Consider the following 57,671-nt stretch of genomic DNA (forward strand, 5'->3'; position numbering starts at 1 on the left):
GTGGTGCCGCCGCGATCGGGCGCGGTACGCAGTTGCGAAACCGGCCCGCCAACGCAGCGCGATCGCCATCTGGAGGCGATCGCCGCACAGGGACGACTGGCCTGGCAAAAGGCAACCGGTTACGGCCAGCGGGCGCTGGTGGAAACGACGATGGGGCGATACAAGGCACTGATCGGCCCGCGTCTGCGCACGCGTCATCCCGATGCGCAGCAGACCGAAACATCGATCGGTGTGGCGGTGCTCAACCGCATGCTGGCCGCCGCACGCCCGAACTCCGTGCGCTGTAAGGTTCATGCCGCATCACCTGTGGGGAAAGGGGCGCATTGCACACTGCTCCGCCTCCATGCACCAACGCCCATTGCGGACTGTCGCGATTGGCGCGCACTCGATGGAAGGAAGCGGCGAGCATCGCCGGATACCGTCGCGCACGGCGATAGCCCGACGATGAATCGCGCATCATGGTTGGCCTCGCCCGCCGCATGGACCCATTCGATCCCTGCCGCTGGCACCCCTCGGAGCTTGTGGTGTACAAGCCGGTCTATCTTGTTATTCATTTAGTTATACATATTACAATTTGTAACACCTCGCCAATATATCAAAACAAAACACGCTCCATCTCAAAAATGTCAGACGTTTGTCGTGTCGGCGCCACAGCGAGCTGTGCCCCTCATTCGGCCGGCCGGCGCGGGCCACGCGCGTGCGAAAGCGCCGCGACTCGTATATGCTTCAGACACAGGCCGTATGCCGTCTCGCCGCTGCTGCGCCGGTTCGGCCAGGCCGTTGCCCCGTTTCGTCGGGTGTTCCGATCCTCGGCGAAGCGAAGGCATCACCCTCTTCAATGTTGCCAAGTCGGGTATCATCGTGAGAGTCCGAGGCCCTTTGGTCAGGTGGGAACGTCATCAGCCCGCGAGGTGTCTTCGCGCTGATTGCGCCCCTGCCGACGGCCGCTGCGGCAAGCTTGCGTTTCGCCGCTTCCTGTCCGTCTTCACGGTCTTGTCCAGCCGTTCCGTTCGACGTCACAACGCTACCGCCGCACGCGCATCCATCGCCGTGCACACCGACGAAGTCGCTTCGCTGCTGCCGTAGCGTCCCTCACCTTCCGTTCATCCATGTCATCTGCCGGCGTGTTTTTCGCGCGCACGGCATGGCGTCGCTCGCCCCGCGCACGATCGAGTCATATGCGGACCGTGTCGGGCACGCGCGCGCCCGCGACGCGGCGAGAAACGCCTGGCTCTTGATGACGCGCGGCGCCGCGCGCTGACGACAGTCCGCTTTTTATCGATTGCTGCGTCAACAGCGTACCGGGCCGCTATGGTCGCCGTTCATCGCGATACCGGGCGAGCCGCGCTTTTTCGGCGGGCGGGGATTGCCCGCAACATAACCAGAGAACGATCATGCATGACATCGACGAATTCCTGAAAAAGCATCACATCACCGAAATCGAAGCGATCATCCCGGACATGGCGGGCGTCGCGCGCGGCAAGATCATCCCGCGAAGCAAGTTCGAGTCCGGCGAAGCGATGCGGCTGCCGCAGGCCGTCATGATCCAGACGGTGACGGGCGACTATCCCGACGGCAGCGCCCTCACCGGCGTCACTGACCCGGACATGGTCTGCGTCCCCGACCCGTCGACGATCCGCATCATCCCCTGGGCGGTCGATCCAACGGCCCAGGTCATTCACGACTGCGTGCACTTCGACGGCACGCCCGTCGAAATCTCGCCGCGGCGCGTGCTGCGCCGCGTGCTCGAGCGCTATGCGGCAAAAGGCTGGAAGCCCGTCGTCGCACCGGAGCTCGAGTTCTATCTCGTCGACATGAACAAGGACCCGGACTTGCCGCTTCGCCCGCCCATCGGCCGCACGGGCCGCGCGGAGACGGGCCGGCAGGCCTACTCGATCGATGCCGTCAACGAGTTCGATCCGCTGTTCGAAGACATCTACGAGTATTGCGACGTCCAGGAGCTCGAGATCGATACGCTGATTCATGAAGTCGGCGCGGCGCAGATGGAAATCAATTTTTTGCACGGCGATCCGCTGAATCTCGCGGATCGCGTCTTTCTGTTCAAGCGAACGGTGCGCGAGACGGCCTTGCGACACCAGATGTACGCGACGTTCATGGCGAAACCGATGGAAGGCGAGCCGGGCTCGGCCATGCATGTGCACCAAAGCATCGTCGACGAAGCGAGCGGAGACAATCTGTTCACGACCCGCGAAGGCGAGCCGGCCCCGTTCTTCTACAGCTATCTGGCCGGTCTGCAGAAATACACGCCGGCGCTGATGCCGATCTTCGCGCCGTACATCAATTCGTACCGGCGTCTTTCGCGCTTCATGGCCGCGCCGATCAATGTGCATTGGGGCTACGACAACCGCACGGTCGGCTTTCGCATCCCGCACTCCCGACCCGCCGCGCGCCGCATCGAAAACCGCATCCCGGGCGTCGATTGCAACCCCTATCTCGCCATCGCGGCGACATTGGCCGCGGGCTATCTCGGCATGACGCAAAACCTCACGCCGAGCGAGTCGCTCTCGAGCGACGGCTATCGGATGCCTTATCAACTGCCGCGCAATCTGGAAGACGGGCTGACGCTGATGGGTGCCTGCGAGCCGCTTGCGGAAATTCTCGGGGAGCCGTTCGTGCAAGCCTACCTCGCACTGAAGGAAACCGAATACGACGCGTTTTTCAGGGTCATCAGTTCCTGGGAGCGCAAACATCTGCTGCTGCATGTCTAAGCGCAACGGAGGCGTTATGAACTTCGAATCAGAACCATCCGCGGACATCGACCTGCAAGCGAAAAAGGCTCACCCGCCGGCACGCAGTACCGCCGAATACCGCGAGCTCGATGCCGCGCATCACCTTCATCCGTTCTCGGACATGGGCACGCTCAACCGCCTGGGCAGCCGAGTCATCGTGAAGGCGCAGGGCGTTCATCTGTGGGATTCGGACGGCAACCGCATCATCGACGGCATGGCGGGCCTCTGGTGTGTGAACGTCGGCTACGGGCGGCGCGAGTTGGCCGAGGCCGCGTATCGGCAGATGCGCGAGCTGCCGTACTACAACACCTTCTTCAAGACGACGCATCCCCCCGTCATCGAACTTTCGGCCCTGCTCGCCGAATTGACGCCGCCGCCCTTCACGCACTTCTTCTATTGCAATAGCGGTTCCGAAGGCAACGATACGGTCCTGCGCACGGTCTACCGCTATTGGGCGACCCTAGGCCGTCCGAGCAAGAAATACGTGATCTCGCGCGCGAACAGCTACCACGGCTCGACGCTTGCCGGCGCGACGCTCGGCGGGATGGATTACATGCATGAGCAGATGCCGTCGAAAGTCGAGCACATCGTCCATATCGATCAGCCCTACTACTTCGGCGAAGCACAAGCCGATACCCCACCCGAGGCGTTCGGCCTCGCGCGTGCGCGGCAGCTCGAAGCGAAGATCCTCGAGCTTGGCGCCGAAAACGTCGCGGCCTTCATCGGCGAGCCGTTCCAGGGCGCGGGCGGCGTCATTTTCCCACCGTCGAGCTACTGGCCCGAAATCCAGCGGATCTGCCGAAAATACGACGTGCTGCTCGTGGCCGACGAGGTCATCGGCGGGTTCGGTCGCACCGGCGAGTGGTTCGCGCATCAGTACTTCGGCTTCGAGCCCGACCTGATGACACTCGCCAAAGGGCTCACGAGCGGTTATGTCCCGATGGGCGCGGTGGCGTTGACCGAGCGCATCGCCCAACCGATCATCGAGAACGGCGAGTTCAATCACGGGCTCACCTATTCCGGCCATCCCGTGGCTGCCGCTGTGGCGCTCGCCAACCTCGAGCTTTTACGCGACGAAGAAATCGTCACGCGCGTCAAAACCGATACGGGGCCCTATTTCCAGGCGTGCCTGCGCGAAGCGTTCGCCGGACATCCGATCGTCGGTGAGATTGCCGGCGCCGGCCTCGTCGCAGGATTGCAACTGGCCGAGAATCCCGCCGCACGCCGGCGCTTCGCGCAGGGCGGCGAAACGGGCGCGCTGTGCCGGGATCTGAGCTTCGGCAGCAACCTCATCATGCGGGCCTCCGGCGACCGCATGCTGCTCTCGCCTCCGCTCGTCATCTCGCGCAGCGAGATCGACGAGCTCGTCTCGAAGGCCCGGCACGCAATCGACGCCACCGCGCGGGAGCTCGGCCTCGCCTGAGCGCACCGCGGGGCGGCACGAGCCACCCGGGGCGAAGCCGCTCAGGGCGTCAGCGCGTCTGCGCCCCGCCACGCGTGTATGGCGACGAGTTTCGCCGCGCGCCGCGCCGCGTCCCACCAGATCAAGCGAAGGAGCGGCGCATGCTGCGCGATGAATATCGCCTGCACCGGGTCGCTCTCGATGAAGTGCGTGCAGGCCAATTCGAGCGCCGCTTCGGCGGGCCAGCCAGTCCACGATCTGTTCGTACGTGAGCGGTAATACCGGCTTGTCCATGACGAAGCGCGCAGGTCCATGACTGAAATATGCCGACAGTCTAGCGCAGCGCCGTAGCACAGACGGAAGCCGGCCCGCTACCGCTTTTCGGTTTCGTGCACCGGTGGGCGCTCGACGAACGCGCCGTATTCGCGTTCGAGATACGGTGCCGCGTGCTCCAGCAGGAAACGCCTGAAGAGCACGCAAGTCGGCGAAAGCTGCTTCGTGCGCATATGCACGATCTGCCACGTCCGCTCGATGGGCGTGCCGTTCACATCGAGCAAGGCGAGTTCGCCCGAGCGCAGCTCCAGCTGCAGCGTATGAAGCGAAATGAGGCTCACCCCCATGCCCGCGATCACGGCCTGTTTGATCGTTTCGTTGCTGCCGAGCGTGATGATCTTGGCCGGCGAAAAAAGGTGCTGCCGAAACATCTCCTCGGCCGCCATGCGCGTGCCGGAACCGGGCTCTCGCAGCAGGAACTTCTCGCCACGCAGCTCCTGCAGATCGAACCGCCTGGCGGCGACGAGCGGATGGTCGACGGGCGCGATCATGACCTGGGGGTGGAATGCGAGCGGCTCGACGGTCGTATCGAGCTCGGCCGGCGGGCGGCCCATCAGCGCGAGATCGATGGCGTTGTCCTGCAGCATCCGCAACAGCGATTCGCGGTTGCCGACCGAGAAATGCACATCGACCTTCGGGTACTGTCGCGAATAGAGCGCGAGCAGCTTGGGCGCGAAGTAGGTCGCGGAGCTGACGATGCCCACCGCGATCGATCCGCTGTCGGCCAGTTGCAGCGACATCATGGCATCTTCGGCATCCTTGATCTCGCCAAGGATACGGCTCGCATGATGCGTCAGACGTTCGCCCGCTTCGGTCAGTGTCAGCCGGCGCGCGACCCGCTCGAAAAGCGCGAGCCCGATCGCGTCTTCGAGCTGCCGAATCTGCATCGAGATCGCTGGCTGCGTCAAATGCAGTTCCTCGGCGGCGCGAGCGAAGCTCGCGTGACGGCTCGCGACGATGAAGATTTGCAGCTGACGCAGCGTCAGCGAGCGAATGAAGTTCACGTTTGACTGCTTCGTCGAAATGCAACGCTCGCCGCGGCGCAAGCGAACTCGCACCGCGCCCGCCCAACCCGCATCAGCGGCTTGCGCGGGGAGCGTCGCCGGGCTTGGCGGGAGGCGGAGCGCCGGGCCGCGGCAGCTTGCTCACCGCGGCCTGAAAGCTGAGCGTTTCTGTTTTCACAGGGTGAGCGAAATCGTCGTTCGGGCCCGGCACTTCGGTGCGGATCAACGCGATCTGTCCGGGCAGCCCGTCGGCCAGCTCGAACGTATAGCGTTTCCCGGTATACCGCGCAAAGCGCTCGGCGTTGGGATCGTGCAAGTAAGGCTGGATGACGATCTGCCGCACAGCGACTGTCTTGCCGCCGATATGCTCCGTCGCCGATACGATCTTCGGTCCCTCGGCCAGCGCAAGGCGCACACGCTTTTGGAAATAACGCCGCTGCCCGCCCGTCAACGCCTCCATCTCCGCGATATCGCGTTCGAGGAAATAGATGACGACAGGATTGCAGGGCAGCCCGCTCGTCGGCAACGGGTGCTCGCCGCCGTGATCGGACACCTTGGCATCGCCCTTCGCATTGCCCTTGCTCGCGACGAGCACGCGCACGACATCGGCAGGCTCGGCCTTCTCTCCGACCGCCACCATCGCATAGTCGAGTTCCGTCTGGGCCGGCACCTCATGCAGATGGTCGATCTCGAAGATCAAATGTTCGGCCGCGGTAATCGCGGCTGACGGCTGAGGCTCGGCCGAACTCGCTTCTGCCGCCGCGAAGGCACCGGCGCACGCGAGCGCCATGCCGCCCGCCGAGGCGAGCGCGATGACCACACGCATACGCGCCCTCATTGCGAGCCGCCCGCGCTGGACGATTGCGTCGCCTCCACAGGCTTGAGCAGCGGCACGTTATAGCCCGACAGAATTCGATCGATCTTGCCTTGATTCGCCGAAATCCACTGATCGACCTTGTCGTGCCAAGCCTTTTCGCCGTAGCGGACACCCATCGAAATCTCGTAGTCGAAATGGATGCCCTTTTGTGGCGGGAACGGCACGATTCTCACTTTGTCACCCGATTGCTTGGCGAAGTAGCCGGCAATCGGGCCCCAGACGAATGCAACGTCGATGTTGCCCGATGCCAGATCGTGCTCGATCATCTCGCCCGGGTACGCTTGCGGATCGCCGCTTTGAACCTGATAGGACATCGCCTGGTCGATCAAGCCGTGAGCGAGCAGCCAGTCGACTGCCGGCGTTTGCGTGAAGATGCCGAAGCGCAGCTTATGCAGCTCGTCGGCGGGCAGCTTGAGCAGATCGTCCGGGGTTTGGACCGATGCAAACTCAGGCTTGTTCGGCACCACCATCGCGTAGGTGGAATGCAGATACGGGTGCGTCGTCGACGTCAGCTCGTACCCCTTCGGCACACCGATGATGAGATCGCATTTGAAGCGATCGCTATCGGCGACTTTTTCGCGCAGCGTATGCCGCACGAATCCCATGCGCTGCGGGAAATAGGTGTACTCGACCTTGTAGCCGAAATCGTGCGCCATCTCCGAGGCGATCTTGTTCTCGTAGCCCTCGCCCTTGTCGTTGGATAACGGCATGTTGTGAGGATCGGCGCAAACTCTGAGCACGCCATCCGCGCCGTCGTTGTTGGGCAGCGCGGGGCCGTCCGCACGCACGGCGGCGCTCGCGAGCGCCGCGCAGCACAGCGCGGCGGCCGAAAGTACGATATGCACGGACGTTGATTTGCTATGACGCATCCGGTGTCTCCGGGAAGTGACGGCGCGAGCGTTACTTGCTGTCGATGGGACTCAGATCGCCGGGCTGGATCTTTCCGTCCGAGCGCCCTTTCAGATAGGCGTACAGGTCCTGCCAATGGTCCTGCATTCTTTTGCTCGCGCTGAAATCGGGCATGCCCTTGGCAAGACGGCCACCGAAGACAGTCCGCTTGAATTCGTCCTTGTCGATGACTTTGAGCCCGTCGATGAGAGAGGGCCCGACGAGCCCCTGCTGCTGCGGCCCGTGGCAACGCTGACAATCGAGCGCACGCCATGTCTTCCAACCCTGCAGCGTATTCTCGTCGACCTTGTTGCCGTCCACGACCTTATACGTCACCTGCTGCGCCTGCGCCGGCTGGTTCTGAGCATAGACGACGGGCAATGCGATGGCGGCGGCGGTGAGTGTCGTCAACAACAAGATGGAACGGCCTTTCATACAACGTCTCCTTCGATATAGTGATGCCCCGGTACGCTGCGTTGGCGTGCCGTCGTGGCGGGCGAGTGAAAATGTCGATACTGCACTCTCGATGCTTGAAACCGCCGCGCGCCCGTCGCCCGCTCCTGAAGCCGATCGGTGACGCGCGGCGTATACCGCTACAACCTACTGCTACAACACGGTACTAGGACTCAACTCTTTTCGCTGCCGGGCAGCGCGAACACGAACAGCGTGCCGCCGAGCGCCGTGTACTTGGCCAGTTCGCGATAACCGCCCACGGCACCGAGACCTTCCGTCGACTTCTTCAGACCCGCGGCGAGCCCGATGCCGGCCCATCCGCCGATACCCGAGTAGACTCCGACGTACTGCTTGCCGTTGTACTCGTAGGTGAAGACGTTGCCGATGATGCCCGAGGGCGTCTTGAACTTCCAAAGCTCCTTGCCCGTCTTGATGTCCACTGCCTTCAGGTAGCCTTCGAGCGTGCCGTAGAACACGATGTTGCCGGCCGTAGCCAATGCGCCGGACCACACCGAGAACTTCTCGGGCTTGGACCAGACGATCTTGCCCTTGGACGCATCCCACGCGATGAAGTTGCCCATCGCCTTGTCGACCGTCTTGCCGGCGTTCGCGGCACCCACGCCCGGGTCGTTCGGGCCCGGATACATCGACAGCGTCGCACCGACATACGGCTGACCGGCCGTGTAATCGACTTCGAACGGCTCATAGTCCATGCACACGTGGTTCGTCGGTACGAGGAAGAGGCTCGTCTTTGGATCGAAGGAAGCCGGCTGTTCGTCCTTCGAGCCAAGCGCCGACGGGCAGATGTTTTTCACGTTGTGGTCGGGACCCGCAGCCTGCGTCGAGTAGGCAGCGTTACGAATCGGCAAGCCGCTCTTCATATCGATACGATCGGCCCAGTTGACGGCCGGGTCGTACTTTTGCGCGACCAGCAACTGGCCCGTTTCCCGGTTCAGCGTATAGGCGAAACCGTTGCGGTCGAAGTGGACGATCGCGGGCGTCTTCTTGCCATTGATCATGAGGTCCGACAGGATCATTTCATTGACGCCGTCGTAGTCCCACTCGTCGTGCGGGGTCATCTGATAGACCCACTTCGCCATGCCGGTGTTCAGGTCACGCGCAAAGATGGTCATCGACCACTTGTTGTCGCCGGGGCGCTGCGTCGGGTTCCAGGTGCCCGGGTTGCCCGACCCGTAGTAGACGAGGTTCAGCTTGGGATCCCACGCATACCAGCCCCAGGTGGTGCCGCCGCCGATCTTCCATTGATCGCCCTTCCACGTCTTGATCGAAGAGTCCTTGCCAACGGGCATCATTTTGCCGTCGGTATAGGTCATCGTTTTGTCGGGGTCGAGCAGGATCTCGTTGTCGGGGCCCGTGCTGTACGCCGTCCAGGCCGGCTTGCCCGTCTTGATGTCGTACGCGATGACGCGCCCGCGCACGCCGAACTCGCCGCCCGAGATGCCCGTCAGCACCTTGTCGCCGAAGACATGCGGCGCGTTGGTGTTGGTTTCGCCCTTCTTGGGATCGCCATTCTTCACCGTCCAGACGACATCGCCTGTTTTCGCGTTGAGCGCGACGAGCGTCGTATCGGCCTGCTGGAGGAAGATCTTGCCGTCGCCATAAGCCAGGCCGCGATTCACGGTGTCGCAACACATCACCGATACGACCTGATCTTCCTGCTTCGGCTGATACTGCCAAAGAAACGTTTGGTCCTTGAGGCTGATCGCCGTCACGTTGTTCGGAAACGGCGTATGGATATACATCGTGTCGCCGATCACGAGCGGCGAGCCCTCATGGCCGCGCAACACGCCCGTCGACATCGTCCATACCACCTGCAGGTTCTTGACGTTGCCGGCGTTGATTTGATTGAGTGTGCTGTAACGGTGATTGTCGTACCCGCCCGACTGGGAAGCCCAGTTCGCGGAGTTCTTGATTGCCGAGTCAAGCTCTGAATCCGCGTTCGCTGCGAGTGTGGTAAAGCCCGCCGATGCGAGAATCGCGAGCCCAAGAACCGTGGTGCGTAAGTTCATGTCTCCTCCAGAATTGTCTTGCAGTTCAACTCACGAATGACCCACGCTACTCATCGCATCGGGCGCGCCCTCTCGAATGCGGGTAACGATCCAACGCTTGTGTCCCGCTTCGGCGGCGGGCTTCATGGCGTATCGCGCTCCAACGCATAATCCATGCCGATGCGCGTCGCAGCACGCATAGCCGGCGCACCGGAGGTCGTCCGGATGCCCACCGCGTGGCCCTCGGCCGCAAGCGGGCACGCGCGCGCGGATGGGTGCCGAGAGCCGCCCGCATGGGATACAGGGGCATCCACCCGCAACGATTCGTGCGGCACGCTGCACGGGGAGCGAGACATACTGTGTCAAAACCGCGATAGCGCAGCCGCTGTCGGCGCAATGTCGTTCGCCTTTCGGCGGGATGGGGGTTTTCCTTTAGCCGACGGCCGCTTTCGCGCTTTATGCTGATCGAGTTCCCGTTGTGTTTCCGCGGTGTTTCTCTGCTGTTTCTATAGTCGGGATCGAACGGTCTTTTTCCGCATGGAGGCAACGACCATGAGCCAACCCGAACACGTCTACTCCGACGACGAGATCCACGCGCGTCTCGCCGGTCCGCTCGAGCACTGGTATCTCGAAGACGGCTGGCTGCGGCGCAAGTACAAGACCGAGAGTTGGAAAGGCACGCTGATGGTCGTCATGACGATCGGTCACTTGGCCGAGGCCGCATGGCATCACCCGGATCTCACGGTTTCCTATGCGTTCGTGATCGTCAAGCTGAAGACGCACAGCGCGAAGGGCATCACCGACAAGGATTTCGCGCTCGCGCGCAAGATCGAGGAGGTCGTGCAATGGCAACCCGGCCGAGAAGGCGGGCCGCTCGAAGGCACACCATCCGACGATCAGCGCTTTCGGTACATCAAATACGACGCGCACAAAGACGCGGCACAAAGCTGAATGCCCCTGACGCGCACGCCGCGCAATCCGTGACAGTGTGCGTCTTGGCCGGCACAAACCGCTGAGCGGGCTGCGGATTGCGTGCTGTCACGCCTAAAGCGGCAGTGCTACCGCTCCGCGCGTCAGCGCGCTCGATCGGGCATGGTACGTCTCGTGCTTGGCAACGTCTCGCGCATGTGGCGCTGGCTCGAGCCGGCGCTTTCACCGGACTGCCACGCCAACACGAGGACCACGCGATGCCGCTTCATTTTCGCCGCACGTCGGCGCCCAGCACGGTGACCGTCGACGCCCCGGCCCGGCTTCATCTCGGCTTTCTCGATCCGAGCGGATCGCTCGGTCGTGTGTTCGGCAGTCTCGGGCTCGTGATCGACGGGGCCGGCACCGAGCTCGAAGCGCGTCTGGCGGAAACGGATTCCATCGCCGGCACGATGACCGACAGCGAACGCGCGCGCATCGGCTGGTGTCTCGAACGCCTGCATGCGGCATACGGCCCGGCGCCCGTCGCGTTCAACGTCCTGCGCACACCGCGAGCGCATAGCGGCCTGGGCTCGGGCACCCAGCTCGCGCTGACGATCGGCACGGCCTACGCGCGGCTCACCGGGCTCGCGACCACCACCGCCGAGCTCGCCCGCTTGCTCGGCCGGGGAGGGCGCTCCGGCATCGGCATCCTCGGTTTCGATTCGGGCGGCCTGCTCCTCGACGGCGGCGCGCCGCGCGATCGCCGTGGCGCTGGCGTGCCGCCTCTCGTCGCGCGCCAGCACTTTCCCGATGCGTGGCGCGTCATGCTCGTCACGGACACCTCGCGCGAAGGTCTTTCCGGCGAAGCGGAACGGCGCGGACTCGCGGCGCTTGCGCCGTTTCCGCAGCAGTTGGCAGCTCACCTTTGCCACCTCGTGCTGATGCGGATTCTGCCGGGGGCAGCCGATGGCGATTTCGATGCCTTCGCGCACGGCATCACCGAAATGCAGCAGATCATCGGCGAGTACTTCGCGCCGGTGCAAGGCGGCGTATTCGCCAGCCCCGATGTCGAAGCCGCGTTGCGCGCGGCGGCGGCCGGGCGGCCCGCCGGCATCGGCCAGACCTCGTGGGGCCCGACGGGGTTTGCCCTGTTGCCAAGCGCGCTCGAAGCCGATGCGGCGCTCCTCGCGGCGCGCGCCGCGGTTCGCGACAAGCCCCATATCGAATGCGCGGTGTGCGCCGCGCGCAATCGCGGCGCGGTGATCCGCGTTTCGGGTGCGCTTGACGCGCACGTCGACGCCGCATGAGCCCCCGAGCATTCGGCGCCGCTGCATCCCCTGCCGCCCCAACCACACGACCTGCGAGTTGTTGCCATGTCAGAAGCCACTGAAAGGCCTTACATCCTCCATATGCTCACGGCCACGCCGCAGATGAGCCCGTTCGACGTCAACATGGCGGCCGACGCCGGCTACCAGGTGATCGTGCCGTATTGCGGGGTCGACGCAAGCATGGTCACCAACCTCACGCAGGACGCCATTTTTTCGCGGGGACCGAAAGGCGTGTCGCGTACGGGTATTTTCATCGGCGGACGCGACGTGATGCTCGCGGCGGATATGCTCGAGATCGCGCGCAAGGCCATGGTGCCGCCGTTCGAGGTTTCGGTATTCGCCGACCCGAGCGGCTCGTACACGACCGCCGCGGCGCTCGTCGCGCTCGTCGAGCGCCATCTGAAGCGCGCGCATGGTATGGAACTCGGCGGCAAGCGCGTGTTGATTCTCGGCGGTACGGGCGCCGTCGGCCGCGTCGCGGCCGCGATGGCGGCCTCGCTGGGCGCGGACGTGACCATCGCCAGCCACGGCTCGCTCGCGCGCGCGAGGCAGGTCAGCGATGAGGTCAACCAACGCTTCGGCATTACGACGACGGCCGTCAGCACCGCCGGCGAAGACGATTTGCATGCCGCGCTCGCCGATACCGAGATCCTGATGGCCACCGCGACGGCCGGCATCCAGGTGGCCAGTGCCACGAACCTCGCGCATGCGAGGCGTCTGCTCGTCGCGGCCGACGTCAACGCCGTGCCGCCCGAAGGCATCGCCGGCGTCAACGTCATGAACGACGGCAAACCCATCGGGCCGTCCGGCGATGCGGGCCCCGTCGGCATCGGCGCGCTTGCGATCGGCAACGTCAAATACCAGGTCGAGCACCGGCTTTTCGTTCAGATGCGCACGAGCAGCAAGCCCGTCTATCTGGGCTTTCCGCAAGCCTTCGACGAGGCGCGCGCCGTCGCCGCAGGTCTCGGTTGACCGGCAGGCCATGCCCGCATCGAGGCCGTCGCCGCCCGTGCCGCCCATGACACAGCTCCCGCCTTCGCGCAGCGCACCGTTCATTGCGGTCGCGGGGCTGTCGGCACGCATGCTCGCCCAGTCCGCGTATCGCGCGAGGCTGCGCGCAGCCGCGCTCGACATCTTCGGCGATCGCGATACACGCGCGGCCTCCGCGCTATGGTTCGATGTCGCGGGCGACGGGCTTTCGATCGATCGCGATCGCCTCGTCGATGCGCTGCGCTGCATCGCCCGGCTGCCTCGCGTGGCAGGCTGGATTGCGGGCAGCGGGACCGAACCTTTCGTCGACGAACTCGAAGGGCTTGCGGGACTGCCCGCGCTCATCGGCAACGGTCCCGAGGCGCGCCGCGCCGTGCGCGAGCCCCGCCGGTTTTTCGCGTTGCTCGACTCGCTTGGCGTGCCCCACCCGGCCGTCTCGTTCGTGCGCCCTGACGGCCCGGCCGCCGACTGGCTCGTCAAACGGGCCGACGGCTGCGGCGGCACACATATCGCACCTGCCGGAGAAGCAGGCGCCGTTGCGCCGCCGGCCAGCTACTTCCAGCGCAGGACGCGGGGCAAACCCTGCTCGGCGCTGTTCGTCGCCGCACGTGGCAAGGCCTCGGTGCTCGGATTTGCCGAAGAATGGAACGTCTCTATCGACGGATTCCCGTTCGTGCATACGGGCGCGATCGGGCCAGTCGAGTTGCCGCCCCGTCTGCGCTCCCAGCTGCGCGAGGCCATCGGCGAAATCTGCAGCCACACGGGCCTCGTCGGCATCAACAGCTGCGATTTTCTGCTCGACGACGATGGGTTCTCGCTGCTCGAAATCAATGCACGACCGTCGGCGACGATGTCGCTCTACGAAGCCGTCTGGGCGCACTACTGGCCCCTGGGCTTGCTGGAGTGCCACCTCGCGGCCTGCCTGCATGGGCGATTGCCGTCCGCACCGCCCGGCCCCGCCGGCCAGTGCGCGGGTCAGCAGGTCTTGTTCGCCCCCCATGCGCTCGTCGCATCGCAAGCATTAAGCGATGCCAGTCTCGCCGATCCCGGTTGCCGCGATATCCCCATGCCCGGTACGCAGATCGCGGCCGGGCAGCCGCTTTGCACGGTCGTCGCCCGCGCGCCGACGCGCCAGGCTGTCATGCACGCGCTCGACCAGGCGCGCGCACGCGTTCTCGACCGAATCGAACTACCTTCCCGCGAGTTCCACCATGTCCTCACCGCATCCGAAGCCTGAGCGCGAAGCCCCCCTCAGCGTCAACGCGCTCAGCGAGCGCCATGTCGCAGCGTTGCTCGACAACGCCAGACAACTTGGCGTCGCCCTGACGCGGACCGATGCCGGTACCGTACTCGCCGACGCGGGCGTACACGCGCCGGGCGGCATCGAGGCCGGGCTGCTCGTCGCGCGCATCTGCATGGGCGGGCTCGGCACGGTCGGCCTGCGGGCCAGCTTCGAAGCGGCCCCGCTTTGGCCCACGTCGATCGAAGTCCATACGTCCTCGCCCGTACTGGCCTGCCTGGCCAGCCAGTATGCGGGCTGGAGTCTCGCGGCCACGAAAGAGCAGACGGGCGGCAAGAAATTCTTCTCGCTCGGCTCCGGTCCCGCACGAGCGCTCGCTGGCAAGGAGCCGCTGTTCGGCGAGCTCGGCTACCGCGACGCGCACACGCGCGGCGCGCTCGTGCTCGAAGTCGATCGTCTACCGCCGCAAATCATCATCGACAAAGTGCTCGGCGACTGCGGCCTCGCGCCCGATGCGCTGACGATCGTCGTCACGCCGACGCACTCGTTGGCCGGCACCGTGCAGGTCGTGGCACGTGTCGTCGAAGTCGCGCTGCACAAAACGCATGTCCTCGGCGTGGCGCTCGACGAAGTCGTGGAAGGTTCGGGCTGCGCGCCGTTGCCGCCCCCCTCGCCCGATGGCATCGAGGCCATGGGACGCACCAACGACGCCATTCTCTACGGCGGCCGCGTGCATCTGACGGTGCGCCACGACGCCGTGGCGAAAAAGCTCGCCGTCGAGTTGCCCAGTGCGAACTCGCGCGATTACGGGCGAGCGTTCGCCGAGATATTCACGTCGTTCAACTACGACTTTTATCAGATCGATCCCGCGCTGTTCGCACCGGCGGAAGTATGGGTCAGCAGTCTGGAAAGCGGCGCGACCTGGCACGGAGGCGGGGTCAACGCTTCGCTCTTGCATCGCCAGTGGAACGGCGCGCTCGATGACAGCCTCCCGGATGGAACATGAGCTCACCCGATTCCTCTTTGCACGCAATGCGCGGCACACCGGCGGCAACGGGCCTGCGCATCGCGATCATGACCGACGAGACCGGTTGGCACACCGGCCGTCTCAAGAAAGCCTTCCGCGCGCGCGGCGTCGAGGCCCGCTGCGTCGATCTCGCCGATTGCCGCATCGATACGACCTGGCAGCCGCACGGCCTCGCGATACCGGGGTTCGGACACGGTTTGCCCGATGCGGTCTTCGTGCGCGGGATCGCGGGCGGCACGTTCGAGCAGGTGACGCTGCGGCTCGGCGTCCTGCATGCGCTGCGCGAGTTGGGCGTGCCCGTCTACAACGATGCTCGCGCGATCGAACGCAGCGTCGACAAATCGATGACGAGCTTTTTGCTACATCGCCACGGCGTGCCGACACCGCCGACATGGGCCAGCGAATCGACCGCTTTCGCGCAGCGTCTGCTGATGCGGGAAACCGCCGCGGGGCGCGCGCTCGTCATCAAGCCGTTGTTCGGCTCGCAAGGGCACGGACTGCAGCGGCTCGGCCCCGTGCGCGGCCTACGGCCGGCCGGGCGCAAGGCGAGCGGCACCTCGGCCGCGGGTGCGACGTTGCCGCGGCTCGCGCCGTATCGGCACGTCGCCTATCTTCAGCGGTACGTGGAAGGCGGCAGCCCCGGTTTCGATTGGCGCGTGCTCGTGATCGGTTCGCGCGCCGTGGCGGCGATGCGCCGCGTGGGCGGCAACGGCTGGATTCACAACTTCGCGCAAGGTGCCCGCTGCGAGCCGGCCGAGCTCGACGAGGCACTCGTCCGGACCGCGGTAAGCGCAAGCGCCGCACTGGGGCTCGACTACGGCGGCGTGGATCTGATGCCGAATCCCGACGACGCCAACCGCCCGCTCGTGCTCGAAGTCAATGGCGTCGCGGCCTGGCGCGGACTGCAATCGGTCACGTCCGTCGATATCGCCGGAGCGCTCGCCGACGATCTGCTCGAACGCAAGCTCGGCCTGACACAAAGCACAGCGGCCGCCGATGGCTCGCGCGTGATCGACTTGCCCAAACGCCATGCGTGAACAGGCGCCCCGCCGCACGGCCCCTCTCGCCGCGCCCGATGCGTTTTTGGCGGCCTGCCGGCTCGATGTCGAGGTCGCCAAACCAGGCAACGTCAGCGAGCAAAGCGCGGGGCACGGCATGGTGGCCGCGCAGTTCGTCTTAAGCGCTCGCGCGGCGGCTGCGCCGCTTTTCACGCCCGGCGCGCCTGTGGGCACCCGCCTGATCGAAGCGGTCCGCGTCACACGCGCGGCCGTCGACTGCAACACGAATCTGGGTATCGTGCTGCTCGTCGCGCCGCTGGCCGCCGCACTCGACGGCTTCGATGCTCCGCCCGACGCGCGCGATTGGCACGCGGCCACCGAGCGGGTGCTTCAGGCACTCGATATCGACGATGCACGCGCCGCGTTTCGAGCCATCGCGCTCGCCAATCCTGGCGGGCTCGGCGACGCACCCGAGCAATCGGTCCATGCGCCGCCCACCGTGGGGCTGCGCGCGGCCATGGCGCTCGCGGCCGCGCGCGACAGCATCGCGCGCCAGTACGACAACGGCTTCGCCGATGTCTTTGCCTGCTGCGCGGCAATCGCGCCGCAGGTTCGTGAAGGACAACTCGAAACCGCCACGCTGGAAGCCTTTTTTTCGTTCCTCGGCGGCTGGCCCGATTCGCACATTATGCGCAAGCACGGCGCCGCGCTGGCGCAGAGTGTCACGGACACGGCGCGCGAGGTGCATGCGCGATGGCGCGATCTCGTGACGAATCGCGCGCCGCTCGCGGCCGCAGCCGTGCTGGCCCGGTGGGACGCCGAACTGAAGGCGCGCGGACTGAACCCCGGTACGAGCGCGGACCTGACGGTCGCGACGCTGTTCGTCGCCCTCGCCGCCGCGCACGCCTGAGCCGCTCGTCGTGCCTGCGCCGTACTCGTACGCAGCTACTGGCATGAAACCTGTTAGGTACAGCCACCGTGCATCGGTAGTCCACCGCGCGCCCAGCATGCGCCCTCGCGTGAACGGCGCGCCGCACGTATCGCCTGAGGGCGCCAATCAGAAAGTTGATGTCCATCCATCGGAGGAACAGCATGGCCAAGATTAATCGCGTCCTGGTAGGGGAATCGCTCGTCGGGGACGGCAATGAGGTCGCGCATATCGACTTGATCATGGGGCCGCGCGGCTCCGCCGCCGAAACCGCGTTTTGCACCGCACTGACGAACAACAAGGACGGTTTCACCTCGCTTTTGGCCGTCGTCGCGCCGAACCTCGCGACGAAGCCGAACACGGTGTTGTTCAACAAGGTCACGATCAAGGGCGCCAAGCAGGCCGTTCAGATGTTCGGCCCGGCTCAGCATGCGGTCGCGATGGCGGTGGCCGATTCGGTCGAAGACGGCACGATTCCGAAAGACGAAGCGGACGACATCTTCATCTGCGTCGGGGTCTTCATTCACTGGGAAGCCAACGACGATCAGAAGATCCACGACTACAACTACAAGGCGACGCGCGAGTCCATCCAGCGCGCCGTGGCGGGCACGCCGAGCGCGGCGTCCGTCGTCGAGCAAAAAGGCAAGGTCCATCACCCGTTCTCGCCGAGCTGACAGGCTGAGCAACCCTGCCGCGCGAGGCGTCCGGCCGCGCGCGGCAGCGTCGTCGACGCCGCACGCGAATGGGCGTATCGTTGACTTGCCCCACCCCGGGACGATCGAATCAGAGGCGACCAATATGTTCAACAGTGCTCGCATGATGCTTGCCTGCGGCGCCCTCGCGTCAGCGTTCGCCGGCCAGGCATGGGCTGCCGGTGACGGGGCTCGCGCCGCCGCCGGCGCGGCTCGCACAGGCTACGACTATCCAACGCAAGGTCGCGTCGAATATGTGCTGACCTGCCTCGACGAGAACGGCCACGATTTCGCGAACGTCTATAAATGCTCGTGCGTCATCGACAAAATGGCGGCCGTCCTACCCTACGACGAATTCGTGGGCGAGCAGACGTTTGCCCGCTATGCCACGCTCGGCGGACAAGGCGGAGCGGAATTTCGCGTCGACCATGCCAAGGACGAATCGAAGTCCTTTCGGACATTGAAAGCGAACGCCTATCAGGCCTGCGGTCTGACGGGCGCCCTTACGGCCAGGAAATAGGGCGCGCGCAACCGGGCGGGCCGCGGGAACGCCACTCAGCGGCGGTAGCGCTGGGTCGGCAGTTCGTTCAATTCGGCTGGCTCGGAACCAAGCCGGCCCCGAGCGATGCCCAGGCGAAGGCGGCGTTGCCCGCGGCGGGGCGTCGGCGCTCGATGACCACGCCCACGGCTTGAACGTCGTCGAACTTCGCCGGCTTGGCGATCGCCACACGAACCCAATGCGCGCCGAAGTCGCGAATCAGGCACTGCGCCACCTTCTCGGCCAAGGCCTCGAGCAGCTTCACGCCGTGCGTCGCCAGTAGGTCGTGAAGCGCCGCGCGCACCGCCGCGTAATTGATCGTGTCTTCTATGCGGTCGGTCACACAGGCCTTCAGCGATGGCACGCCGATCGTCAGATTCATGCGGACGGCTTGCGGCAAATGCAACTCGCTCGTATCGATGCCAATCACCGTCTCGCCGACGAAGTCTTCGATGAAAACGATATCAAGCGCGGGGGCCGCCTGCCGCTCGGACGGCATGCCGGCTTCCGGGCCCGCTGGCAAAGCGGTGGAACTCAAACGGGTGGCATCGATTCGATCCATGGTGCGCTCCGCCGCGCGACGGCAAATGACTAGACGAATGGGGGACAGCAAGCGCTCGTGCGTAACAAGCTATACCGGCTTTGCGACAACGGCGCGCCGTTGGGGGCGTCGAAACCGCATCCGCTCAGTAAAGCAAGAAGCACGCTAGGGGATACCCACATAATGCGACTTCTTGTTGAACGCGCGCGCCATCGAGGGTAAAGTTTTTCGAACGCTGGAATACTTATTCCAGCGCATGAGCCGTCGCGCACCCGGGCATCAGAATCCGCGGCGCAAAGGGGACAACGTTAAATGAGAGCGGCACTTGCGAACGCGGCTGAAAACGCCGCGCGAGGTGTGCGCCGTGGAGACAACCCCATGTCATTGCCCGCTGACAGCAGCTCGCACGTTCGTGAAGTGCTGAATGTCGTCAACCACCATCTGCCGTCCCGGCCGATGAGCGAGCCCGTCGCTCAATCGTGGGCTCGCTGCGTCAACGAGTTCAAGCTGGATCCGGGCCGCTTCGTCACGCCTGCGGTGCTGACCGATTACGAGCTCGCCGCGCGCCGCGAGGCCGTCGGCGATTTGATCGCGTGCGCCAAACTCGAGATGACGACGCTCTATCAGCAACTGGCGGATCCGGAGCTCGCCGTCGTACTCGTCGATGCCGATGGCGTCATCGTGCATCAGGTGTCATCGGTCCCATTCGCCGAAGCTGTCGCCGCAGACGGCTTCAGAATCGGCGCGCTTTGGAACGAGCGCGAGGCCGGCACCAACGGGATGGGCACCTGCATTGCCGAGCGCGACTGTATCGCCGTGTGCCAGCACGAACACTTCTATACACGCTATACGTCGCTCACTTGCACGGCCGCCCCGATCTTCGACGATCGCGGTGAAATAGCCGGGGTGCTCGACGTGACGAGCCGCTCGAAACTCTTGCAGCAGCATTCGCTCGTACTGGTCGGCATGTCGCGCCAGATGATCGAAAACCGGCTGCTGAGCGCGCGTTTTCGTCATGTGAACATGATTCAGTTTCATAGCCGGCCGGAATTCGTCGGCACGCTGCATGGGGGAAAGCTTGCCGTCGATGACGAGGGTACGGTCCTCGCCGCCAATCGCAGCGCGGCGTTTCAGCTGGGCTGCCGCTCGCTCGACGAGTTGCGCGGCAAGCGCATCGACGAAGCGTTCAACGCGTCGCTCGAAGATATGATCGCGCGCAGCATCCGCGGCTCGTTTCATCCGATCACCGTCTACAGCGCAAGCGGCACGAATCGCTTTTTCCTCGTCGCACAAACGCCTCAAACGACGCTCACGCGCGCAACGAGCATTGTCTCGGCAGAACCGGCCGCTCGCCGCCCAGTGCGGGAGGTGGGCCCGGCGCCGAGCCGGCTGGACAAGATCTCACATCTCGAATTCGGCGACCCGCGCATGGCCTCGCAGATCCAGCTCGCCGCACGCGTGATCCAGCGCAAGATTCCGATCGTCGTGCGCGGGCAGACCGGTACCGGCAAGGAAGTCTTTGCGCAAGCGCTCCATAGCATCAGCCCGCTCGCCAATGGTCCCTTCGTGCCGGTGAACTGTGCGTCGTTGCCCGAGAATCTGATCGAGAGCGAGCTTTTCGGCTATCGCGCCGGCGCGTTTACCGGCGCGCAGCGCGAAGGGCGCCGAGGCAAGATCGTGCAAGCCAACGGCGGCACACTGTTCCTCGATGAAATTGGCGATATGCCGCTCGCGTTGCAGGCGCGTTTGCTGCGTGTCATCGAAGAGCACGAGGTGACGCCGCTCGGTGCCGAAACGACGGTGAAGGTCGAATTCCAGTTGATCAGCGCGAGCCACCGCAATTTGCTCGAGCTGGTGCAAGGCGGACAATTCCGCGAAGACCTCTACTATCGGCTCAAAGGCATCGAAATCAACCTGCCTTCGCTGGCCGAACGGGCCGACAAACTGGCGCTGATCCATCACCTGCTCGAATCCGAAACCGACGACCCGCCGGAGCTCACGACCGAGGCACAGCGTGCGCTGCTCGGCTATGGCTGGCCTGGCAATATCCGGCAGTTGCGTCACGTGTTGCAAATGGCCATCGCGTTATCGGACGGTCAGGCGATCCAGTGCGCGCATCTGCCGGCCGAGGTTCTGCAAGGCCAGACGGCGAGCGTACTGCCGGCCGCGCCCTTGGCGCAGGCATCGCGTGCGGCAGAAGCACCCGGGTTGCCCCATCTTGCCGAGGATGCCGATATCTCGTCGCTCAACGCCATTCAGATCAAGGAGCGCGAAACGGTGCTCTCGATGCTCGACGAGCATCGCTGGAACGTCAGCAACGTGGCGAAGGCGCTCGGCATCAGCCGCAATACGCTCTATCGCAAGATGCACCGCCTTCATATTCGCCTCTCGCACGACGGCGCCCCGATTCCACTCGACGCATGACCCAAACGAGCGCCCGTCACCTCACTCAATTCAAACAGGATGCCCGATTCGCGTGGTGCGTGACCGGCTCGGGCCACATGCTCGTAGAGTCGCTCGGGCTTGCGCTGCAGTTGCCGCGCACCGATCTGTTCCTGTCGCGGGCTGCCGAGGAAGTACTGCCGCTCTACGGCTGGCCGCTCGAACGCCTGCGCGAACACTTTCGCGTGCTGCGCGACAACAGTGCGAGCGGCGTGCCCGTCGGCATGCTGTATCACGGCATGTACCATACGGTGATCATCGCGCCGGCCACGAGCAACACCGTCGCCAAATGCGCATTCGGGATCTCCGACACACTACCCACCAACATGTACGCGCAAGCCGGCAAACAGTGCATTTCGAGCATCGTCTATGCGTGCGATACGGAGCCGACTGTCGTCACGCAAAGCCCTGACGAATGGGTCGAGCTGCGACCGCGTGCGATCGAGCTTGAAAACGTCGAGCGCTTGAAGCGCTTCGAGTACACGACGCTCGTCACTTCACCCGACGAATTGAGAACGGCACTCGACGGCCGGCTCGCCGCGCTCGATCTCGCATGGACCACATCCTCTTCCTGACTGGCCGCCTCGCCGAGCCCAGCTTGCGGCGCGTGTTGGACGGCATGGCACCCACGCCTTTCACCTGGGAGGTGCGCGAGCTCGGGCTACAGGTCGCCGCGCTCATGACGGCCGACATGATCCGGCGGCGACTGCCCTCGCCTGTCCCCGCGGCACGCGTGATCGTGCCGGGCCGCTGCCGCGGCGATCTGCAGGCGCTGTCGGAACACTATGGCATTCCGGTCGAGCGCGGCCCCGAAGAAGTCAAAGACTTGCCCCAGTTTTTTGGACGCGAGGCGCGGCCCGTCGATCTGTCGCGCTACGACACCGAAATCTTTGCGGAAATCGTCGATGCACCGCGGCTCGACATCGACGGTATCGTCGCTCGGGCGCGCGAGTATGCGGCGCAAGGCGCCGATGTGATCGATGTCGGCTGCCTGCCCGAAACCGCGTTTCCTCACCTGGAAGAGGCGGTGCTTGCGTTGAAACGCGAAGGATTTCGCGTCAGCGTCGATTCCATGCGCACCGAAGAGCTCTTGCGCGGGGGGCGCGCGGGCGCCGATTATCTGATGAGCTTGAACGTCGATACGCTATGGGTTGCAGATGAAGTCGCATCGACGCCCATTCTCGTCGCGCGCGAACCCGGCGATACCGCATCGCTCGATGCGGCCATCGATGCCATGCGCGCTCGCGGGCGCGCGTTCCTCGCGGATCCGATTCTCGATCCGATTCCGTTCGGCTTGGCTACGTCGATCGCGCGTTACGTCGGCTTGCGGGAGCGTTATCCCGATGTCTCGATCATGATGGGCGTCGGCAATGTGACCGAGTTGACGGAGGCCGATACGAGCGGAATCAATGCGGTGTTGCTCGGCATGGCCGCCGAGCTGCATGTATCGGCGATCCTGACGACCTCGGTCAGCCGGCATGCGCGGCGGGCGGTGCGCGAAGCCGATGTCGCGCGGCGTGTCATGCATGCGGCGCGCGAGGCGCAGGTATTGCCGAAGGGTCTGGGCGGTGAGCTCGCGACCGTTCACGAAAAGCATCCTTTTCCTTATGGCGCGGCCGAAATCGACGAGTTCGCGCGTGGTGTGCGCGATCCGAACTTCCGGGTGCAGGTGGCCGAGGACGGACTGCATGTTTATAACCGTGCCGGTCATTGGCGCGGTGTCGATCCGTTCGCGCTGTATCCCGAACTCGAATTCGGTACGGATGCGGGGCATGCGTTTTATATGGGCGTGCAGCTTGCGCGCGCGGAGATCGCGTGGCAGTTGGGCAAGCGGTTCAACCAGGACGAGGCACTCGATTGGGGCTGCGCCGTGGACCGGGCCGAGGAGGATCTCGGTGCGTGGTGTGCGCCTGGGGCGACGATGAAGAAGTGAGGTTGCCGCCAAAGCAGTCGCCACGGGATTCGCCACCCTTTCCCTTCGCGCGTCGCATCCGTCTTGGTTTCGGGGACTAGCCGGCGCTTGCGCCGGGCTCGCGAGCCCGCGGCATCGATGATGTTGCCGCCTCTGTGACATCTTCCATCGATGGCCTCACCCGTGCGAACAACTCCTGAAGCAACGCCGGGCCGATAGCAGCGCGATGCACCTTGGCTTCGGTATGGCCCCACGCGCGCATCGCCTCCTCCCAGTTGCGCCCGAGCTTCTTCTGCGCGGCCGTCTTCAAGTGAACTGCCGTAAAAACGCCGAACTCCATCGTGAACAACGCCTGGCTCGCCACTGGCTCCGATGTATGCAAATGCACGAACCAAGGCGCGGCATGCCGACCATCGGAAAGCCGTTTGGGCCGGATAGCGATCTCGAACAATTCGCCTGATTCGCCGGTATCGCCCGCGGACTGTAGCCGGACCGGCGCGCCCACACTGGCGATTTCCTCGCTGCTCAGCAGCCGGCTCAGGTGTGTCGCTCGGGGCAAGGGATCTCGCTTCAGTGCATCGGCTTCGAGCATTTTGATGTTTTGCTCGATCAGCTTCAGCGCGTCCAGACGGTCTGCCAGTTGTGCGATCCGGTCGCCGTCGTCGCGCTCGCTCAGCGACGCTTGCACTTGACGCACACGATCGCTTTCGCCGAACCAGTCTCGTGCCGACGCTGTGAGGAAATCGGCAACTCGCACGGCGTCGTAGCGGGCGTCGTTCAGCAGCTTCTCGGCCGTACTCGTGTCTTTACCCAGTGTACGCCCAACCGCGATGACGTCCGCATCGAGTCGCTTCGTCGTCGCAAGATCGACGGGCCAGCGTTTCAACAGTGCGTCGGCGTTCCGTTGCGCCGGCGTGCGCGAGTCGACAGGCGCGGCTGGCGGTGCCAGCGCGGTAGCGGACGGGGCAGCCGCGCGCTTGCCCGGTTTGCGGCGCTTGGGCATCGACCGTGAGGGCGCCGCGCGGGCCGGCGATGCAACTACCGGCGCCGTGAGCATGGCGCTTCGCGGGGGGATGCTCGAACGGACGGTTTCGCATAAATCCATCACGCACGCCTTGTACTCAGCAACCACGTCAGCCGTGTCGAGCATAGCGCGCCAGATTTCGCCAGCGTCGCTCTGTTCAATACCGGCATCGTCCATTTCGATACTGGCGGCGACATCGAGACAAAGGTTCAACCCGACCCGATCGTATCGATCGACGTATTCCTCGAGCAACGCCTTGTGCCTGTTCAGCTCTTCGGCGGGCACCGGGGCGCTGCCGACGCGCGCACCCAACACCGCCTGACAGACTGTCTCGTTCAACGCCGTAAAGGCCGCACCGACTTCGTCACCCCGATAGCGGGAGGCCTCCCTCAGTTCATCCACACGCGAGGCGACGTCTGTCAGCCCTCGCTCTACGGCCAACTTCGCCAATCGGTCGCTATGGATGGCGATAAGCACGCTGCGCACGGACTGCGTCGCGCTCGCGCACAATGACTGTTGAGAGACGATGGCCGGCAGCAAGCTTTTGAGCTTTTCCTTGAGTTTTCTCGGCGCCTCCGGGGCTCGCATGCGCTGCACCATGTCGTCCATGGCCGCACGATACAGGCCCAGCTCATTCGATATCCCGACCCATTCGCCGAGATCCTGGTTCTCGCCGCGCCACGCAACGCGCAAGACGGCGGAAACCCGGGGGTCCACCTGCAACCCGATGTCCCGCTGCCACCTCGCGTCCAGCATGTCTTCGCGACCCACGAAGCCCGATGACGCCGCCGCCGACAACAGCATCCACAGCACGCTCTCGTGTTCGACGGCGTCGGCCGCGCTCACCCTCCCTTGTATTCTCAAAGAAGAGAGCGCGCGGAGCCCTTCGCGGGCGGATTCCATGATGGGGAGCGCGAGCTTCACCTTCTGCTCGGGGCTGATCCTGTACCCTGGATCCACGTCCCCTCCTTCCCCATGCTCGGCGGCAAGCAACTGCTTCCAGGTACGGCCGCGGTTCAATGCATGATTCAGGACATCGCCCGGATCGGCAGTTGCAGACGTCGTAGTCGACCGCGGCAACATGGCGTTGCGCGGCGGCCGGACCGGCGGTTCGGCGGGTGGCCGGGAGCTCGACGCTCGGGTGGCAAGCGCTGCGAACTGCGCGGACTGTGAGGCCGGGTGCGCACTCGCCCGCGGGCTTGCGCCTTCAACCGCGCCCGTCGGGGCAGGCGCACAATTCGTTGCCGAATGGGCCGGCCCGACCGATTTTCCAATGCCGCCTTCGCTGACGCGTCCGCCTGTCATGGTATTCCTTCGATACTGTCCGTCGCGCTGCCGGGGCCCAAGACACCACCCTTATGAATAAATGTGCGGTGCCATCTCAGACTCGGTGCGCCTCGAAACAGAGCACTATGTCAATGTGCTCTGCGCGACTCGACGATCAACGGCGAAAGAATGGCGCCTCGCGCGAAGGCGGCCACAGTTTGGGACACACGGAGATTGCGTGGCAGTTGGGCAAGCGGTTCAGTCGGGACGAGGTGCTCGGTTGGGGCTGCGCGGTGGACCGGGCCGAGGAAGGTTTCGGTGTGGCGTGCGCCTGGGGGCGACGATGAAGAAGTGTGGATTTGGGGCGTGTTGGCGCTCGAAACTCGCGCCACCTTAGTCGCCACAAGACTCGCCACGATTTTCTCGTACCACTAACATATCCTTGAATATAAAGCGTTTTTTTGGGTAAAATTATCCACTATTCCCGCAAAAATAGCCGCCAAATGGCGTCTCGTCCTCCCCATGCTGCCCGGTGAGCATAAGCTCGACGACCTGCGGTTGCCCGCAGCGGAGGTCATCGCTGGCGCGGCGAACTCGCGGCACACGGCATGCCGCAATCTGATAATGCGCAGACAGTGATAAGCCTGCGCGCGGCGAGCGACGTCCGCCCGACGGACGATAAGGCAGCCTACGAGGCAATCGCACCCCGTAGGGCTGCCGCCGCGGCAGTCTCACGCGTCCGGGCCGCCCGACGCCGGACACGCAAGACTTGACGCCGCGGCAAGCAGTCAGTGATAGCGCCTGGCCATTGCATCGAGCGGCAACGGCTTGATGCGCGCCGCCTGCCCCGCGCAGCCGAACGCTTCGAAACGCTCGATGCAAATGCCTTTCGCCGCCGCCGTCGCCGCCTTCAGCGCGGCGCGCGGATCGAACTCCGAGCGAGACTGCGCAAACGACTTGCGCATCGCGCCCGTCATCGCCAGCCGAATGTCCGTATCGATATTGACCTTGCGTACACCATGCGCGATGCCTCGGCGAATTTCCTCGACAGGCACGCCGAACGTCGACGGGATCTCTCCGCCGTAGTCGCGAATCGTTTGAAGCCACTCCTGCGGCACCGACGACGACCCATGCATCACGAGGTGCGTGTTCGGAATGCGCGCATGAATCTCGGCGATCCGATCGATCGCGAGGATATCGCCCGTCGGCTCGCGCGTGAACTTGTAGGCACCGTGCGAGGTGCCAATGGCAATCGCCAGCGCATCGACGCCCGTTGCCTCGACGAACGCGCGCGCCTCCTCGGGATCGGTCAGCAATTCATCGCGCGAGAGCTTACCTTCGGCGCCCACGCCATCCTCCTCGCCCGCCTGCCCGGTTTCCAACGAACCGAGGCAGCCCAGTTCGCCCTCCACCGAGACGCCCACCGCATGCGCCGCATCGACCACTCGCCGGCTCACTTCGACGTTGTACGTGTATTGCGCAGGGGTTTTCTGATCCGGCATCAGCGAGCCGTCCATCATCACCGAAGTAAACCCCGAGCGAATCGCCTGCTGACAAACCGACGGGCTCGCGCCATGATCCTGATGCAGCACGACGGGAATGTCGGGATGCGCTTCCACGGCAGCCAGCACGAGATGCCGCAAATAAGGCTCGCCCGCATATTTGCGCGCGCCCGCCGACGCCTGCAGAATGACGGGGCTCGCCGTCGCCTCCGCGGCTTGCATGATCGCGTGGATCTGCTCCATGTTGTTGACGTTGAACGCCGGCACGCCGTAGCCGTGCTCGGCCGCGTGATCGAGCAATTGGCGCAATGCGATGAATGCCATGGTCGGGCTCCTTCCCAAAGTTCAGAATCGATCGAAACCGTCAGCAGCTAGCGCCGCGCGCGTGCGACACAGCACGACATGCCGCGTCGACAACCGCTTGCGTCGTCAAATTGAAATGCACAAAAAGATCGGCGGCTGGCGCGGACTCGCCGAAGCTGTCGATGCCGACCGTCTCGCCGTCGAGCCCGACGTACTGACGCCAGAACGCGGTGACGCCCGCTTCCACCGCGACGCGCGGCACATCGCGCGGCAGCACGCTTTCGCGGTACGACGCAGGCTGCTTGTCGAACACCGTGGTGGACGGCATCGATACGACGCGCGCGGCAATGCCTTGCGCCGCGAGCGGCTCGATAGCCGCGAGCGCAAGCGCCACTTCGGAGCCCGTTGCAATGAGCACCACGCGCCGGGGCGCCTGCCGCGCCGGGCTGGCGCCCGCTTCTTCATACCAGTCCCGCAATACATAACCGCCACGCTCGATGGCGTCGATCTGCGCCTCGGTCCGCGGCACGAACGGGAGCGTCTGGCGGCTCAACAGCAAACACGACGGTCCTTGCCGCTCGATCGAAGCAACCCACGCCTGCGCTGTTTCCACCGTGTCGCAAGGCCGCCACACGTCGAGTCCGGGAATGAGTCGCAGGCTCGCCGCGTGCTCGACGGATTGATGCGTCGGTCCGTCCTCGCCGAGACCGATCGAATCGTGCGTGAAAACGAAGATCGAGCGTGTCTTCATCAACGCGGCCATGCGCAAGGCGTTGCGTGCGTAATCCGAGAATGTGAGGAACGTGCCGCCGAACGGCAGATACCCGCGATGCAGTGCGATGCCATTCATGACCGCACTCATGCCGAACTCGCGTACACCGAAGTGCAGATAGTTGCCGCCACGCAGGCCGCCGTCGTCCGCTCCGATCTCGACCGCAGCCGCCCAGTCGGTGAGATTCGAGCCCGTCAGGTCGGCGGAGCCGCCGAGCAGCTCCGGCAAAGCGGCAGCCAACGCGCCGATGGCAAGCTGAGACGCTTTGCGCGTCGCCACGGATTGCGCGGCGTCGTTGGCCGTGCGCACCATCATCCGCGCAGCCGCAGTCCAGCTTTCCGGCAATGCACCGCTCATGCGCCGCTCGAACTCCGCGGCTTCGCGCGGATACTCCCGGCGATAGGCGGCAAACCGCTGCGTCCATTGCGCTTCGGCCTGCGCGCCGCGCATCGTTGCATCCCATGACGAACGGACCTCGTCCGGCACGACGAACGGTGCGTGCGGCCAATTCAGCGCCGCTCGCATTGCGGCAATTTCTGCCGCGCCCAGCGGCGCGCCATGCACCTCGTGCGTGCCGGCCTTGGTCGGCGAGCCGTGCCCGATCACCGTCTTGCAACCGATCAGCGTCGGACGTCCCGCGGCGCGCGCTTCGACGATCGCGCGATCGACCGCATCGACATCGTGCCCGTCGACATCGCGCACGACATGCCATCCGTAAGCGGCGAATCGCGCCGGTGTATCGTCGGCGAACCAGCCTTCGACATGCCCATCGATCGAAATGCCGTTGTCGTCGTAAAGCACGATCAGCTTGTCGAGCCTCAGCGTACCCGCGAGCGAGCATGCCTCGTGCGAAATGCCTTCCATCAGGCACCCGTCGCCGACGAACGCATAGGTATAGTGATCGACGATGCGATGCCCGGGCCGATTGAACTCGCGCGCGAGCAGCGCCTCGGCGAGCGCCATCCCGACGGCGTTCGCGAGACCCTGCCCGAGCGGGCCCGTCGTCGTTTCGACGCCCGGCGTCACGCCCACCTCCGGATGTCCCGGCGTCTTGCTGTGCAGTTGCCTGAAGCGTCGCAGCTCGTCGAGCGGCAACGCATAGCCGGTCAAATGCAGCAGCGCATAGAGCAACATCGAGCCGTGGCCGTTCGAGAGCACGAAGCGATCGCGGTCTGGCCACGACGGATTGCGCGGGTTGTGCTTCAGATGACGGTCCCACAGCGCGACTGCGATTTCCGCCATGCCGAGCGGCATACCCGGGTGGCCGGAGTTGGCTTGCTGGACCGCATCGATTGCGAGCATGCGCAAGGCGTTCGCCATCAGCGCGGTGGCGTTGCCTTCAGCGGGTTGAGCTTGGGCTGCAGCGTTCATGATCGGTCGTCCCTCCTGGCGTCAGGCGCGCGCGCGGCGATCCATCAATTGCAGAATCATCGGCGTGAAGATGAGTTGCATCGCAAGCCCCATCTTGCCGCCCGGTACCACGATCACGTTCGGACGCGACATGAACGAGTCGTGCAGCATCGTGAGCAGATATTGGAAGTCGATTCCCTTGGGCCGCGCGAAGCGGATCACGACGAAGCTCTCGTCGGGCTGCGGAATCTCGCGCGCGGTGAACGGGTTGGAGGTGTCGACAGTTGGCACGCGCTGAAAATTGACGTGCGTGCGCGAGAACTGCGGGCAGATGTAGTTCACGTAATCGGGCATGCGGCGAAGGATCGTGTCGACCACCGCTTCATGCGAATAGCCCCGCATCGTCTGGTCGCGATGCAGCTTCTGGATCCACTCGAGGTTGATGATCGGCACCACGCCCACGAGCAGATCCGCATGACGCGCGATGTCGATTGTCCCCGTCACGGCCGCGCCATGCAGTCCTTCGTAAAAGAGCAGATCGCTCGCGGGATCCACGTCCTTCCACGGCGTAAACGTACCGGCCGGCTGCTGATAAACGGCCGATTCCTTCTCGTCGTGGACGTAATGCCGGTACCGTCCCGTGCCGTCTCCGGCATAGCTCGAAAAAAGCGCCTCGAGCTCTTCGAGCAGATTCGCCTCGGGGCCGAAATGGCTGAAATTCATGACACCGTCGCGCTCGCGCTGCTGCATCGCATCGCGCATACCGGCGCGATCGTAGCGATGAAACGCATCGCCTTCGACGATTTGCGCGTTGATGCGCTCACGTCGAAAGATATGCGTAAAGCTCTTCATGACGGTTGTCGTACCGGCGCCGCTCGAGCCGGTCACGGCAATGATCGGGTGCTTGACGGACATGCGTGTCTCCGGGAAGTCGTTTTAATCTTGCTGCAAGCGCGAAACCCGCGGCGAAAACGCCGCGAAAACGCATCAAGCCGGCGTCTCAGGCAAAAAAAGCGAACGCGGCTGAAAAAGTGGAGACGTGTATGGCTTGTCCTCACCGCGATCGAACTCGCGGTGATAGCGGCCGATGCGCTCGACTTCATTGCGTGAGCCCAGGATCACGGGCACACGCTCGTGCAGCGCGCGCGGCTTCACGTCGAGAATGCGCTCGCGTCCGGTGATCGCCGAGCCGCCCGCCTGCTCGATGAGAAAGCTCATCGGGTTGGCCTCGTAAAGCAATCTCAGGCGCCCCGCGACGCCGGGGGTCTTGAAGTCGCGCGGATACATGAAGACGCCGCCGCGCATCAGGATCCGATGGACCTCCGCGACCATCGACGCAATCCAGCGCATGTTGAAATCGCGCTCGCGGCAGCCGGTGCGCCCGTCCTTGCATTCCTGAACGTACCGGCGCACCGGGTCCTCCCAGAACCGCTCGTTCGATGCGTTGATCGCGAATTCGCTCGTCTCCTCGGGAATGCGAATGTCCGAATGCGTGAGCACGAAATTGCCGACATCGCGCTCGAGCGTGAAGCCGTGCGTCCCGTTGCCAACCGAGAGAACGAGCATCGTCGAGGGTCCGTAGATCGCATAGCCGGCCGCGACCTGCTCGTGGCCCGGGCGCAGGAACCCGGTCTCGCCGCTTTGCCCGTCCGTGCAACGCAGGACCGAGAAGATCGAACCCACGACGCCGTTGATATCGATGTTCGACGATCCATCGAGCGGATCGAACGCGAGCAGATACTCGCCACGCGGGTATTCGGATGGGATCGCATAGACTGTCTCCATTTCCTCCGAGACCATCGCCGCGAGCAGACCGTCCCACTCGCAATGCTGGACAAAAATCTCGTTGGTGGCGATATCGAGCTTCTTCTGCTCCTCGCCGTGCGTATTGACCGACTGTGCGGATCCGTAATTGCCGCCGAGCGCGCCGCGCGTGAGCGCCGACGAAATCGTCTTGATCGCCGCGGCGACATCGATCAGCAAGGCCGAGAGCCCAGCGGCCGCCACGGGCGACGGCTGCCGATCGAGCGTGTCGATCAGGAACTTCGAAAGGGTCGTACGTCCGTCCTGCATGGCGCTCTCCTTGACATCGTTTCTAAATCGGGCCGGGCGGCGACGTACCCGCATGCGGCTGGTGCGAGACGCCATTGGGCAGCGAGCCTGCGACGCTTTCGTCGAAGACGCGACTCGCGCGGATGTCCTCGCTCGTGATGCGCATGAGCGCTGCCGTATCGATGGGCGCGCCGCCCGCAATCGCGCGTGCGAACAAACGCCGGGCCTGGCGCAGCCGCGCGCGGTCGAGCGCGTTGCGCACCGAGCGCGCATTGGCGAAATTCGGCTGGCGCGTGCGTCGCGCGATGTACTCGGCGAACGCTTCGCGTGCATCGGCATCGAACGCGTAATGCATGCCGTCGAGCATGCGCTCGGCGATCTGGACCAGCTCGCCTTGCTCGTAGTCCGGGAACTCGATGTGATGGGCGATGCGCGAACGGAATCCCGGGTTGCTCTGAAAGAACGTCTCCATACGCGACGTGTAACCGGCCAGGATCACGACGAGATCGTCGCGCTGGTTTTCCATCGTCTGCAATAGAATCTCGATGGCCTCCTGACCGTAGTCGCGCTCGTTTTCCGGACGATAGAGGTAGTACGCCTCGTCGATGAACAGCACGCCGCCCATTGCCCGCTTGAGGACATCGCGCGTTTTCGGCGCGGTATGTCCGATGTATTGACCGACGAGATCGTCGCGCGTCACCGAGACGAGATGGTTGCGACGGATATAACCGAGCCGATGCAGCACCTCGGCCATGCGCAGGGCGACTGTCGTCTTGCCGGTGCCGGGGTTGCCCGAAAAACACATGTGCAGCGTGGGCGCGCCGCTCGCGAGATCGAGTTGCGAGCGGGCCCGCTCGACGATGAGCAGCGCCGCGATTTCGCGAATGCGCGTCTTGACCGGAAGCAGGCCGACGAGATCGCGATCGAGTTCGTCGAGCACCGCCGCAATGCCGGAATCGCGATAAAGACCGGCAAGATCGACGCTTTGGGCCCAGTCCATCGTCAGCCCTTCGCACCGTAGCGCTGACCCTCGGGCGCATTGCTCGCGTAGCTCGTCGTGCTGTAGCGCTGAATGCGGCTGCGATCCTCGGTCCGCGTCAGACGGAAGCCCGGCTCCACGGCGGGGCGATTGACGATGAACGACATCCGCATGGTCTCGAAACCGCGCGTCGAATCGAAGGCGTTCACCTTGATGTAGTGATCGGGATAGGTGGTGCGACAGGCGCGCACTTCCTGCATGGCGCCGGCCGCGTCGCGCAGATCGAACATCGGCAGACCCCACATTTCCCAGTACGTGTTGCGAGGATGAGGGTCGTCGGTAAACTCGACCGAGCAGGCCCAGCCCTGACTGAGGGCATAGTCGATCTGCAGGCGGATCTCCTCGTCGGTCAGATCGGGCAGGAAGGAAAACGTCCCTTGCGTGATTCGCATGACAAAACCTCTCGTTGGTTCGCGGTGATTTCGCGTGGGTTGATCGCTCTTACGCCACGCTCGGCGTGACCGCATAATCGGGCGTATCGGTCGATGCGTAGTTGAATGTCACGTCCTTCCACGTATCGAGCGCCTGTTTGAGCGGCGTGCAAAAGCGCGCCGCCGCCTCCAGGATGTCGGGCCCCTCGTTGGCAATGTCGCGCCCTTCGTTGCGCGCCTTCACCATCGCTTCGAGGGCCACCCGATTCGCCGTGGCCCCGGCCTGGATACCGGCCGGATGCCCGATCGTGCCGCCGCCGAACTGAAGAATCGCGTCGTCGCCGAACAAATCGAGCAGCTGATGCATCTGCCCTGCATGAATCCCGCCAGATGCCACCGGCATCACTTTGCGCAAGCCCGCCCAGGGTTGATCGAAGAAAAGACCGCGCGACAGGTCCACTTCGTTGCGCGCCTCTCGACACACGTTGTAATACCCCTGTACCGAAAGCGGATCGCCTTCGAGCTTGCCGACGGCCGTGCCCGCATGGGCATGATCGACACCGGCCATGCGCAGCCACTTGGCAATCACGCGAAACGAGATGCCGTGATTGCGTTGCCGCGTATAAGTGCCGTGGCCGGCGCGATGGAGATGCAGGATCATGTCGTTGCGCCGTGCCCATTTCGACATCGATTGAATCGCGGTCCAGCCGATCACGAGGTCGATCATGACGATGCAAGACCCGAGTTCCTTCGCGAATTCGGCCCGCTCGTACATGTCTTCCATCGTGCCGGCCGTCACGTTCAGGTAATGGCCCTTCACTTCGCCGGTCTCGGCTTGCGCCCGATTGACGGCTTCCATCGCGAAGAGAAAACGGTCGCGCCAGTGCATGAAGGCCTGCGAGTTGATGTTCTCGTCATCCTTCAGGAAGTCGAGCCCGCCTCTGAGGCCTTCATAGACGACACGCCCATAGTTCTTGCCGGACAGGCCGAGCTTCGGCTTCACGGTCGCCCCGAGCAACGGCCGCCCGTATTTGTCGAGCCGCTCGCGCTCCACGACGATACCCGTGGGCGGGCCCTGAAACGTCTTCAGATAAGCCACCGGGATGCGCATGTCTTCGAGACGCAGCGCCTTGAGCGGCTTGAAGCCGAAGACGTTGCCGATGATCGAAGCCGTGAGGTTCGCCACGGACCCTTCCTCGAACAGATCGAGCTCGTAGGCGATATAGGCGAAGTACTGCGGATCGCCGTGGCTCGCTCCCGGCACGGGCTCGATCCGATACGCCTTCGCACGATACATGTCGCATGCGGTCAGCCGGTCGGTCCACACCACGGTCCAGGTCGCCGTCGACGATTCGCCGGCCACGGCGGCCGCCGCTTCCTCGGGCTCCACGCCCGCTTGCGGCGTGATTCGAAACATCGCGATGACATCCGTATCCTTCGGTGTGTAGTCCGGCTGCCAGTAGCCCATTTCGCGGTACTTCATCACGCCGGCGGCATATCGCTCGCGCGGAGTGCGTGCCGGCTCGACGGCTGCCTTGCTGAAATCGTTCATGACGTGTCCTCGAATTTGACTCGGCGCGCTTTGCAGCGAGTGGCCAAGCGCTTGAGTTGCACTCTAGGGGAGCACGCATGTGTTGGGAAATCACGATTTCATTCGCGAGCATTAAGCGATGCGTTATCGATTGCGGATGACGAAGTGCGATTGCGTGATATGCGTCGATCGGTTCATCCAGCACTGTCCCGTTTCGGAACGGGCTGTAACAGGCGATGTTCCAATCGGCCACGCGTGAAACACTTTGCTGCGTTTTCGTCACACCGCGCGTATTACGCTAAACCGTGCAAACCCGCCTATCGCCTGTCATACTGGTTGCACGCACGTCATGCGAGTCGAATGAACCGCACCCTGTGCGCAGGTCCATGCGGCTTCGCGCCTCGGCACGAAGCTTGCGTGACCGACGCTCGCCGCTCGACCCCCGGCAACCTGCCGGGCCCGCCGGCGGCACTTCTCAAAGACCGAATGGAGGGACTTTCGATGCAATGGACGACACCTAGCTACTCCGACATGCGTTTCGGCTTCGAAATCACGATGTATATCGCGACTCGTTAAGTCCAAGCGCGGGCCGCGTCGTGCGGCCCCTTCGCCGGAGCCCGCTGTCCCTTCGTAAAACCCGGCCGGCCGATCGGCACGGTGCACCGTGATGACCTCCGCCATGATCTTCGAGACGATCGTTACCACTGCGGCGCCCGACGGCCGGCCCCACATTGCCCCGATGGGGGTACGCTACGAGGACGGCTTCGCTGTTCTTTCCCCATTTCGGCCGTCCGCCACGCTCGATAACATCGTCGCCACGCGTGCGGCCGTTCTCAACTTCACCACCGATGTCCGCATCTTCGCCGGCTGCGTCACGCATTGCGCGACGGATTGGCCGACGATCGCGGCCACGCGCGTCGCGACCGTGCGTCTTGCCGAATCGCTCGCGCACACGGAACTCGAACTCGAACGCATCGAAGACGACGCTCAGCGCCCCATGCTGCGCATGAAACCCGTGCACCAGGAGCAGCACGAGGCCTTCGCGGGATTCAACCGCGCGCAGGCGGCCGTCATCGAAGGCGCCGTGCTCGTGAGCCGCTTGTTCATGCTGCCTGCGGACAAGGTCGATCGCGAAATGGCCTACCTGCAGATCGCCATCGACAAAACGGCCGGCGAGCGCGAGCGCACCGCCTGGAGCTGGCTGGTCGCGGCCATCGCGCGCCATCGCGTCACCGCTTCCGTGGGCGTAACACCCGCTCCAGTCGATACACCGCTGGGCGGGCGCGCCCATCATTGACATCCACACTCACCCTGGAGAGTTTGTATGACCGCATTGCTTGCGAGCGTTCGCTCGGAACAAGAGGCGCTTGCCGCCGCTCACGCCGGCGCCGAACTCATCGATCTCAAGGAGCCGCGCTCCGGTGCGCTCGGCGGTTTGCCCATCGCGCAGATCGGCAGGATTGCCGCCGCGCTGCGCGCGCAGTATGCGGTGAAGCCGATCAGCGCGACGATCGGCGACATCGATAGCGAGGACGTCGACGAAATGGCCGCGCGCGTCATGGACGTGAGCGCGGCCGGGGTCGACTACGTCAAGGTCGGGGTGACGCCGGGCGCTGCTGCTGCGCGGTGCCTCGAAGCACTCGCGAGCCTGCCGGCCGCCGTGGTACCGGTGCTGCTCGCCGATGCCGGCGTCGATGCCGCGCTCGTCTCGCATGCGGCGTCGCTCGGATTCGTCGGCGTCATGTTCGACACGGCGGCCAAAGACGGGCGCACGCTGTTCGATCATGTCGATGAACAGACGCTCGGGCACTGGCTCGGGCTCGCGCGCAAGCAAGGCGCGATGAGCGGCATCGCCGGATCGCTCGGCTGGGCGCAACTCGAGCGCATTCGCGCGCTCGCGCCCGATATCGCGGGCTTTCGCGGTGCGCTGTGCGTGGACGGACGCGGCTCGTCGCTCGATCCGCAGCGGGTGACGCAATGGGCGCAGGCGCTGCATCGGCCCGCTGCGACGCTAGCCGAAGGGACATCCGACGACGCGCCGAGGCCCGCTCCGCACGCCTGAGCGGATCGCGCACGATCGAGCCGGCGAAATGCCGGCCGGCTTGGTTGACGGCGCGCCGCGTGCGACACCCGTCCTCAGGCCGCGCCGCCGACGCGGTCCGCGGCCCACGCGGCCGGCAGGTTCAGCAGCCGCTCATGGACGCGTTCGATGTCGTCCTTGTTGAAAAACTCCACCAGGTAGTTGGCATCCTTGACGTAACCGAGGAACCGCCGATCGACGACACCGCTCGAGGCGAGCGATTCGATCGGCTCGCCAAGCTCGATCGGGCAGGACTTCACCACGATCAGGCGCTCCGCGTTGAGCATCGTCGACAGCCACGCCGCAAGGCTGTCCGAAGTCGTATCCCAGTTGCTCATCGCATCGGGCTCGTCGCGCATCAGTGCGGTCGGGACCCAGATCGCCACGCGGCCGTCGCGCAGCGCGCGGCGGACCTTCGCCTCGCTCGAGGCCAGCACGAGCTCGGGCAAAAGCCCCTGCATCATCAGTGCGTACTGCGTCATCGCCAGCAAACACATGTTGTGAGCGGCAAGATCGCCGAAACGCCATTCGGCCTGGTATTGCTGCACCTTGTCGGCGAAATCGCCGCCGCCCGGCACGATCACGACCCGGCCACCGCCCACCTCGGCGAGCTCCGTCAGCCAGCCGCGTAGCACCGGGTCGTGACTGAGGCTTCCCCCGATCTTGACCACCCACATGATCTTCCTCGCATCGATGATTGCCGTTTGTACATGTCCCGCCCCGGTGCGCCGGTGTTCGCGTCAGGTACGACGCGCCGCCACGCTCGGCGCGCTTGCGTCGAACGGCGAGGCGCGGGCCGCCAGTAACGCGAGCGCCACGCTCGGCGCGCAGGTGGCGGCCCAGTCGCCGCACTGGCCCGATGCGCCCGTCAGCGCGCCGATATCGACGTACGGGCGGCCGCGCTCGCGCGCCAGCGCCGCGACCAGGAAGCGCCCACATCCAGCCCCGACGAGCGGCGCCGATGCGAGCCCGTCGTGGTGGCCCTCGACGCGCTCGAGGTTGATACCGGTTTGCGCCAGCTGCAGCGTGCGCCACCTGAGCGCGAAGCGTAGCCAGTCGGCGTCGCTCGCCTCGCTTGCATCGCGCCCGATCATGCGGGCAAGGCGCACGCGGCTCGCCGCTTCCGTCTTCGGACCGCCGTCGGCGCTCGCGTGCACGTCATGCGCCGCATCGAGTTCGCCGGTGAGGCGGTAGACGTCGGCCGTCGTCGCGAACCACTCGTTCATGACGTTGACGAAGGTACCGCCGAACGCGACCCGTTGCGCCAGCCCACAAAGCGGCGTGCGCACCACGCCTTGATACACGAGTTCGCCGGTGGCTAGCCGGCCCGCATCGTCTCTCGCGTGAGCCACAACCCGTCCATTCGAGATCGGTACGATGTCGGTCGTCGTGCTGCCGATATCGACGAGCACCGCGTCGGGCAGGCGCGTTGCGAGCCAACTGGCCGTTGCGAGCCAGTTCGCGGAGGCCACATGCCGCCACGCATCGGCGCAATGTTGCGCGCTGAGCCACCCGGCATCGCCGCCGTAGAACCGCACGTGCGGGCCCAGCCGTGCGGTGAGCGTCTCGGCGATTGCGCGCACGCCTTCCTCTCGGCTAGCAAACAGATCGACCATCTCGCCGGTCATCGTCACGGCGTGCCGGACATCGGGGCGGGCCGCGGCGGGCCACCGGGCCAGGGCAAGGTCGATTGCCCGATGCAGATGATCGAGGCCTTGCCATAGCGGGCAGACCCACTGCCCGACATCGTCGATACCGCCGGACGTCCCGGTTGCGCCGACTTTCAGATGCGCTCCGCCGACATCCCAGCCGAACGTGAGCGGGTAGGGCCCGGCGGTGACGCCCCGGCCGTTCACGGACGGACCTCGCATTCGGCCAGCGCGCCGACAACGGCCCTGCTGGCGGACCGCGCCAGCCTCACACCGTGTGCTGCGAGCAGCGCCTGGGTCAGCCCGCGGCCGCGCGTCGCGGCGAGTTCCGCATAGGCGGTCGTCAAGCGCGGATTGACCTCGATCACGACGGGACCGCGCACCGGGTGCCAGACGACGTCGACGCCGACGAAGCCGCGCAGGCCCGGTATCGCGTTGGCGATACGTCGTGCGAGCGAGGCGAGCGTGCGCCCACGCGCGCTGCCGAGGCCGACCTGGTCCGCCCGCACGCCGCGGAACTCGACGATCCGCGCCGGCGCGCCGGGCGCGTGACGCAACGTCGCCGCTATGTCCTGACGATTGATGCTGAGTAGCTCGGCGCCCTCTTCGCGGCAAATCAACGACAGGCTCAGCGGCTCGCCGTCGACCCATGCCTGGAGCACGGGGTTTCGGCCGACCGCCGCGCGCGAGTCGTATTCGGCGCATGCGGCAGGAAACGAATCGAAGATGAATGTGTCGAGCGCACCTGCGCCGTCGTCGGGTTTGACCACCCACGGGCCGGCCTCGCAGTCGCTGCGCCGGGAGGCCTCCAAGGCCCCGTCCGGCTCGACGGGCGAGCGCGCCGGCGTTGTCGCGATGCCCGATGCGGCCAAACGGAAAGCGGTCGCGCGCTTGCTCGATGCGATCCGGATAGCCTCGCGCGAGCAGCCCAGCCAACGTTCATTCCCGACGGCCTCGTGCAGCTCGAGCAACAAGCCGTCGCATTCGGGGGCGATGACCCACGTGTAATCGTGCTCGCGCGCCAGGCGGCCCACGAAGGCGGGAATCGATTCGCCATCGTTCGGCAGGCGGTACGCAGTGCCGGAGCGCGGCGTTTCGAAGCGCGAGCTCGCGTAAGTGATCTGCAGGCCGTCGATCTCGCGCAGTTGCCCCACGAGCGCATCGCGCATCATCCGGCCCTCGCCGATCAACGCGCCGAGATCGGCGAGGCCGCCCTCGCGCGCCAACGCGGGATCGAGGCCGCCGCCGGTGAGATACTCGTACACGAAGATCTTGCTCAAAGGACACACCCCATGCTGGTCATACCGGTTCTCGACTTGCTCGGCGGCCAAGCCGTGCGCGCCGTGCGCGGCCGTCGGGACGACTACCGCCCAATCCGCTCGCCGCTCGCCGCCACGAGCGACCCGCTTCTCCTCGCACCCGCGCTCGCCGCCGCAAGCGCTGCCAGCACGCTTTACGTCGCCGATCTCGATGCAATCCTCGCGCGTGGCGATCACGCCCGCACGCTCGCGGCCTTGCGCGCCGCGATGCCCGGCATCGAGATATGGCTCGATGCGGGTTTCGCAGACTATGACTCGATGCGCGCAACGTTCGCCCGCATCGATGAAGCCATGACCTGCTCGGCGTCCGCCCCCCGCGCACGGCTCATACCCGTGTTCGGGACGGAGTCGCTGCGCGAACCCGGCGCGCTCGAGGCCGCGCTTGCCGATGGCCTTGCGCCGATCCTCTCGCTCGATTACCGCGCCGGCCAACTCGTCGCGCCTACCGCTTCCGTCAACGAACTCGAGCGCCGCACACATTCGTGGCCTGCTCGCGTCATCGCAATGACGCTCGATCAGGTCGGCAGCTACGCGGGCCCCGATCTCGATACCTTCGAGCGCCTGCGCGACGCGGCACCGATCGGTACGACGGTGATCGGTGCCGGCGGCATCCGCGACCGGCGCGACCTCGACGCGGCGGCCCAATCCGGCGCACCGGCATGGCTGATTGCTTCGGCACTGCACGATGGACGGCTCGACGCTGAGCGCTAGACCGCCGAGCCGCCACGGCAGTGCGATACACAAGTTCCATGCCATCGGCAACGGCCAAGGCGCGCCGAAAACCCGAGACGACATCGCGGCGCCTGGCCTGTGACACTCTGCCCCAAACGGCAAACAACCTGTGCGCGCGGCAGGTAAGCGGCGTGCATAGCGTCGAGCGCATTCGGTATCGGCTCGCTTGCGCACCGAACTGAAACCCCCAATCGAAACGGCCCACGCGAAGCGGGGCACGGCGCCCCGCGATGGAACTCGGCATAGGCCTTGCTTCATGGCCCCGCATGCCCTATTCGTCTCCCGATCCTTCAAGCACTGGAGCGCCCGGCGCCGCCGGGCCGGTCGCACCGACGACCGTGCACGACTGGACCTGCCCGTTCTGTCCGCTGCTGTGCGACGACCTGACGCTCACCGTCGAGGCCGGCGGCACGCTCACGGCTGCGCCTGGCGCCTGCAAGCGGCTCAGCGAATCGCTCGGTCGCTATCGCGCGGACGATGCGCGCAGCGCCGCGACGATCGACGGGCAGCCCGCATCGCACGACGAGGCGCTCGCTCGCGCCGCCCAGATGCTCGCCAGCGCGCATCGGCCGCTCTTCGGCGGTCTCGCCACGGATGTCGCTGGCATCCGCGAGCTCTATGCGCTGGCCGCCGCGTGCGGGGCGACGCTCGATCATCTGCATGGTGTCGCGATGAGTACCGCTACGCGGGTGATGCAAGACCGCGGGGCGTTCTTCACCACGCTTTCAGAGATCCGCTCGCGTGCCGATTTGGTCATCTTCTTCCGCTGTCATCCCTCCGAGCACTACCCGCGCTTTTACGAGCGCGCGCTGGGCGCTGCCGAATTTGCGCGTGAGCTCGTGTTTGTCGGCTGCGAGGCGGACCCCGCGGCCAAGGGCTTGCCGAAGGTGCTGACCGAGACCATGCTGCCGCATCTCGACGCCTTCGATCTGGTCGCGCTCTGGTCTGCGCTGGCCGAAGGACGTCCGGCGGCCGCACTCGCTACGCTGCGCGATGACGGGCGCGCAGCCGTCGATGTGCTCGGGGCGCTCACCGCTCGCATCGCGGCTGCGCGCTATACGGTGCTCGTCTACGAACCCGCCGCGTTGCCCGGCTCGCAGCCGGCGCTGCTGATCGAAGGACTGCAGCGCATCGTCAAGGCGGTCAACCGCACGACGCGCGCGGGTGCACTGGCCCTCGCCGGCGACGACGGCGCGCTCACGGCCAACCAGGCCGTCACCTGGCTCTCGGGATTGCCGCTGCCGCTACGGGTACCGCGTATCGGGCACGATGAGCGCGCTGGAGGCCAGACCGAACTCGAGCACGACGCGCACCGCCTGCGAACCGATCGCTTGCTCGCTCAAGGCGGCGCAGACGCGCTGGTCTGGATCAGCACCTTCGCACCCACTCGCTGGCCCGATGCGCTGGCCGCGCCGATTCCGGCCATCGTGATCGGCCATCCCGCGCAGGCCGAAGCAGCGAAGGCACGCGGCGCTTCGACAGTGTTCATTCCTGCGGCCACTCCCGGCATCGACGCGCCGGGACACCTCTTCCGCCTCGACGGCACCGTCGTCGCGCCGCTCACGGCCGCGCGCGGATTCTCGCTGGCGCCGACGGCAGCGATCGCGGCGGGCATCGCAGACCGACTGGCTCGAAGCGACGCACATAGCGCGGGGAAAGCGCAGCCATGACGACGATTCGCTTGAAAGGCGGCATGCTCTACGATCCTGCGCACGGCGTGAACGGCGAACGCCGCGATATCGTGTTTCGCGACGGGCGGATCGTCGCGCACGAGGCAGGCGCTCCCGTCGATGAAGAGTTCGACGCGACGGGCATGATCGTGATGGCGGGCGGCATCGACTTGCATTCGCATATCGGCGGGGGCAAGACCAATCTCTCGCGCTTGCTGTTGCCGGAGGACCATCGCCGCCGCGAGATCGCGAGCGACGGCGTTCATCCGGACATCGACGCTGCCGTGGCACCGGACACGGCGGGCCGCTATCTGCGGTTGCCTTCGTGCGGAACGTGTACCCCGGGGACGCTGGCGACCGGCTATCGATACGCCGAAATGGGCTACACCGCCGCGTTCGAACCCGCGATGATGCCGAGCAATGCGCGCCACACGCACCTGGAGATGGGCGACACGCCGATCATCGATCATGGCGCCTACGTCATGCTCGGCAACGACGACCTGTTCATGCAGCTGCTTTCGGCGCACGAACACGAGGAGCGCATCCGCGATTACGTCGGCTGGACCATCGACGCCAGCAAAGCGCTCGGCGTGAAGGTCGTCAACCCCGGCGGCATTTCGGCGTTCAAATTCAATCAGCGCGCGCTCGATATCGATGAAGCGCATGTCCATTACGGTGTGACGCCGCGCGATGTCGTGCGCACACTCACGCGCGCGCTCACCGAGCTTCGCGTGCCCCACCCGCTGCACGTTCATACGAGCAATCTCGGCGTGCCCGGCAACGTGGCTTCGACGATCGCGACGATGGATGCGGCCGAAGGCTTGCCGATTCACCTGACGCACATCCAGTTCCACAGCTACGGCGTGGAGGGCCCGCGCAAATTCTCGTCCGGCGCGCGGGCCATCGCCGAAGCCGTCAATGCACGGCCGAATGTCACGATCGACGTGGGTCAGGTCATCTTCGGCCAGACCGTCACCGCCTCGGGCGATACGATGATGCAGTGGCGCAACGCGCCCTTCGCACAGCCGCGCAAATGGGTCCTCGGCGACATCGAATGCGACGCAGGCTGCGGCGTCGTGCCGTTCCGCTATCGCGAGCAAAGCTATGTGAACGCGCTGCAATGGATCATCGGACTCGAGATCTTCCTGCTCGTCGACGATCCGTGGCGCGTGTCGATGACGACCGACCATCCGAATGGCGGCCCGTTCACGAGCTACCCCCACTTGATCCGATTGCTGATGGACCGGACGTTTCGCGCGGAGCAGCTCGCCAAGCTGCATCCCGAAGCGCAGGTCGCGAGCGTATTGCCCGAGCTGCAACGCGAGTTCTCGCTCTATGAGATCGCGATCGTCACGCGCGCGGGACCCGCGAAACTGCTAGGACTCGCCGACCGCGGACACCTCGGCGTGGGCGCAGCCGCCGATATCGCCGTCTATCGCGACGAAGCCGACCGCGAGCGGATGTTCTCGCGGCCGGCTTACGTATTCAAGGACGGCACGCTGATCGCCCGCGACGGCACGCTGCTCGCCGCTCCCACCGGCGGCATCCACTATGTGAGCCCCGAATACGATCGCGACATCGAACGCACCGTGCGCGCCTTTAGCGAGCGGCATCTGACCACGAACTTCGCGCACTCGGCCATCAGCGCCGACGAGGTCTGCAGCTGCTGCCGCGGCGGCCGGCTGCTGCCCGTCGAATGCCTTGCGCATCCACGCGCGGCGCAAACCGGACATTGACGGGCCGACGACGATGAGCCTACCGCGCACGATCAACGGCACCGTCATCGACGACACGTTCGCCGAAGCGTTTCCGATGAAGGCGACACGCCTCGTCATCACCGCGCATACGCCCATATGGGCACGCCACGCGGCCAATGCGCTCGCCGGCTTCGCCACCTCCGTCATCGGCTGCGGCTGCGAAGCCGGCATCGAACGCGATTGGCACGCCGATGAGACGCCCGACGGACGCCCCGGCGTATCGGTGCTGCTTTTCGCCGTATCGACGAAAGAGCTCGCCAAGCAGCTCGAACGGCGTGTCGGCCAATGCGTGCTGACGTGTCCCACCACGGCTGTCTATGCCGGCATCGACGCCGCGACGAGCGCGGCGCCCCTGTCGGACGATGCCGGCATCGGCAGCCGGCTGCGCTTTTTCGGCGACGGCTGGCAGATCGCGAAGATGATCGACGACAAGCGCTACTGGCGCGTGCCGGTCATGGACGGCGAATTCCTGTGCGCGGATACCGTGCCGACCGTCAAAGCCGTCGGCGGCGGCAATTTGCTGCTGCTCGGCGAGCACATCGATGCGACGCTCGCCGCGACCGAGGCCGCTGTCGCCGCGATGCGCAAGCTGCCGAACGTGATCCTGCCGTTCCCTGGGGGCATCGTGCGCTCGGGCTCGAAGGTCGGCTCCAAATATACCGGTGCGACGGCCTCGACGAACGACGCGTTTTGCCCGACGCTCATCGGTCTGTCCGCGAAAAGCGAACTGACGGCCGATGTCGGCTGTGTGCTGGAAATCGTCATCGATGGCCTGACCGAGGCCGATGTCGGCGCGGCGATGACGGCCGGCATCGCCGCGGCGACAGCGCTGGGACGGCCTGCCGGCGTCGTGCGAATCTCGGCCGGCAACTACGGCGGCAAGCTCGGTCCCTATCACTTTCCGTTGCATCGCCTTTCGGAAGGCATCGAAGGAAGCCGGACCCCATGAGCACGACCACTTTACGTGTGAAGACACCGCCCGGCTTCGAGATCGACGGCTCGCCGCTCGCGCCCGATGCGCTTGCCGCGATGCCGCTCGCGACGCTCGAACGTTTCGGGCTGCGTGCAGGCGGCAATACGGTGGCGATCGGCGATCTTTTCGATGTGTCGCGAAGCGAAACGGGCAGCAACGCGGGCGATCCGGCACCCACGCTCGTGATCGAGGGCCAGTGCGAATGGCTTTTGCGCATCGGTGCGGGCATGGAGCGCGGCACGCTGCGGGTGCTCGGCACGGCGGGCGACTACGCGGGCGCGCAAATGCGCGGTGGCACGCTCGAGATCGAGGGCGATGCCGGACACTTCGCGGCCTGCGAAATGCGCGGCGGACGCTTGAGCATCGCGGGCAACTGCGGCGATTTCGCCGCCGCGGCGCGGGCCGGCGAGATGGAAGGCATGACAGGCGGCACGCTCGCGATCGGCGGCAACGCCGGCGAACGGCTCGCGGATCGCATGCGGCGCGGGCTCGTGACGGTCGGCGGCAATGCGGGTGCCTTTGCGGCGTCGCGGCTTGTCGCCGGCACGATCTGCGTAGCCGGACAAGTCGGCGAGCACTACGGCTATGGCATGCGGCGAGGCACGCTCGTGCTCGCCCATGCACCTGCCGCACTGCCCGCGACCTTCGTCGCTGGCGGCCGCGGCTTCGACGTATTTTGGGCACTGCTCGTGAAGAGCCTGTCGCGCGAAGCGTCGCCGTTTTCGCGCCTCGCTCCCGACAAGCTGCCTCGGCGCTATGCCGGCGACGTGGCGGTGGACGGCCGAGGGGAAATACTGATCGTCGCATGACGCGCACGATCGAACTCGCGAGCGCTGCGGCGCTCAATGGAGAAAGAGCCGACAGCATCATTCGGGACACGACCATGAGGACCACCGCCGAACCGACTTACGATCGCCATCGCGACGTGCCGTCTGACGCGTACCGCTTCGCGGCACCGCTCATGGCGCTGCATTGGCTGATCGCATTCGGGATCATTGCGCTGATTGCGCTGGGGCTTTACATGGTCGGTCTGCCCAAAGGGTTGCCCGTCAAAGCGACGCTCATCAATCTTCACAAGTCGCTCGGGCTAACGGTTTTCCTGCTTGTGCTTTTACGCATCCTGGTGCGCGTGGTCGTCGGAAGGCCGCCGCTGCCGCCGATGCGACCGTGGCAACGCGCCGCCGCGCGCACGACGCAGGTCTTTTTATTCGCAGGCATGGTCGCGCTGCCGGTCACCGGCTATCTCGGCTCCTCGTTCAACACTTACGGCACGCGCTGGTGGGGCCTGACGCTGCCGAAGTGGGGCTGGGACGACCCCGGGTTGCGCGCGATCTTCTTCGGTGGGCATACTGTACTGGCTTACATGATGATCGGGCTCGTCGCGCTGCACATCGCCGGCGTGTTCAAGCATCAATGGATCGATCGCGACGGCTTGCTCTTCACCATGCTGCCGCGGCGCTCCAAACCGCAAAAAGGGGGCGCCTAGCGCTCGCATACGGGATGAAAATCAAAGTACTGGGTTCGGCCGCCGGCGGCGGATTTCCTCAGTGGAACTGCAACTGCCATAACTGCGACGGCGTGCGGCGCGGCACCGTCAAAGCGAAGCGTCGTACTCAATCGTCGATTGCCGTCAGCGCGAACGGCGAGGACTGGCTGCTCGTCAACGCATCGCCCGATTTGCTCGCGCAAATCGCCGCCAATCCCGAGTTGCAGCCTGCGCGGCAGCCGCGCGACACCGGCATTGCGGCTGTACTCGTCATGGATGCGCAGATCGACCACGTGACCGGGTTGCTGATGCTGCGCGAGCGCGGCACGCCGTTGCCGCTCTATGCGACGCCGGCCGTCTGGCAAGATCTGAGCACGGGTTTTCCGATCGGCCCGATCCTCTCGCACTACTGCGGCGTGGAACATCATGCCATCGCGCTCGGCGGCGCACCGATCGTGCTCGCCGCGCTGCCGCGCGTGCGCATCGATCCGTTGCCGCTGACGAGCAAGGCGCCGCCCTATTCGCCGCATCGCGAGGCCCCCGAGCGCGGCGACAACATCGGGCTCGTCGTCACGAATCTCGATACGGGCAAGCGCGCGTTCTACGCGCCTGGCCTCGGCGTGCTCGAACCCCATGTACTGGCGGCCATGCAGGATATGGATCTGCTGCTCGTCGACGGTACGACCTGGACGAACGATGAAATGATTCGTCTCGGTTTTTCGAAAAAGACCGCCGCGGACATGGGGCATTTGCCCCAATCGGGCCCGGGCGGCATGATCGAGGTGCTCGATGGAATCGGCGCGTCGCCTGCGCGGCCAGTACGCAAGGTCCTGATTCACATCAACAATACGAACCCGATCCTGGTGGAAGATGGTCCCGAGCGCCGCACGCTCGCCGAGCACGGCATCGAACTCGCCGAAGACGGCATGACGTTCGAGCTCTAGTGTGCTGCGGCCCGCCGCCGCAAAACCAATGCGATGATGCGCCACAGGCTGGGCACGGGCGCAACAGGAGACGAAAACCGATGAACGTGAACGATACATTCGGCACGGCGCCCGTGCCCGCGGTCGATCCCGCGCTGCCGGCCTGGAGCCGGGAGGAATTCGAAGCGCAACTGCGGGCAAAAGGCGCCGGCTATCACATCCATCATCCTTTCAACGTGCGGATGACGAGCGGACAATGCTCGCGCGACCAGATTCGCGGCTGGGTGGCCAATCGCTTCTATTACCAGATCAAGATTCCGATCAAGGATGCCTCCATCCTCTCCAACTGTCCCGATCGCGAGACGCGCCGCCAATGGGTCGTGCGCATTCTCGATCACGATGGCTACGGCGACAATGCCGGTGGAATCGAAGCGTGGTCTCGTCTCGGCGAGGCCGTCGGACTGACACGCGACGCGCTCTGGTCGCTCGAGCAGGTGACGCCGGGCGTGCGCTTTGCCGTCGACGCCTATGTCAATTTCGCGCGTCGTGCGCCTTGGCAGGAGGCCGTCTGCTCTTCGCTGACCGAGATGTTCGCGCCGCAAATCCACAAGGACCGGCTGGCGACATGGCCGCAGCATTATCCGTGGATCGACCCGGACGGTCTCGCCTATTTCCGTTCGCGCATTCCGCTCGCGCAGCGCGATGTCGAGCACGGCCTGAAGGTCACGCTCGCGCATTTCACGCGCCGCGACCAGCAGGAGCGTGCGCTCACGATCCTGCAATTCAAGCTCGACATTCTTTGGTCGATGCTCGACTCCATCGAAAAGGCTTTCCCGGCATGAACGCAACCTCGCATGAATCGAGCGCGGCGCCGCCCGCCGAGCACCCCTCGCTCAAATCGATTTTCCGGCTGCAATGGGAACCGGCGCAAAACGCGCATGTGCTGCTCTACCCCGAGGGCATGGTCAAGCTCAATCAAAGCGCCGCCGAAATCCTGAAGCGCTGCGACGGCACGCGCGATCTGCAAGCGCTCGTCGCCGAGCTCGAGCGCGCGTTCGAGACGACCGGGATCGAGGCCGAGGTGCGCGCGTTCCTCGCCGAAGCGCGCACGCGCGGATGGATTGCCTAGCCACGCGCGAGGCCGCAATCGACGGAGCCATGTCATGACCGATCTCGTTTCTCCCGTCGCGGGTGCCACGGCCGACGACGCCCAAGCCACCGGGGGCGTCGCCCCTCCGCTGTGGCTGCTTGCCGAGCTGACGTACCGTTGCCCGCTGCATTGCGTTTTTTGTTATAACCCGGTCGACTACGCGGCGAACCGGCGGGAGCTCGACACCGCGCAGTGGATCGCCGTGCTGCGCGAAGCCCGCGCGCTCGGCGCCGCGCAACTCGGTTTCTCGGGCGGCGAGCCGCTGCTGCGCGATGACCTCGAGGAACTCGTGGCCGTCGCGCGAGAGCTGGGCTTCTATACGAACCTCATCACCTCGGGCATCGGGCTGACCGATGCGCGCCTGGGTGCGCTCAAGAAGGCCGGGCTCGATCACATCCAGCTGTCGTTTCAGGACTCGACGCAGGAGCTGAACGATTTTCTGAGCAGCACGCGTACGTTCGACCTGAAATGCCGCGTGGCCGAGGCCATCAAGCGCCACGGCTTCCCGATGGTGCTCAACTGTGTGCTGCATCGCTACAACCTGCCCCATGTCGACAAGATCATCGAAATGGCGCTCGCGATGGGCGCCGAATACCTCGAGCTCGCCAACACGCAGTACTACGGCTGGGCATACAAGAACCGTGCGCAACTGCTGCCGACGCAAGAACAGTTAGAGACGGCCGAGGCCGTCGTCGAACGCTACCGGCAATCGCACGGCGATCGCTGCCGCATCTTCTTCGTGGTGCCCGATTATTTCGAACGCCGTCCGAAGCGCTGCATGAACGGCTGGGGCGCGGTGTTTCTAGGCGTCGCGCCGGACGGCACGGCGCTGCCGTGCCATGCGGCGCGCTCGCTGCCGGGCCTTTCGTTCCCGAATGTGACCGATACGGCATTGGCCGACATCTGGTATCGAAGCGACGCGTTCAACCGGTTCCGCGGCTTCGAATGGATGAAGGAGCCTTGCAGGAGTTGCGAAGAAAAAACGAAAGATCTCGGCGGTTGCCGTTGCCAGGCCTATCTTCTTACGGGCGACGCGGCCAACGCCGATCCGGTCTGCGACAAGTCGCCCGCGCACGCTCAAATCGTGCAGTTCGTCGAGCGGGCCGGGCATGCCGAGGCCAGTGCCGGCGAAGGCGGTGCCACGCAACAGCCGATCTTCTTTCGCAACGACGCCAATTCGCGCAAGCTCAGCGGGCTTTCGCACGAGGCGGATGCACAGAGCGGGGGCGCATGCGGCACGCGCAACGAGGCTGGAGCCAAGTCGTGACATCGGTGTGCATTTGTCGGCGCCCCGACCCAGTCCACTACGTTCCCAGTACCGCCAGCTCACGGACGCCCGAGACGCTCTGCAGACTCTGAGCGTTGAGCAGGAACGACAAGCCCAGTGTGCGTTGCGCGCCGAGCGACTCATAAGCATAGAGCGACTGCCTGCGCCAACTGCTTTCGCCGGCGAGCACATGGCGGATATCGGCATTGATGTGTGCCAGCTCGCGTGCCTCGGCGGCGCTCGGCTTCGGCTGTCGCTCGTAACGCTGCTTCAAATGAAACAGGAAGTCGAGCCGCTTGGCCGCCTCGCCGGTCATGTCCCAACGCTCACCCATCACGACGTTGCCAGCAGCGGAGCCTTTCTTGATCGCAACGATGATGTCGTCGAGCTTCTTCACTGCATCCTTGTCTCCGCCGAGAGCGGCAAGCCACTCCGCACGATAGCAATCGACATATTGCTTGAACTCCTTGAACGTGCCGAACTCCGTATCCCGGAACGTATGCTTCGGTACGATACGATCGCTATCGTGACCGATGCGCAGCGCTGCGTTCGTATTCTTCGCAAAGAGTTTTGTGCCGACGCCTATATACGGCGCCGATGGAAACGAGAAAGCCGCTAAATGCGGCGCATGCGCATGCCCGTTGTGATGGGCCTGTGCGCCCTGATGGAGCTGCGCGCCCGGCAAGCCCTCCACAATGGTGAACGCAACGGGCGTCACCCGCCCGCTCGCCACCGCCGCAACATCGATCCCGTGGTTGCCTGTCTTGTCGACGAGCCGCGATTGGGCCTTGTGAACCAGCGTCGTGCCTGCCGAGATCGACGGGCCCCATTTGGTCGTGGCGGTGCCGACCCGCGCGGTGGCGCTGGCGGAACCCGACGTCGCGATAGTCCCGTCCCGGTTGTCGGTCCAGCTCACGGAGAGCGCCGGGTCTTTCCAATAACGCTGAGCGAGGCCCGACCACATTTCTTCCGCAGTCCTCGGACGGCCGCTGTTCGGCCCCGAAGTGCGCAGCGCACCGAGTGCACCGAGCATCTTTGTGCGCCATGCGTCCGGGATACCCTGCGCTTCGTCATCGGATCGGCGGGTGCGAATCGTCACGCCACACGGGCCGCCCGTATTGCGGCTACGGCGTGCTCCACCCGAAACGCCGAGCATGGCAAGCCCCTTCTTGCCGAATGACCATCCCGCGAAGCCGCCTATGCCGCCGTAAATGGCCTTGCGCGAATCCGTGCCGATAAAAATGTGTCCGAAATGCTGATTCGAGCCGATGTCGATGACGGCATGCCGTCCTTTGATTGCGCCGAGATCGGGCAACGCGGCGACCATTGGCACCGCTGCCGCACTCGACAACGCAGCGAGCGATTCGGACGTCACGCTCGCGACACCATATGAGCCGCCGCTGCTCAAGCGGATGTCGTAGGTGTCGGGCATCTCTTTCGCGATCGCATCGATGGCGTCGAGTTGTGCTGCGCTATCGCCCGGCTTCGGCCGCACGTCGACAAAGCGTGCTTCGAATGCACGGATTTTCTCCGCAACGGTGTCGGGCAGCAGCGAAGTATGCGCTCCCTCGTCACCGTCGGCGCAACCGGCTTTGTTCTCGGGTCGCGGGGCATGCTCGGCCCAATCGCGCAACAGCGAGGGCGTCATCTTGTCCAGTTGACGCAGGGCCGCTCGTATCGCTTCGCTATTGCGTCTATGGTCTGCCAGCTCCTCGCGCGGCAGCGGGGAAATCGTCTTGCCCGGCCGCGCCGAGGTCGAAGGACCCGCTTCTGTCTCGCCACCATGGTCGATCCCGAAGTAGGCCGCGCTCTCCTTCTTGCTAAGCGGTATTCGGTTCGGCGTGAGCGCGCGTGCGCGAACGGCGATCGCCTCCAGATCGGAGGACGAAAACCGATAGCTCGATCGCAACCCCTTCGATGCCATACGCTGACGCCACTGGTCCAACGCAGCGATCTTCAGCGCATATTGCACCTTGTCGGGCCGGGGTACCGTACTGTCGTTCAAGCAATCGACGAGACGCGCCTTCACCGCGTCGAGCGCATCGGTGAAAAGCGCAAATTCGTGATGAGGCTGACGCAGCATCAGTCCGCTCGTCCCGAGGTTTTGCAGGGCCGAGAGCGGCGACTTGCGCAGCCCGAAGAATCCGGACATCGCGCGTGAGACGAAGCTCGTTTCGGCCGCGCGGTCCGCGTACGTCAGGAGTTTGAGGAGACGATGCTGGCATTTCGACAGGTCGGTTCCGGCTCCCTCGCGATCGAAGCCGTTGCGCCAGGCGAAGTAGGCTTCAGCCAGATGTCGAGGACAATCGGCGGCTGGGGCGGCGCGCAGGAGATTGGCCGCCTTCAGCGCCTTGACGGCAAGCGTATTGGTCGGCTCGACGAGCCAGGCCGGCAACGGGTCCGAGCCGATGTCGATGGGTTCGATCCGGTTGCCTGACGAAGCGCGCGGCCGCTCCCGCTCCGCAATGGGCAGCGCGGCTTCGGCGATCGTCGAAAGCGCATCGAGGCTCGTTGGGCCGATCTCCGAGGCGGGTTTGTTTGCCAGCAAGACCTCGGCCGCGCGCAGGGCCTGGCGAAACGCTTCGCGCTGGATCTCGGCGCTCGTGGCGTCGCCATGCGCTCGCGGCGGCAACGTGTGCGGCGCGATCGCGAGCAGTGTCTCCATGCCGACGCCGCTCGTTCCCAGCGCGATTTGCAGTGCGAGCACGTCAGCCTGGACTCTCGGTGAAGCGGACGTATCGCCTTCGATGAGAGCCGTCAATGCAGCCTGTGCGCGAAGCGGGTCGCCATTCGTCGCTCGCGCAAGCGCGTCCGATACCATGATCGCGCAGGTGCCGGCCTGGACGACCGCTTCGCCGCCACGGTCGTGCGCGGCCGTGTCGCGCTCCAGCAGATATTTGCTCAACGACTCGGTCAACCGGTCGATATCCCCTGCCTGGAACCGTCCGTTGCGTACGACCTCTTTCCACTGTGTGTCGATGTAGCGTCGCGCGCCCTTCGGCGTGTCGATATCGACTGGCAATCCGAAGCGAATCTCGGCTCGCGTGGAGACCGATTTGTCTTGCGGTACGACGGCATCGATATTGCGTTCGTGTTTATGGCCCAACGAACGCGGCGGCTTGGGATCGTCCCCGGGCAGTATCGACGCGTCGCCCGCGGCCGCCTCGGGCTTTGGCTTCGCGCGGGTGGGTCGAGTCTTCGTCGTGGCGTAGAACGGATAAGTGATAGTCAACGACGTCGCTTTCAACGTGCGTTTGGATAGCGTTTTCAGGTTGGCGAACATGCCGCGGTCGCCGCGGCGGTGAATGTCGGTGGACGCGGGCCTCGCCGACGCGAGGGAGCCATCGAGCAGCGTCGTGTCAACGCTGTCTGTCTGAGCCGCGAGTGGCGATGCGAAAGGGAATACCGATCTGCTGCGCAACATTTTTTACCTCGCATTTTTATTGATGAGGTTGCTGCATGAACGGAATGCACGGACTGGAAGCGATGCGTCGGCGCGACGTTCACCGAGGCATCGCAGATGACATTTTTTTGTCAGACGAATTAAAGGCCGGTCTTGGCGAGAGAAAATCCGGCGACCGGAGCGAAATCGTCACGCTGCGTTCGCCGGCGTCGCGACGAACGCACGGCGCGTCGCATCGACTCGAGACGCGCTCGAACAAGGTCGTGGAAATCGAAGACCCGAGCATCGATTCCAGATAGCCAAAGCGATGCTTGCGCGCGGCAATGGAACCCGGCACGATCAAGCCTCCGATGCATAGACGACGCAACCAGCGAGCGGGAATGGAGACCATGAAAAAGATCGCGCGGGCAATGCACCTCAGGCGACTGCTGGGATTCAGCCTGGTGCTCGCCGGCGCACTCACCGCCTTGCCGGCATCCGTGCTCGCACAGCAGACACCGGCTGCTGCCCCTGCTGCCCCAGCTGCGCCGACAAGCCCGCCGCAATCGACACCGGCCCCGGCCTCCGGTTCGACCGTCCTCGCACCGGTCGTCATCGTCGGCACTACACCGTTGCTCGGCCTGGGCACCCCGCTATCGCAGGTGCCCGCCAACGTGCAAACGGTCCGCGCGCGCGATTTGGACCGCCAGCACCGAGCAACCCTTGCCGACTACTTCGAGAAAAACCTGCCGAGCGTCGATATCAACGAAGCGCAAGGCAATCCCTATCAAACCGATGTCAACTATCGCGGTTTCACCGCATCGCCGCTGCTCGGCACACCGCAAGGACTCTCGGTGTTCGTCGATGGCGTCCGGGTGAACGAGCCGTTCGGCGATGTCGTGAACTGGGACCTCATTCCCGAAGCCGCCATCGACACGATGCAGTTGATCCCGGGCTCGAACCCGACCTACGGTCTGAATACGCTCGGCGGCGCGCTCGTCATCACGACACGCAACGGGAAGACGAGCCCCGGCGGCGAAGCGGAGCTCACCGCGGGCTCCTGGGGCCGCAAGACGGCGCAAATCCAGCAAGGCGGCACGCTCGGCGCACACCTCGATTACTACTTCACGGCAAACGCGGCCAACGACAACGGCTGGGCCGCACACAACGCGAGCCGCGTGCGCCAGGCGTTCGGCAAACTGCGCTATACCGATGCCGATACGACACTCGCGGTCTCGGCGGGCGGCGCCGATAACACGCTCGAAGGCGCCCAAGCGCTGCCGCGTTCGTTTCTCGGCAACCCGAGCCAGCCGTACACCTTCCCCGATCGCAACCGAAACAGCGTCGGCTATCTGACGCTTTCGGGCGATCGTGCGCTCAACGACACGTTCCAGCTGAGCGGCAATGCCTATTACCGGCATTATCGAAACGGCAATCTGAGCAGCAATACCAACAACGATTTCGGCACCGCCGACACGACGGGCGCCATCGATACGCTGCAAGGTACCAATCAGCAATCGGTCGTCACCACCGACAGCTACGGCGCGAACCTCCAATTGACGACGCTCGGCACAATCGCCGGACACGACAACCAGCTCGTCACCGGTGTGTCCGCCGACATCGCGAACTCGCGGTACACCGCGGCCCTGCAAGACGCGTTTTTCAACGACCAACGCGAGGCCATCGGCATCGGCGGCTTCGCGCCGCAAACGGATGCGAAGACACGCAGCGCCAATTACGGCCTCTACCTTTCGGACACCTTCTCGCTGTCGAAGCAGTGGACGCTGACGCTGGCCGGGCGCTACAACTGGTCCAGCGCACAGATCGGCGATGCGAGCGGCACCCAGCCGCAACTCGACGGCCGGCACGTGTTTTCACGCTTCAATCCGGCTGCCGGCATCAACTGGAACCCGACACCGGCGCTCACCACCTATGTCACCTACAACGAAGGCATGCGCGTGCCGACGGCCATCGAGCTGGCCTGCGCCGATCCGAGTGCACCGTGCTCGCTGCCGAACGACTTTCTGAGCGACCCGGCGCTCAAACCGGTCATCTCGAAAACGTTCGAGATCGGAGCGCGCGGCAAACTGGGCGACGCGACGAGCTGGAGCGCCGCCGTCTATCGCACCTCGCTCAACGACGATATCCAGTTCATCGGCAGCGCCGGCACTGCGCAAGGGTTCTTCCAGAATGTCGGGACGACGCGGCGGCAAGGCATCGAGCTTGCCGGGCGAACGAAGTTCGGTGCGCTCGGCATCGGCGCGAGCTACAGCTATGTCGATGCCACCTACCGCACGGCCTGGACTGAACACAGCGCGAGCAATTCGAGCGCCGACGCGAACGGCGACATCACGGTCAAACCGGGCGACAAAGTACCGGGCATTCCCGCGCATACGTTCAAGCTGCGCGCGGATTACAGTGCAACGCCGAAGTGGGACCTCGGCGGTAACCTGACCTACCGTGGCAGCATCTTCGCCCGAGGTGACGAAAACAACGCCGACACGCACGGCAGGATCGCAGGCTACTTCCTCATCGATCTCGACACGACCTACCGCATGACCAAACAGCTTCAGGTATTCGCGCGCGTGACGAACCTGCTCGACAAGCGCTATGCAAGCTTCGGCGTGCTCGGCGCGAATGCCTTCAACGGTCCGAATCACACGTTCGACGGCGCCAACCCGGTGAACGAACAGTTCGTCGGGGTGGGCGCGCCGCGCGGGATGTGGGTGGGTCTGCGCTATGCGTGGAACTGATGCCGCGGCACACGCACCGCGGCGCGCTCACAGGAGACGCCGTTACCGCGACTCGATCGACCCGTCGCTAGGCGGATAGGTGACGATGCCCCACGCAAGCGGCAGATTGCCGATCTGCTTGATCGGCGCGTAGGTCTTCGCATCGACCACGTAGACGGCGTCCGAGCGCCCGCACGCGAGCATCAGCTTGCTGCCGTCTGGCGTGAAGCTGAAGTGCCAGCAACGCTGGCCGATGGGCGCGTCGGTGACATGCGCATAGGTCTGCGCATCGAAGACCTGCAGCGTCTTGTCACGCGCCGCAGCCACGACGATATGCTTGCCGGCCGGCCCATAGGCGATACCGTAGGGGCCGAGCTTCGTATCGACTGTCTTCACCACGTGGTAATCGCTCGCATCGAGCACGACGAATTTGCTCAGCGATTCGAGCGTGACGACATAGGTCTTGCCGTCGGGCGACGCCTTGATCCCGCGCGGCCGCCCGCCCGCGGCCAGCTTGACGGTCGTGACCGGCTCGGCCGTATCGGTGCGATAGACCGAGACGGTATCGTCGCCTTCGTTCGTCACGAGCATCAGACTGCCGTCGCGCGAGAATTCGACCCCCTCCGTCTCATGCCCGCTCTTCACCGAGCGGATCACCCGCCACGTCTTCAGATCGACCACTGCGATCTCGGCGGGTGGCTTGTTCGCATCGTCGTCGCCACCGCCCTTGCCGCCCGCCGCGGACGGCTCGGGCTTGCCCGTATCGCCCGGCTCATAGGTGACATAGGCCCGTCCCCCATGTACGCGCACATACTCGGGGTTCTTGCCGATCTTCACGCGCTCGACGACTTTGCCCGTTGCGGTGTCGATGGCGGCCAGCTCGCCCGTGTTCTTGTCGGCCACCAGGAGGCGCGTGCCGTCGTCGTTGAGGCCCAGCCCGCGCGGGCCGCTCGCGCCGATCGAAAAGGTCTTCTCGAGCGTCATGCTATCGAGGTCGATGACGCCGACCCCCGCCTTCTCGCTCGTGACGTAAGCCACCGGCGCGGCCGCGTACGCGGCACTTGCCATGACGAGTGCGGCAGCGGCAATCGCGAGAGGCCTTGCCGCGCATGCGCGTTGATATCGTGTCTCCAGCATATCGTTCGTTCTCCGTGGTGAATCGAGTGCAAGCTCGAGCGGCGGATCGCGCCCGCCGTCAAGGTAGCCCATTATCGGCAGCGGTGACAACGGTCCCGTCCGGGCGGGCGTCATGAGTCGCGCCCCGCGGGCGCCACAGTCGAAATCGAAGCGAGCCCAGATAGCGCCCGACGAGCACGATGAGCGCGAGCAGGGCCGGAACGCGGCGCACGTCCGTCGGCACGCGTTCGCGATGGGCGAAACGTACGTCTTGCAGCGCTTGCGCGAGCGAATCGGCACTGCTCAAGCGCCGGTACGAAAAGCCGATGCGCGCGGCAACCTTCGCGAGATACTCGCCTTGCAACGCCGAAAGCTCTTCATGGCTTTCGGCCGTGGGCGAAGCGCGCAGCGACGGCGGGACCTGGACCACCTCCGACGCCCCCCAGAACCCGATGCGATTGCCGTCGGCATCGATCTTCGGAATCGGTGCGGGTTGATCGCCGCCGACACCGATCAGCCAACCGCTTACGCCCGGCACGGCGATATCGACCTCAGGGGAGTTCGACGGCAAGATGGGCGGCGCCTCCTGCCCGTCGGTGAAGAAGACGACTTCGACGCCGCGCCCGAGCTCGCGCGCCACACGCACCGCCGAATAGATGCCGCCTTCGGCAACACGGCTCCAGTTCGTCCAGCGCATGCGGCCATCGATGCCTTCGAGCGATGCGAGCAGCGCGTCGAAGTTGCGGCACACCTCGATCGGTGGCATGAGCGGCAGCGTGGCTTGCCCCGTGAAGATGCTCCAGCCGATCTTCGAACCGCAGGGCAAGCGCGTGAGCGCCTCCCGCATGGTCGCCTTCGCGAACGCGAGCCGGCTCACCGGCGCGCCTGCCGAGGTCATGTCTTCGGTCTGCATGCTTTGCGTGATGTCGAACGTGACCATGTAGGTGAACGTATCGCGCGGCAA

50 protein-coding genes and 1 pseudogene (1 of these 51 running past the window's edge) are annotated in these 57,671 nt (G+C 65.0%); 30 read left to right on the top strand and 21 right to left on the bottom strand.

Translation table 11 applies throughout. The annotated features are described in order from the left end of the window. The 4 genes and pseudogenes from GWC77_RS29435 to GWC77_RS00010 all read left to right on the top strand — a co-directional run. Positions 1-288, top strand: a pseudogene (locus GWC77_RS29435) (IS5/IS1182 family transposase); the annotation flags it as partial. A gap of 573 nt (positions 289-861) precedes the next feature. Then, complete coding sequence (locus tag GWC77_RS29440) at positions 862-1,086, top strand: hypothetical protein (RefSeq protein WP_367948976.1); 225 nt, start codon at positions 862-864, stop codon at positions 1,084-1,086. Between the two features lie 308 nt (positions 1,087-1,394). Continuing rightward, positions 1,395-2,729, top strand: a complete 1,335-nt coding sequence (locus GWC77_RS00005) for a glutamine synthetase family protein (protein ID WP_173254620.1) — start codon at positions 1,395-1,397, stop codon at positions 2,727-2,729. A gap of 16 nt (positions 2,730-2,745) precedes the next feature. Continuing rightward, positions 2,746-4,173, top strand: a complete 1,428-nt coding sequence (locus GWC77_RS00010) for an aspartate aminotransferase family protein (protein WP_173254622.1) — start codon at positions 2,746-2,748, stop codon at positions 4,171-4,173. A 41-nt stretch (positions 4,174-4,214) separates the two neighbouring features. On the opposite strand, the gene GWC77_RS00015 is transcribed toward GWC77_RS00010, so the two are convergent. From GWC77_RS00015 to GWC77_RS00040, 6 genes are all read right to left on the bottom strand, one after another. Further along, a complete protein-coding gene (locus GWC77_RS00015) occupies positions 4,215-4,466 on the bottom strand; it encodes a hypothetical protein (RefSeq protein ID WP_173254614.1) in 252 nt (83 codons plus the stop codon). 57 nt (positions 4,467-4,523) lie between these two features. Further along, a complete protein-coding gene (locus GWC77_RS00020) occupies positions 4,524-5,489 on the bottom strand; it encodes a LysR family transcriptional regulator (RefSeq protein WP_173254624.1) in 966 nt (321 codons plus the stop codon). A gap of 73 nt (positions 5,490-5,562) precedes the next feature. After that, on the bottom strand, positions 5,563-6,315 hold the full coding sequence (locus GWC77_RS00025; RefSeq protein WP_254366668.1) for a hypothetical protein: 753 nt from the start codon (positions 6,313-6,315) through the stop codon (positions 5,563-5,565). A gap of 8 nt (positions 6,316-6,323) precedes the next feature. Then, positions 6,324-7,235: a substrate-binding domain-containing protein gene (locus GWC77_RS00030; RefSeq protein WP_173254628.1), complete on the bottom strand. Its 912-nt coding sequence runs from the start codon at positions 7,233-7,235 to the stop codon at positions 6,324-6,326. A 31-nt stretch (positions 7,236-7,266) separates the two neighbouring features. Continuing rightward, positions 7,267-7,689, bottom strand: a complete 423-nt coding sequence (locus GWC77_RS00035; protein ID WP_173254630.1) for a cytochrome c — start codon at positions 7,687-7,689, stop codon at positions 7,267-7,269. A gap of 191 nt (positions 7,690-7,880) precedes the next feature. After that, positions 7,881-9,737, bottom strand: a complete 1,857-nt coding sequence (locus GWC77_RS00040; RefSeq protein WP_173254632.1) for a methanol/ethanol family PQQ-dependent dehydrogenase — start codon at positions 9,735-9,737, stop codon at positions 7,881-7,883. A 531-nt stretch (positions 9,738-10,268) separates the two neighbouring features. Between GWC77_RS00040 and GWC77_RS00045 the strand changes: the two genes are divergently transcribed. From GWC77_RS00045 to GWC77_RS00085, 9 genes are all read left to right on the top strand, one after another. Next, a complete protein-coding gene (locus GWC77_RS00045) occupies positions 10,269-10,667 on the top strand; it encodes a 4a-hydroxytetrahydrobiopterin dehydratase (RefSeq protein ID WP_173254634.1) in 399 nt (132 codons plus the stop codon). A gap of 236 nt (positions 10,668-10,903) precedes the next feature. Next, the gene (locus GWC77_RS00050; RefSeq protein ID WP_173254635.1) at positions 10,904-11,932 is read left to right on the top strand and encodes a beta-ribofuranosylaminobenzene 5'-phosphate synthase family protein; all 1,029 of its coding nucleotides are present in this window, start codon (positions 10,904-10,906) and stop codon (positions 11,930-11,932) included. Between the two features lie 66 nt (positions 11,933-11,998). Continuing rightward, positions 11,999-12,925 carry an NAD(P)-dependent methylenetetrahydromethanopterin dehydrogenase gene (locus tag GWC77_RS00055; RefSeq protein ID WP_173254636.1) on the top strand — a complete coding sequence of 309 codons (927 nt, stop codon included), beginning with the start codon at positions 11,999-12,001 and terminating at the stop codon, positions 12,923-12,925. A 46-nt stretch (positions 12,926-12,971) separates the two neighbouring features. Further along, entirely contained in the window at positions 12,972-14,180 is a 1,209-nt protein-coding gene (locus GWC77_RS00060) for an ATP-grasp domain-containing protein (RefSeq protein ID WP_173254637.1), read from the top strand. Continuing rightward, complete coding sequence (mch, locus tag GWC77_RS00065) at positions 14,155-15,189, top strand: methenyltetrahydromethanopterin cyclohydrolase (protein ID WP_173254639.1); 1,035 nt, start codon at positions 14,155-14,157, stop codon at positions 15,187-15,189. Before GWC77_RS00060 ends, mch begins: the two co-directional genes overlap by 26 nt. After that, positions 15,186-16,247, top strand: coding sequence for a RimK family alpha-L-glutamate ligase (locus tag GWC77_RS00070; protein WP_254366670.1), 1,062 nt, complete (start codon positions 15,186-15,188; stop codon positions 16,245-16,247). Before mch ends, GWC77_RS00070 begins: the two co-directional genes overlap by 4 nt. Continuing rightward, positions 16,240-17,118 (top strand): triphosphoribosyl-dephospho-CoA synthase, encoded by an 879-nt coding sequence (locus tag GWC77_RS00075; protein WP_173254641.1) that lies wholly within the window; start codon positions 16,240-16,242, stop codon positions 17,116-17,118. Before GWC77_RS00070 ends, GWC77_RS00075 begins: the two co-directional genes overlap by 8 nt. Positions 17,119-17,300: 182 nt before the next feature. Next, entirely contained in the window at positions 17,301-17,810 is a 510-nt protein-coding gene (gene fae, locus GWC77_RS00080; RefSeq protein WP_173254643.1) for a formaldehyde-activating enzyme, read from the top strand. Between the two features lie 124 nt (positions 17,811-17,934). Beyond that, positions 17,935-18,348 (top strand): hypothetical protein, encoded by a 414-nt coding sequence (locus tag GWC77_RS00085; RefSeq protein WP_254366673.1) that lies wholly within the window; start codon positions 17,935-17,937, stop codon positions 18,346-18,348. A gap of 67 nt (positions 18,349-18,415) precedes the next feature. On the opposite strand, the gene GWC77_RS00090 is transcribed toward GWC77_RS00085, so the two are convergent. After that, positions 18,416-18,928 (bottom strand): dihydroneopterin aldolase, encoded by a 513-nt coding sequence (locus GWC77_RS00090; RefSeq protein WP_173254645.1) that lies wholly within the window; start codon positions 18,926-18,928, stop codon positions 18,416-18,418. Between the two features lie 357 nt (positions 18,929-19,285). Here GWC77_RS00090 and GWC77_RS00095 point away from each other — a divergent pair, with 357 nt between their 5' ends. Genes GWC77_RS00095 through GWC77_RS00105 form a run of 3 tightly spaced genes read left to right on the top strand, consistent with a single transcriptional unit; the run spans position 19,286 to position 23,282 of the window. Further along, positions 19,286-21,331: a sigma-54-dependent Fis family transcriptional regulator gene (locus GWC77_RS00095; RefSeq protein ID WP_173254647.1), complete on the top strand. Its 2,046-nt coding sequence runs from the start codon at positions 19,286-19,288 to the stop codon at positions 21,329-21,331. Then, complete coding sequence (locus tag GWC77_RS00100) at positions 21,328-21,924, top strand: flavoprotein (protein ID WP_173254649.1); 597 nt, start codon at positions 21,328-21,330, stop codon at positions 21,922-21,924. Before GWC77_RS00095 ends, GWC77_RS00100 begins: the two co-directional genes overlap by 4 nt. Next, the gene (locus GWC77_RS00105) at positions 21,903-23,282 is read left to right on the top strand and encodes a DUF6513 domain-containing protein (RefSeq protein ID WP_173254651.1); all 1,380 of its coding nucleotides are present in this window, start codon (positions 21,903-21,905) and stop codon (positions 23,280-23,282) included. Before GWC77_RS00100 ends, GWC77_RS00105 begins: the two co-directional genes overlap by 22 nt. A gap of 76 nt (positions 23,283-23,358) precedes the next feature. Here GWC77_RS00105 and GWC77_RS00110 read toward each other — a convergent pair whose 3' ends face one another. The 8 genes from GWC77_RS00110 to GWC77_RS00145 form a co-directional block, all read right to left on the bottom strand. Continuing rightward, complete coding sequence (locus GWC77_RS00110; RefSeq protein ID WP_173254653.1) at positions 23,359-25,131, bottom strand: type III effector protein XopP; 1,773 nt, start codon at positions 25,129-25,131, stop codon at positions 23,359-23,361. Positions 25,132-26,339: 1,208 nt separating this feature from the next. Next, positions 26,340-27,377: a class II fructose-bisphosphate aldolase gene (gene fba, locus GWC77_RS00115; protein ID WP_173254655.1), complete on the bottom strand. Its 1,038-nt coding sequence runs from the start codon at positions 27,375-27,377 to the stop codon at positions 26,340-26,342. A gap of 40 nt (positions 27,378-27,417) precedes the next feature. Then, positions 27,418-29,499 carry a transketolase gene (tkt, locus tag GWC77_RS00120; RefSeq protein ID WP_254366675.1) on the bottom strand — a complete coding sequence of 694 codons (2,082 nt, stop codon included), beginning with the start codon at positions 29,497-29,499 and terminating at the stop codon, positions 27,418-27,420. Between the two features lie 21 nt (positions 29,500-29,520). Next, positions 29,521-30,393 (bottom strand): phosphoribulokinase, encoded by an 873-nt coding sequence (locus GWC77_RS00125; protein WP_173254657.1) that lies wholly within the window; start codon positions 30,391-30,393, stop codon positions 29,521-29,523. A gap of 72 nt (positions 30,394-30,465) precedes the next feature. Then, positions 30,466-31,551, bottom strand: a complete 1,086-nt coding sequence (locus GWC77_RS00130) for a class 1 fructose-bisphosphatase (RefSeq protein ID WP_173254659.1) — start codon at positions 31,549-31,551, stop codon at positions 30,466-30,468. 22 nt (positions 31,552-31,573) lie between these two features. Further along, the gene (cbbX, locus tag GWC77_RS00135) at positions 31,574-32,530 is read right to left on the bottom strand and encodes a CbbX protein (protein ID WP_254366677.1); all 957 of its coding nucleotides are present in this window, start codon (positions 32,528-32,530) and stop codon (positions 31,574-31,576) included. 2 nt (positions 32,531-32,532) lie between these two features. After that, complete coding sequence (locus GWC77_RS00140) at positions 32,533-32,961, bottom strand: ribulose bisphosphate carboxylase small subunit (RefSeq protein WP_173254661.1); 429 nt, start codon at positions 32,959-32,961, stop codon at positions 32,533-32,535. Between the two features lie 49 nt (positions 32,962-33,010). Beyond that, positions 33,011-34,492: a form I ribulose bisphosphate carboxylase large subunit gene (locus tag GWC77_RS00145; protein WP_173254663.1), complete on the bottom strand. Its 1,482-nt coding sequence runs from the start codon at positions 34,490-34,492 to the stop codon at positions 33,011-33,013. A gap of 480 nt (positions 34,493-34,972) precedes the next feature. Between GWC77_RS00145 and pqqA the strand changes: the two genes are divergently transcribed. The 3 genes from pqqA to GWC77_RS00160 all read left to right on the top strand — a co-directional run bounded on the left by pqqA (position 34,973) and on the right by GWC77_RS00160 (position 36,533). Then, positions 34,973-35,047, top strand: a complete 75-nt coding sequence (gene pqqA / locus GWC77_RS30060) for a pyrroloquinoline quinone precursor peptide PqqA (RefSeq protein WP_035468154.1) — start codon at positions 34,973-34,975, stop codon at positions 35,045-35,047. A gap of 103 nt (positions 35,048-35,150) precedes the next feature. After that, positions 35,151-35,768: a DUF447 domain-containing protein gene (locus GWC77_RS00155; RefSeq protein WP_173254912.1), complete on the top strand. Its 618-nt coding sequence runs from the start codon at positions 35,151-35,153 to the stop codon at positions 35,766-35,768. Positions 35,769-35,795: 27 nt separating this feature from the next. Then, complete coding sequence (locus GWC77_RS00160; protein WP_173254665.1) at positions 35,796-36,533, top strand: (5-formylfuran-3-yl)methyl phosphate synthase; 738 nt, start codon at positions 35,796-35,798, stop codon at positions 36,531-36,533. A gap of 74 nt (positions 36,534-36,607) precedes the next feature. Here GWC77_RS00160 and GWC77_RS00165 read toward each other — a convergent pair whose 3' ends face one another. From GWC77_RS00165 to GWC77_RS00175, 3 genes are all read right to left on the bottom strand, one after another. Continuing rightward, complete coding sequence (locus GWC77_RS00165; RefSeq protein WP_173254667.1) at positions 36,608-37,228, bottom strand: aspartate kinase; 621 nt, start codon at positions 37,226-37,228, stop codon at positions 36,608-36,610. Positions 37,229-37,291: 63 nt separating this feature from the next. Continuing rightward, on the bottom strand, positions 37,292-38,422 hold the full coding sequence (locus GWC77_RS00170; protein WP_173254669.1) for a hydantoinase/oxoprolinase family protein: 1,131 nt from the start codon (positions 38,420-38,422) through the stop codon (positions 37,292-37,294). Next, positions 38,404-39,480, bottom strand: coding sequence for an ATP-grasp domain-containing protein (locus GWC77_RS00175; protein WP_173254671.1), 1,077 nt, complete (start codon positions 39,478-39,480; stop codon positions 38,404-38,406). The genes GWC77_RS00170 and GWC77_RS00175 overlap by 19 nt, the downstream gene beginning before the upstream one ends. 12 nt (positions 39,481-39,492) lie before the next feature. Between GWC77_RS00175 and GWC77_RS00180 the strand changes: the two genes are divergently transcribed. The 10 genes from GWC77_RS00180 (at position 39,493) to pqqE (ending at position 49,477) form a co-directional block, all read left to right on the top strand. Continuing rightward, on the top strand, positions 39,493-40,230 hold the full coding sequence (locus GWC77_RS00180; RefSeq protein WP_173254673.1) for a HisA/HisF-related TIM barrel protein: 738 nt from the start codon (positions 39,493-39,495) through the stop codon (positions 40,228-40,230). Positions 40,231-40,481: 251 nt separating this feature from the next. Beyond that, entirely contained in the window at positions 40,482-41,921 is a 1,440-nt protein-coding gene (locus GWC77_RS00185; protein WP_254366679.1) for a formylmethanofuran dehydrogenase, read from the top strand. Beyond that, on the top strand, positions 41,918-43,657 hold the full coding sequence (locus GWC77_RS00190; RefSeq protein WP_173254675.1) for a formylmethanofuran dehydrogenase subunit A: 1,740 nt from the start codon (positions 41,918-41,920) through the stop codon (positions 43,655-43,657). The genes GWC77_RS00185 and GWC77_RS00190 overlap by 4 nt, the downstream gene beginning before the upstream one ends. Before the next feature lie 13 nt (positions 43,658-43,670). After that, positions 43,671-44,627: a formylmethanofuran--tetrahydromethanopterin N-formyltransferase gene (fhcD, locus tag GWC77_RS00195; RefSeq protein ID WP_173254677.1), complete on the top strand. Its 957-nt coding sequence runs from the start codon at positions 43,671-43,673 to the stop codon at positions 44,625-44,627. Then, a complete protein-coding gene (locus GWC77_RS00200; protein WP_173254679.1) occupies positions 44,624-45,460 on the top strand; it encodes a formylmethanofuran dehydrogenase subunit C in 837 nt (278 codons plus the stop codon). The genes fhcD and GWC77_RS00200 overlap by 4 nt, the downstream gene beginning before the upstream one ends. 74 nt (positions 45,461-45,534) lie before the next feature. Next, positions 45,535-46,137: a cytochrome b gene (locus GWC77_RS00205; RefSeq protein WP_173254916.1), complete on the top strand. Its 603-nt coding sequence runs from the start codon at positions 45,535-45,537 to the stop codon at positions 46,135-46,137. Between the two features lie 14 nt (positions 46,138-46,151). Continuing rightward, entirely contained in the window at positions 46,152-47,081 is a 930-nt protein-coding gene (pqqB, locus tag GWC77_RS00210) for a pyrroloquinoline quinone biosynthesis protein PqqB (RefSeq protein ID WP_173254681.1), read from the top strand. 80 nt (positions 47,082-47,161) lie between these two features. Continuing rightward, positions 47,162-47,902: a pyrroloquinoline-quinone synthase PqqC gene (gene pqqC / locus GWC77_RS00215; protein WP_173254683.1), complete on the top strand. Its 741-nt coding sequence runs from the start codon at positions 47,162-47,164 to the stop codon at positions 47,900-47,902. After that, positions 47,899-48,189, top strand: coding sequence for a pyrroloquinoline quinone biosynthesis peptide chaperone PqqD (pqqD, locus tag GWC77_RS00220; protein ID WP_173254685.1), 291 nt, complete (start codon positions 47,899-47,901; stop codon positions 48,187-48,189). Before pqqC ends, pqqD begins: the two co-directional genes overlap by 4 nt. Positions 48,190-48,223: 34 nt before the next feature. Then, positions 48,224-49,477: a pyrroloquinoline quinone biosynthesis protein PqqE gene (gene pqqE / locus GWC77_RS00225; RefSeq protein ID WP_173254687.1), complete on the top strand. Its 1,254-nt coding sequence runs from the start codon at positions 48,224-48,226 to the stop codon at positions 49,475-49,477. A 37-nt stretch (positions 49,478-49,514) separates the two neighbouring features. On the opposite strand, the gene GWC77_RS00230 is transcribed toward pqqE, so the two are convergent. Then, complete coding sequence (locus tag GWC77_RS00230) at positions 49,515-52,901, bottom strand: hypothetical protein (protein ID WP_254366680.1); 3,387 nt, start codon at positions 52,899-52,901, stop codon at positions 49,515-49,517. A gap of 368 nt (positions 52,902-53,269) precedes the next feature. On the opposite strand from GWC77_RS00230, the gene GWC77_RS00235 reads away from it, so the two are divergent. Continuing rightward, complete coding sequence (locus tag GWC77_RS00235; RefSeq protein WP_173254920.1) at positions 53,270-55,612, top strand: TonB-dependent receptor; 2,343 nt, start codon at positions 53,270-53,272, stop codon at positions 55,610-55,612. A gap of 42 nt (positions 55,613-55,654) precedes the next feature. Here the strand turns inward: GWC77_RS00235 and GWC77_RS00240 are convergent, their stop codons facing one another. Together GWC77_RS00240 and GWC77_RS00245 are read right to left on the bottom strand one after the other, a co-directional pair. Then, on the bottom strand, positions 55,655-56,728 hold the full coding sequence (locus tag GWC77_RS00240) for a beta-propeller fold lactonase family protein (protein WP_173254689.1): 1,074 nt from the start codon (positions 56,726-56,728) through the stop codon (positions 55,655-55,657). Between the two features lie 58 nt (positions 56,729-56,786). After that, positions 56,787-57,671 carry the 3' portion of a VWA domain-containing protein gene (locus tag GWC77_RS00245; RefSeq protein ID WP_173254922.1) on the bottom strand. 78 nt of this gene lie beyond the right edge of the window, so 885 of the gene's 963 nt are visible here — the last part of the coding sequence; its start codon lies beyond the right edge, outside the window; its stop codon occupies positions 56,787-56,789.

The organism is Paraburkholderia sp. NMBU_R16, from assembly GCF_013282575.1.
Taxonomy (GTDB): domain Bacteria; phylum Pseudomonadota; class Gammaproteobacteria; order Burkholderiales; family Burkholderiaceae; genus Trinickia.

What these genes read in the sequence shown, in the direction of transcription:
- pqqD (WP_173254685.1), top strand. Translation starts at nt 47,899, where the DNA reads ATGAACGCAACCTCGCATGAATCGAGCGCGGCGCCGCCCGCCGAGCAC.
- GWC77_RS00155 (WP_173254912.1), top strand. Translation starts at nt 35,151, where the DNA reads ATGATCTTCGAGACGATCGTTACCACTGCGGCGCCCGACGGCCGGCCC.
- GWC77_RS00185 (WP_254366679.1), top strand. Translation starts at nt 40,482, where the DNA reads ATGGAACTCGGCATAGGCCTTGCTTCATGGCCCCGCATGCCCTATTCG.
- GWC77_RS00100 (WP_173254649.1), top strand. Translation starts at nt 21,328, where the DNA reads ATGACCCAAACGAGCGCCCGTCACCTCACTCAATTCAAACAGGATGCC.
- GWC77_RS00145 (WP_173254663.1), bottom strand. Translation starts at nt 34,492, where the DNA reads ATGAACGATTTCAGCAAGGCAGCCGTCGAGCCGGCACGCACTCCGCGC.
- GWC77_RS00105 (WP_173254651.1), top strand. Translation starts at nt 21,903, where the DNA reads ATGGACCACATCCTCTTCCTGACTGGCCGCCTCGCCGAGCCCAGCTTG.
- GWC77_RS00060 (WP_173254637.1), top strand. Translation starts at nt 12,972, where the DNA reads ATGACACAGCTCCCGCCTTCGCGCAGCGCACCGTTCATTGCGGTCGCG.
- fae (WP_173254643.1), top strand. Translation starts at nt 17,301, where the DNA reads ATGGCCAAGATTAATCGCGTCCTGGTAGGGGAATCGCTCGTCGGGGAC.
- GWC77_RS00235 (WP_173254920.1), top strand. Translation starts at nt 53,270, where the DNA reads ATGAAAAAGATCGCGCGGGCAATGCACCTCAGGCGACTGCTGGGATTC.
- GWC77_RS00095 (WP_173254647.1), top strand. Translation starts at nt 19,286, where the DNA reads ATGTCATTGCCCGCTGACAGCAGCTCGCACGTTCGTGAAGTGCTGAAT.
- GWC77_RS00165 (WP_173254667.1), bottom strand. Translation starts at nt 37,228, where the DNA reads ATGTGGGTGGTCAAGATCGGGGGAAGCCTCAGTCACGACCCGGTGCTA.
- cbbX (WP_254366677.1), bottom strand. Translation starts at nt 32,530, where the DNA reads ATGGACTGGGCCCAAAGCGTCGATCTTGCCGGTCTTTATCGCGATTCC.
- pqqC (WP_173254683.1), top strand. Translation starts at nt 47,162, where the DNA reads ATGAACGTGAACGATACATTCGGCACGGCGCCCGTGCCCGCGGTCGAT.
- GWC77_RS00015 (WP_173254614.1), bottom strand. Translation starts at nt 4,466, where the DNA reads ATGGACCTGCGCGCTTCGTCATGGACAAGCCGGTATTACCGCTCACGT.
- GWC77_RS00200 (WP_173254679.1), top strand. Translation starts at nt 44,624, where the DNA reads ATGAGCACGACCACTTTACGTGTGAAGACACCGCCCGGCTTCGAGATC.
- GWC77_RS00045 (WP_173254634.1), top strand. Translation starts at nt 10,269, where the DNA reads ATGAGCCAACCCGAACACGTCTACTCCGACGACGAGATCCACGCGCGT.
- GWC77_RS00040 (WP_173254632.1), bottom strand. Translation starts at nt 9,737, where the DNA reads ATGAACTTACGCACCACGGTTCTTGGGCTCGCGATTCTCGCATCGGCG.
- tkt (WP_254366675.1), bottom strand. Translation starts at nt 29,499, where the DNA reads ATGAACGCTGCAGCCCAAGCTCAACCCGCTGAAGGCAACGCCACCGCG.
- GWC77_RS00090 (WP_173254645.1), bottom strand. Translation starts at nt 18,928, where the DNA reads ATGGATCGAATCGATGCCACCCGTTTGAGTTCCACCGCTTTGCCAGCG.
- GWC77_RS00190 (WP_173254675.1), top strand. Translation starts at nt 41,918, where the DNA reads ATGACGACGATTCGCTTGAAAGGCGGCATGCTCTACGATCCTGCGCAC.
- GWC77_RS00205 (WP_173254916.1), top strand. Translation starts at nt 45,535, where the DNA reads ATGAGGACCACCGCCGAACCGACTTACGATCGCCATCGCGACGTGCCG.
- GWC77_RS00075 (WP_173254641.1), top strand. Translation starts at nt 16,240, where the DNA reads ATGCGTGAACAGGCGCCCCGCCGCACGGCCCCTCTCGCCGCGCCCGAT.
- GWC77_RS00230 (WP_254366680.1), bottom strand. Translation starts at nt 52,901, where the DNA reads ATGTTGCGCAGCAGATCGGTATTCCCTTTCGCATCGCCACTCGCGGCT.
- pqqB (WP_173254681.1), top strand. Translation starts at nt 46,152, where the DNA reads ATGAAAATCAAAGTACTGGGTTCGGCCGCCGGCGGCGGATTTCCTCAG.
- pqqE (WP_173254687.1), top strand. Translation starts at nt 48,224, where the DNA reads ATGACCGATCTCGTTTCTCCCGTCGCGGGTGCCACGGCCGACGACGCC.
- fhcD (WP_173254677.1), top strand. Translation starts at nt 43,671, where the DNA reads ATGAGCCTACCGCGCACGATCAACGGCACCGTCATCGACGACACGTTC.
- GWC77_RS00170 (WP_173254669.1), bottom strand. Translation starts at nt 38,422, where the DNA reads ATGCGAGGTCCGTCCGTGAACGGCCGGGGCGTCACCGCCGGGCCCTAC.
- GWC77_RS00180 (WP_173254673.1), top strand. Translation starts at nt 39,493, where the DNA reads ATGCTGGTCATACCGGTTCTCGACTTGCTCGGCGGCCAAGCCGTGCGC.
- GWC77_RS00125 (WP_173254657.1), bottom strand. Translation starts at nt 30,393, where the DNA reads ATGTCCGTCAAGCACCCGATCATTGCCGTGACCGGCTCGAGCGGCGCC.
- GWC77_RS00050 (WP_173254635.1), top strand. Translation starts at nt 10,904, where the DNA reads ATGCCGCTTCATTTTCGCCGCACGTCGGCGCCCAGCACGGTGACCGTC.
- GWC77_RS00240 (WP_173254689.1), bottom strand. Translation starts at nt 56,728, where the DNA reads ATGCTGGAGACACGATATCAACGCGCATGCGCGGCAAGGCCTCTCGCG.
- GWC77_RS00140 (WP_173254661.1), bottom strand. Translation starts at nt 32,961, where the DNA reads ATGCGAATCACGCAAGGGACGTTTTCCTTCCTGCCCGATCTGACCGAC.
- GWC77_RS00070 (WP_254366670.1), top strand. Translation starts at nt 15,186, where the DNA reads ATGAGCTCACCCGATTCCTCTTTGCACGCAATGCGCGGCACACCGGCG.
- GWC77_RS00035 (WP_173254630.1), bottom strand. Translation starts at nt 7,689, where the DNA reads ATGAAAGGCCGTTCCATCTTGTTGTTGACGACACTCACCGCCGCCGCC.
- GWC77_RS00030 (WP_173254628.1), bottom strand. Translation starts at nt 7,235, where the DNA reads ATGCGTCATAGCAAATCAACGTCCGTGCATATCGTACTTTCGGCCGCC.
- GWC77_RS00160 (WP_173254665.1), top strand. Translation starts at nt 35,796, where the DNA reads ATGACCGCATTGCTTGCGAGCGTTCGCTCGGAACAAGAGGCGCTTGCC.
- GWC77_RS00130 (WP_173254659.1), bottom strand. Translation starts at nt 31,551, where the DNA reads ATGCAGGACGGACGTACGACCCTTTCGAAGTTCCTGATCGACACGCTC.
- GWC77_RS00010 (WP_173254622.1), top strand. Translation starts at nt 2,746, where the DNA reads ATGAACTTCGAATCAGAACCATCCGCGGACATCGACCTGCAAGCGAAA.
- mch (WP_173254639.1), top strand. Translation starts at nt 14,155, where the DNA reads ATGTCCTCACCGCATCCGAAGCCTGAGCGCGAAGCCCCCCTCAGCGTC.
- GWC77_RS00085 (WP_254366673.1), top strand. Translation starts at nt 17,935, where the DNA reads ATGTTCAACAGTGCTCGCATGATGCTTGCCTGCGGCGCCCTCGCGTCA.
- GWC77_RS00005 (WP_173254620.1), top strand. Translation starts at nt 1,395, where the DNA reads ATGCATGACATCGACGAATTCCTGAAAAAGCATCACATCACCGAAATC.
- GWC77_RS00055 (WP_173254636.1), top strand. Translation starts at nt 11,999, where the DNA reads ATGTCAGAAGCCACTGAAAGGCCTTACATCCTCCATATGCTCACGGCC.
- GWC77_RS00025 (WP_254366668.1), bottom strand. Translation starts at nt 6,315, where the DNA reads ATGCGTGTGGTCATCGCGCTCGCCTCGGCGGGCGGCATGGCGCTCGCG.
- fba (WP_173254655.1), bottom strand. Translation starts at nt 27,377, where the DNA reads ATGGCATTCATCGCATTGCGCCAATTGCTCGATCACGCGGCCGAGCAC.